The organism is Thermus aquaticus, assembly GCF_001280255.1.
Taxonomy (GTDB): domain Bacteria; phylum Deinococcota; class Deinococci; order Deinococcales; family Thermaceae; genus Thermus; species Thermus aquaticus.
The window spans coordinates 417,907-470,357 of the sequence record NZ_LHCI01000106.1 but is presented as its reverse complement, the minus strand read 5'-3'; the positions used below and the strand labels follow the sequence as shown (position 1 = coordinate 470,357).

Below are 52,451 nucleotides of genomic sequence, written 5' to 3'. Positions count from 1 at the left end.
GCGGGCCCTGGCCCAGGGCAAGACCAAGTACGCCCCTCCCGCCGGCATCCCCGAGCTGAGGGAAGCTGTGGCCGAGAAGTTCCGCCGGGAAAACGGCCTGGAGGTGACCCCCGAGGAGACCATCGTCACCGTGGGGGGCAAGCAGGCCCTCTTCAACCTCTTCCAGGCCATCCTGGACCCCGGGGACGAGGTCATCGTCCTGGCCCCCTATTGGGTGAGTTACCCGGAGATGGTGCGCTTCGCCGGGGGGGTGCCGGTGGAGGTCCCCACCCTGCCCGAGGAGGGCTTTGTCCCTGACCCCGAGCGGGTGCGCCGGGCCATCACCCCTAGGACCAAGGCCCTGGTGGTCAACTCCCCCAACAACCCCACGGGGGTCGTCTACCCGGAGGAGGTTTTGCGGGCCCTGGCCGAGATGGCCCTTCAGCACGACTTCTACCTGGTCAGCGACGAGATCTACGAGCACCTCATCTACGAGGGGGCCCACTTCTCCCCCGGCACCCTGGCCCCAGAGCACACCATCACCGTGAACGGCGCCGCCAAGGCCTTCGCCATGACGGGCTGGCGCATCGGCTACGCCTGCGGCCCCAAGGCGGTCATCAAGGCCATGGCCGACGTCTCCAGTCAGTCCACCACCAGCCCCGACACCATCGCCCAGTGGGCCACCCTCGAGGCCCTCACCAACCGGGAGGCCTCCATGGCCTTCATCGCCATGGCCAGGGAAGCCTACAGGAAAAGGCGGGACCTCCTCCTGGAGGGGCTTTCTCGGATTGGCCTCGAGGCGGTGCGCCCCAGCGGGGCCTTCTACGTCCTCATGGACACCTCCCCCTTCGCCCCAAACGAGGTGGAGGCGGCGGAGAGGCTCCTTATGGCGGGGGTAGCGGTGGTGCCGGGCACCGACTTCGCCGCCTTTGGCCACGTGCGCCTTTCCTACGCCACGGGCGAGGAGAACCTGAAGAAGGCCCTGGAGCGCTTCGCCCAGGCCCTTCAGTAGCGCCTTCTTCTCCTGGGGGAGAGAAGCAGGATGGCCGCCCCCAGGGTCACGCATACGTCCGCCAGGTTGAAGACCGGGAACTGGGCGATGAGGGGGATCTGGGTCCCCAGGTCCAGGTAGTCCACCACAAAGCCCCGGCCCAGGCGGTCAACGCCGTTCCCCAAAGCCCCCGCCGCCACCAGGGAAAGGCCCAGGGTAAAGGCCGGGGGGTAGCGGCGGAAGCCCAGGAGGTAGAGGAGAACGCCCCCCACGAGAAGGCTCACCCAGCCCAGGATCTGGGCCTTGTCCTGAAGGAGGCCAAAGCCCGCCCCGGTGTTTCTGACCAGGGTGAGGTAGAGGAGGTCCCCCAGGAGGGGCCTCGGGATGGGGGAGAGGTTCTCCAGGGCCCAGAGCTTCAGGATCTGGTCAAAGGCCAAAAGAAGGGGTACCAGCACCGTGGGCATCCCCAAGAGTCTAACCTGTGCTATACTCCTTAGGGTTTGCCTTCGGGCAGGAGGGTGCCATGTCCAAGGTGTGCGAGATCAGCGGAAAGCGGCCCATCGTGGCCAACAGCATTGAGCGGCGGGGGAAGGCCAAGCGGGAAGGGGGCGTGGGCAAGAAGACCACCGGCATCTCCAAGCGCCGCCAGTACCCCAACCTGCAGAAGGTCCGCGTCCAGGTGGCCGGCCAGGAGATCACCTTCCGGGTGGCGGCGAGCCACATCCCCAAGGTCTACGAGCTTCTGGAAAAGGCCCGGGGGCTGAAGCTGGAGGGCCTCTCCGCCAAGGAGATCAAGAAGGAGCTTCTTAAGCTTCTCTAGCCCCCCTTGCCCAAAGGGCCCAGGGGCTGACCCCTGGGCCCTTTAGACTGGAGGCATGAACCTGAAGCCGGGGCACTACCTCCTCTTCGCCCTCGCCCTTTACGCCCTGGTGGTGACCCTGGGCTTCGCCCTTCGGGGGCGGCAGCTTCACGCCCTGAGGGAGGAGGTGGGCCTTCTAAGGGAGAAGGCGGCCCTGGTCCCCGAGGGCTACCGCCTCCCCCTGCCCGGGGCCTGCCTCCCCTCCCGCCCGGAGAACCTGCCTGGCGCCCCCCGCCCCTACCGCAAGGGGGTGAGCGCGGGTTTCGTTTTCGTGGACGGGGATGCCTGCGTCCCCGTGGTGCGGGGGATGGGGGTGGTGGCGGCCCAGGCCGGGGAGGTGGTCAAGGTGGAAGAGGCCTACCAGGAGCCAAGCCTCGAGGCCTGGCGGGCCCTCATGGAGCGGGTGAAGGACGGGGCCTCCCCGGAAGACATGGACCTCTTGCGGGGCCTCGAGGTCTGGGTCCGCCACCCTGACGGGCGCACCTCGGTCTACGCCCACCTTCAGGCCCCTTACCCGGGGCTAAAGGTGGGGGATAAGGTCTTCCGGGGAGACCCCCTGGGCTATCTCGGCAACACCGGGCTTCAGGGCGGGGCCCCCAGGCTCCTCTTTGAGGTCTGGGAGGGAGCCCCCGACCGGGGAACCTTCCTCTTCCAGGGCCTTCCCAAGGAGGAGCTCCTCCGCCAGGCCAAGGCCTTCTTCTCCGTAAAATAGCCCCCATATGAGGGAAGCCTTCCGCCAGGTCTGGGCCAACCCCTACGTGCGGGTGGCCGTTTACCTCCTCCTCTTCTACCTTGGCTTCCGCCTCCTCCAGCGGGCCTGGCCCGCTTTGCAGATCCTCCTCACCGCCTTCGCCTTCGCCTACCTCGCCCACCCCCTGGTGCGTTTCTTTGAGGCCCAGAGGCTTCCCCGGGCTTTGGGGGTGGTCTTGGTCTACCTGGGGCTTGGCCTCTTCCTGGGCCTCGCCTCCTTCCTCACGGCGCAAACGGTGGTGGAGCTTTCCCGCCTGGCCCAGGAGCTCCCCCGCCTCCTGGACCCCTTCCTGGCCTGGCTCCTCAGCCTTCCCGACCGGGTGCGGGCCGTTCCGGTGCCCGAGAGCCTGAAGCCAATCCTGGCCGAGGCCAGCCGCAACCTCCAGGGCCTGTTGCAGAGCTTTCTGGAAACCCTGCTGCGCTTCGTCCAGGGCCTCCTGGGCCAGGGGGGAAACCTTCTCGGCTTCTTCGCCTCCCTGGTGGGCGGGGTCTTCCAGCTCCTCACCGCCCTGACCCTTTCCATCTACTTCCTCTACGACCTGCCCCGCCTGGGGCGGGCGGCCCTTCTGGCCTTCCCCGAGCCCTACCAGCCCCTGGTGGCCGACCTGGCCCGGAAGCTGGACCGGAGCGTGGGGGGCTACGTGCGGGGCCAGCTTTTGGTGGCCTTTCTGGTGGGCCTTATCGTGGGGGTGGGGCTTTCCCTGGTGGGCGTGCCCTTGGCGGCGAGCCTGGGCTTTCTGGCGGGGGTCTTCAACCTCATCCCCTTCGTGGGGGTCATCGTCTCCGGGGTCCCCGCCCTGCTTCTCGCCGCCACGGGGGGCCTGGTCAAGGTGCTCCTGGCCTTTTTGGTCCTCTGGCTGGCCAACCAGCTGGAGGGGAACCTCTTCGGTCCCCTGATCGTGGGCCGGGCTACCCGCCTCCACCCGGTGACGGCCATCGCCGCCATCCTGGTAGGGGCGAGCCTTTTGGGGCTGTGGGGGGCCCTTCTGGGGGTGCCCGCCGCCGCCTTTTTAAAGGTCCTCCTGGAGGATTACTACCGCCAAAGCCGCTTCTACCGGGAGGGCTGAGGGTTTTTTTAGGGGATCCGCTCCTCCTCGGTGGCCAGCCCTTCGGGCTCCAGCTTTTGGGGCAGGAGGAGGTTCAGGACCACCCCCGCCAGGGCGGCCAGGGCCATGCCGCTCACCTTGAGGGGGAGGGCGGCCCCCGCCACCTGGATGGTGCCCAAGTTGGCCACGGCCCCGCCCAGGCCCAGGACCAGGATGGCGGAGACCACGATCAGGTTGCGGCTCTTGGTGAAGTCAATCTCCGCCTCGGCCAGGGTGCGGATGCCGATGGAGGCGATCATGCCGAAGAGGAGCATGGAGATCCCCCCCAGAACCCCCTGGGGCAGGGTCTGCAGGAGGGTGGCCAGCTTGGGCGAGAAGGAGAGGAGGATGGCGAAGAGGGCGGCCAGGCGCAGGACCAAGGGTTCGTAGACCCGGGTCACCGCTAAGACCCCGGTGTTCTCCGAGTAGGTGGTGTTGGCGGGGCCCCCCAGGAGGCCCGCCAGGCTGGTGGCGAGCCCGTCCCCCAGAAGGGTGCGGTGGAGACCGGGCTTGGTGAAGAAGTCCTTCCCCACCACCCGGCCGTTGGTGAGGATGTCGCCGATGTGCTCCATGACGGTGACGAAGGCCACCGGGGCGATGAGGAGGACCGCCCCCCACTCCAGGCTGGCCAGGGTGAACTGGGGCACGCCGAACCAGAGGGCCTCCTGGAGGGGCTTCAGGTCCACCCGGCCCAAGAGGAGGGCCAGAAGGTAGCCCGCCCCCACCCCTATCAGCACGGGGATCATCTGGAAAAGTCCCCGGAAGAACACGGCGCTCACCACCGCGCTGGCAAAGGTGACTATGGCCAGAAGCCAGTCCTTGCTGGCCATCTGCACCGCCACCGGGGCCAGGGTGAGGCCGATGACCACGATGACGGGCCCGGTGACCACCGGCGGGAAGACCCAGCGCACCCTTTCGGAACCGATGAGGAGGACCAGGAGGGCGAAGAGGCCGTAGACGAGCCCCGCCGCCATGAGGCCGCCACCTATGGCGCTCAAGGAGAAGCCCGCCTCCTTGGCGGCCAGGATGGGGGCGATGAAGGCGAAGCTGGAGCCCAGAAAGACCGGCACCATCCGTCCCGTGACCAGGTGGAAGACCAGGGTGCCGAGCCCGGCGGTGAAGAGGGCCACCGAGGGGTTGAGGCCGGTGAGGAGGGGGACCAGGACCGTGGCCCCGAACATGGCCACCGTGTGCTGCAGGCCCAGGAGGAGATACCTTGGCTTCATACCAGGGGCACCAGGGGCATTCTACCAGTGCCCTCCCGCCGCCAAGGCCTCCCGGAACCAAAGGGGCACCTCCCGGCCAAAGCGCCTTTCGGCGAAGGCCCGGGCGAAGTCCCCGTACCGGCCTTCTCGGATGGCCGCTTTAGCCCCTTCGGTGAGGCGGTGGAGGAAGCGGAGGTTGTGGAGGGAAAGCAAGATGGCCCCCAGCATCTCCCCGGAGCGGACCAGGTGGGCGATGTAGCCCCGGCTGAAGCTCTGGCAGGCATAGCAGTCGCAGCCTTCCTCCAGGGGTCCCTTCTCCTCGAGGTGGCGGGCGTTTTTCAGGTTGAGGCGCCCCTCGGGCACCAGGGCGCTGCCGAAGCGGCCCGTGCGGGTGGGGTAGACGCAGTCAAAGAGGTCCACCCCCAGGCCCATGGCCGCCACCAGGTCCTCGGGGTGGCCCACCCCCATGAGGTAGCGGGGGCGCTCCTCGGGGAGGAGGGCGGTGGAGAGCTCCACCATGGGGAACATCTCCTCCTTAGACTCCCCCACGGCCAGGCCCCCGATGGCGTACCCCGGCAGATCAAAGCGGAGGGTCTCCAGGGTGGAAAGCCGCCTGAGCGTTGGGTCCGTCCCCCCCTGGGTGATGCCGAAAAGGCCCTGGTCGGGCCTGGTCTTGGCCTTCAGGCTCCGCTCTAGCCAGCGCAGGGTTCTTTCCAAGGAGGCCTTCAGGTACTCCCTGGGGGAGGGGTAGGGAGGGCACTCGTCAAAGGCCATGATGAGGTCCGCCCCCAGGGCCTCCTGGACGGCGATGCTCCGCTCGGGGGTAAGCTCCACCAGGTCCCCGTTGAGGTGGCTTTGGAAGACCACGCCCCGCTCGTCAATGCGGCGCAGGTGCCCCAGGCTCATCACCTGGAAGCCCCCGGAGTCCGTGAGCCAGGGACCCTTCCAGCCGGCGAAGCCGTGAAGCCCCCCAAAGGCCCGCACCCTTTCGGGCCCCGGGCGCAGGAGGAGGTGGTAGGTGTTGGCCAGGAGGACCTGGCTCCCGATTTCCTTCAGGTCCCGGGGGAGGAGGCCCTTGACCGAGCCCTGGGTGCCCACGGGCATGAAGAGGGGGGTTTCCACGGTCCCGTGGGGGGTGGCGAGGAGGCCCACCCGGGCCCGGCCGGCGCGGGCCGTGACCTGGAACCGAAAGGGGCTCATGCCTCTTTTGGGGCGAAGCGGGTCTTAACGTACTCCTCCACCAGCCTGAGGAAGTCCTCGGCGATGGTCTCCCCCTTGAGGATGGTGAGGAGCTTGCCGTCGGCGTAGACGGGGGCCTTGGGCTCCTCGCCGCTTCCGGGCAGGGAGATGCCGATGTGGGCGTGTTTGCTCTCTCCGGGGCCGTTCACCACGCACCCCATCACTGCCACCTTGAGCCCCTCCACCCCGGGGTAGCGCCTTCGCCACTCGGGGAGCCTGGCCTTGAGGTGACGGTTCACCTCCTCGGCCAGCTCCTGGAAGAAGGTGCTGGTGGTGCGGCCGCACCCGGGGCAGCTGGTCACCTCGGGGGCGAAGGTGCGAAGGCCCAGGGCCTGGAGGATCTCCTGGGCCACCTCCACCTCCTTGGTGCGGGGCTCATGGGGGGCCGGGGTGAGGGAGACCCGGATGGTGTCGCCGATGCCTTCCAGGAGGAGGGGGGCCAAGGCGGCGGCCGAGGCCACGATCCCCTTGACCCCCATGCCGGCCTCGGTGAGGCCCAGGTGGAGGGGGGCTCTGGTCCTTCGGGCCAGCTCCCGGTAGACCCAGAGGAGGTCCCGGGCCTTGGAGACCTTGGCGGAGAGGACGATCTTGTCCTCCCCAAGGCCCATCTCCAAAGCGGCCTCGTAGGAGCGGACGGCGCTTTCCACCAGGGCCTCGAGGACCACCTCGTGGGCCTCCTTGGGCTCGGGGCGCCGGGCGTTTTGGTCCATGAGCTCGGTGAGGAGGGCGGGGTCCAGGCTCCCCCAGTTGGCCCCGATGCGCACCGGCTTCCCCAGGTCCATGGCCATGCGGACCATCTCGCGGAAGTTCTCGTCCTTGTGGGTACCCCGGCCCATGGTCCCGGGGTTGATGCGGAACTTGTCCAGGGCCTCGGCCATCTTGGGGTACTTGCGCAGGAGGAGGTGGCCGTTGAAGTGGAAGTCCCCCACCAGGGGCACCTCCGCCCCCTGGTCCAGGAGGCGGGCCTTGATCTTGGGCACGGCTTGGGCCGCCTTTTCGTCGTTCACCGTGAGGCGGACGATCTCGCTCCCCGCCCGGTGGAGGGCCAGGACCTGGGCGGTGGTGGCCTCCACATCCTGGGTGGGGGTGTTGGTCATGGACTGGACGGCGATGGGGTGGGCGCTTCCCAGGGGGACGCGGCCCACCCAGACCGTGGGGGTAGGACGCCTCATCCTTCCCATGGTAGCCCATGGGAAGGAGGAAACCCCTGGGCGGGCTACGTTCCCGCCCGGAGGTGGTTCAGCGGGCTATCCCGGGGAGGCGGATGGGGGGGAGGGCGGCCTCTATGGCCGGGCGCTTCCCCTCAAGCCAAGGGGGAAGGACGAGGCGCTCCCCCAGGTCCTCCGGGTCCTCGTCCACGGCGAAGCCGGGCCCGTCCGTGGCCAGCTCTAAGAGCACCCCCCCGGGTTCCAGGAAGTAAACGGAACGGAACCAGAAGCGGTCTATAAGGGGGGTGGGCCGTAGCCCCCGGGCCAAAACCCTTTCCCGGAGGGTGAGGGCGTGGGCCTCGTCCCGCACCCGGAAGGCCAGGTGGTGGACCCCTCCCACCCCCAAGGCCCCCCGGCGCCCTTCGGGGAGGGCCTGGACCTCCAGGAAAGATCCCCCCTGCTCTAGGACAGGGCCTTCCCCCTGGCGGTAGCCCAGGACCTCTTGGAAGAAGGCCAGGGTCGGCCCCACCTCCCGCTCCAGGATCCGGGCCCCCAGAAGGCCCCGCACCTGGTGCTCTGGGGGGACGGGGCTGTCCTCCCAAGGGAGGCCCGGGCCCTGGGCGGCCGCTAGGGCCAGGGGCAGGCCGTGGGGGTCGGGGAAGAGGAGGACGGGAAAGCCAAAGCGCTCCCCCTTTGCCAGGGGCCTGCCGTAGCGGGCCAGGCGGGCTTCCCAGAAGCCGAGGCTTTCTTGGGGCACGGCCAGGGCTACCTCCACCGCCTGCCCCACCCCAAAGCGATTGGGGGGGAGGTGGGGCCAGGAGAAGAAGGTGAGGGCGGTGCCCGGGGTGCCCAGCCCGTCGGCGTAGAAGAAGTGGTAGGCGGTGGGGTCGTCCTGGTTCACGCTCCGCTTGACCAGGCGCAGACCCAACACCCCCAGGTAGAAGTCCAGGTTCTCCTGAGGGTCGCCGGCCACGCAGGTGATGTGGTGGAGCCCGAGGACGCCCTCCATGGGGCCATGGTACGCCCCCAGGGGTGCGGTGAATGTGAGGGCGAAGAAAAGCCTCGTCGCGATCCAGGCCTTAGCCCGGTATACTCACGGTGTGGACCCCAAAGACCTCGAGGCCCTAGCCCGGATTTTCGCCCGCTTTCTCTAGCTCCATCCCCATGATGTGGTAGCCGGCGTCCACGTAGATGACCTCGCCGGTGATGCCGCTTCCCAGGGGGGAAAGGAGGAAAAGCCCCAGGTTCCCCACCTCCTCCTGGGTGATGTTGCGCCTTAGAGGGGCCACCTGGGCCACCCGGTCGTACATCTTGGTGAAGCCGGGGATGCTCCTGGCGGCCACGGTGCGCACCGGCCCCGCCGAGATGGCGTTCACCCGCACCCCCTTGGGGCCGAGCTCATAGGCCAGGTAGCGGACGCTGGCCTCGAGGGCCGCCTTGGCGATGGCCATCACGTTGTACCTGGGCACCACCTTCTCGCTGGCGTAGTAGGTGAGGGTGACGATCCCACCCCCCTCCCTGAGGAGGGGCTCGGCCCTTTGGGCCGCGGCCACCAGGGAGTAGGCGGAGACCTCGAGGGCCAGAAGCCAGTCCGCCCGCCTGGTGTCCAGGTACCGGCCCTCCATGGCCTCCCTGGGGGCGAAGGCGATGGCGTGGACCAGGTAGTCCAGGTGCCCCCAGGCCTCCTTCAGGCCGCCAAAGAGGGCGTCTAGCTCCTCGTCTTTGGTGACGTCGGCCTGGAAGAGGAGGGCCCCGCCCAGGGCCTCGGCCAGCTTCTCCGCCTCGGGGCGGATCCTCTCCCCCTGGTAGCTTAGGGCGATCTCCGCCCCCGCCTCCTTGAGCTTCTCGGCGATGGCGAAGCCCAGGCTTCGCTGGTTGGTGACCCCCATGACCAGGGCCTTCTTGCCCGCAAGGTCCACGGTGAGCATGGGGGGATTATACCCGCGGGTAGAATGGGGCATCATGGTGAACCTGGACGTCTATGGGAACAAGGAGGAGGTCTTAGCCCGGCTCGCCCAAAGCCGCCAGGCCCTCCTGGCCCACCTGAGGGAAGCTGAGCCCTCCTGGCTCACCGCTCCCCTCCGCCCCGGGGCCTGGACCCCCCTCATGGTGGCCGAGCACGTGGCCCTGGTGGAGGACTCCACCGCCCGGGTCCTGAGGCGGCTCAGGCGGGTGGCGGCGGGGGAGAACCTTCCCCCCGTCCCCTTCGTCCCCGGGGAGTTCAAGGAGGGGAAGCCCCAGGCCCCCGAGCCTGTTCAGCCCAAAGGGGAGCTAAGCCTGGAGGAGGTTTTGGCCCTACTGGAGAGGGCCCGGGGCTTTCTCCTGGAGGAGGCGGAAAAGGCCGACCCCGATAACCCCGCTACCTTCCCCCACCCCTTCTTTGGCCCCCTCACCGCCCTGGGCTGGCTGAGGGCCGCCGCCTACCACGAGGAGCACCACCTGAGGGCCCTGGGCTAAGTGGCTATCCGTTCACCATAGAAAGCCTTTCCCTAGGCCTTGGTGCGCCCTTTTGGGGCCCCCGCCGTGGCAAGAGCTACGGCGGGGTACTTAGGCGCTTTCCCGGTAGCGGGCGAGCCAGGCATTCAGGCTTTGCGGGGAAACCCCGCGGATGGCCTCGAGGCGCCCCCGCCACTCCAGCACCACCCCGGCCGTGGGGCTTCCCACCAGCTCGGCGATCTTTTTGGCGGCCTCGGGGTCGGCCTTGGCGTTCACGAACTCGTAGGGAACGCCGTTTCTTTCCAGGAACATCTTCACGATCTCGCAGGGACCGCACCCGGGGATGCCGTAAAGCCGCACCATACCCCCTAAGGGTAGCATAGGGCGCCTTTTGCCGGGGCCTTGGGCTAACCTAGGGGGCGATGCGCCTCACGGAGCGCTACCCCGAGGTCAACCTGGAGAAGCTTCTTGAAAGCTTCGTCCCGCCCCCCCGCTTCCAGGGGGCCACCTTCGCCACCTACCACCCGGACCCCCGCTACCCCTCCCAGGCCCTGGCCAAGGAGCGGCTGCGAAGCTGGGTAAGGGACCGCCCCCGGGGCCTCCTCCGGCCCAGGATGCCGGGCCCCCAGGGCATCTATCTGGACGGGGGCTTTGGCGTGGGCAAGACCCACCTCCTGGTGGCCGCCTACTGGGAGGCCCCGGGCCCCAAGGCCTTCCTCACCTTTGAGGAGCTCACCTACGCCCTGGGCCTCATGGGCCTCAAGGAGGGAGCGAGGCGCTTTTCTGGCCTCCGCTACCTCTTCATAGACGAGTTTGAGCTGGACGACCCCGGCAACGCCCAGATGGCCACCCACTTCCTGGCCCTCACCATGGACAAGGGCCTCAGGGTGGCCACCACCTCCAACACCCCGCCCGGGGCCCTGGGGGAGGGGCGCTTCAACGCCGATCAGTTCCGCCACCAGATCCAGGGCCTGGCCAGGCGCTTCGCCGTGGAGAGGATAGAGGGGGAGGACTACCGCCACCGCGAAGCCAAGGGCCTCCCCCGGCCCTGGGGGGAGGAGGAGCTTCTTAGACGCTTCCACGAAGACCCCAGGCCCAAGACCCTGGACGCCTTCCCCGAGCTCCTGGCCCACCTCCGCGCCCTCCACCCCATCCGCTACCGCTACCTCTTCGTTGGCGTGGAGGTGGTCTACCTGCGGGGCCTGGAGCCCATCCCCGACCAGAACGACGCCCTCCGCTTCGTCCACTTCGTGGACCAGGTTTACAACCTGGGCCTGGAGCTCAAGGCCTCGGGGGCCCCCCTCGAGGCCCTCTTCCCCGAGACCTACCGCCACGGGGCCTTCGCCAAAAAGTACGGGCGGGCCCTTTCCCGCCTGGCGGAGCTTTTGGGGTAGCATGGGAGCATGGACCTGGCGGACAAGCTTTCGGAGCTGGCCCAGGCCCTCTCGCAGGCCAGCGCGGCGGTGGGGATCCTGGAGGCCATAGAGGAGGTTCTGGAGGAGTACGGGGACGGGGAGCTTTCCCTGGAGGAGGCCATGGAGGAGATCCAGGGCTTGGTGGAGGAGTTCCAGGCGGTCCGGGCCCTCTCGGAGATGTCCCCGGAGGAGATCATGGCCCTGGCCCAAGAGGAAGAGGAGGACGAAGGGGGGCTTCGCTCTTAGATGAAGGTGGTGGCCATCGTCCTGGACTCGGTGGGCCTGGGCTACCTGCCGGACGCCCCCCTTTTCGGCGACGAGGGGGCAGACACCCTGGACCACACCGTCCTCAAGACGGGCGTGGCCCTGCCCCACCTGGCCGACCTGGGCCTGGGGTGGGTGGCCGGGGTCCACACCCTGCCCAGGCCCAAGGAGCCCAAAGGGGCCTTTGGCCGCATGCGGGAGGTGAACCCGGGCAAGGACACCACCACCGGGCACTGGGAGTTCGTGGGCATCTACCTGGAAAAGCCCTTCCGCACCTACCCCGAGGGCTTTCCCGAGGAGCTCCTTCGGGCCTGGGCGGAGCGGATCGGGGTGGGGGGGTGGCTTCTCAACCGCCCCTACTCCGGCACCGAGGCCATCCGGGACTACGGGGAGGCCCACCTGAAGACGGGCTACCCCATCGTCTACACCTCGGCGGACTCGGTCTTCCAGGTGGCCGCCCACGTGGAGAGAGTCCCCCTGGAGGAGCTTTACCACTGGTGCCAGGTGGCCCGGGAGACGCTAAGGGGCGAGCACCAGGTGGCCCGGGTCATCGCCCGGCCCTTCGCCGGGGAGCCCGGGGCCTTTTACCGCCTGGAGCACCTCCGGCGGGACTTCGCCCTGGAGCCTCCCAGAAACGTTCTGGACGTCTTGAAGGAAGGGGGCCTCGAGGTGGTGGGCGTGGGCAAGATCCCCGACATTTACGCCGGGCGCGGCTTCACCCGGGCGGTCAAGACCAAGGACAACAAGGGCGGCCTGGAGAAGACCCTGGCCCTCATGGAAGAGGGCTTTTCCGGCCTCGTCTTCACCAACCTGGTGGATTTTGACGCCAAGTACGGCCACCGCCGAAACCCCGAGGGGTACGCCAGGGCCCTAGAGGAGGTGGACCGCTTCCTCCCCCGGCTCCTTTCCGCCCTGGGCCCGGAGGACCACCTCTTTCTGGTCTCCGACCACGGCAACGACCCCACCTTCTTGGGCACGGACCACACCCGGGAGTACGGGATGCTCCTCTGGGTGGGCCCGGGGGTCAGGGGGGACCTGGGCACCCGGGAGAGCTTCGCCGACCTGGGGGCCACCTGGGCCAGGCTTTTCGGGCTCGCCTGGGAGGGGCCGGGGAAGAGCTTGGTGTAGGCCATGGCCTTCACCTGGCGTGACCTTTTGGACATCCTTCTCGTCACCGCCCTCTTTTACTCCCTCTGGCGCCTCATCGTGGGCACCCGGGCCTTGAACCTGGTCCGGGGGCTTCTCGTCTACCTTCTGGTCTGGTTCCTGGCCAACCTCCTGGGGCTTGCCACCCTTTCCTGGATCCTGGGCAACGCCGCCACGCTGGGGGCCTTCGCCCTGATCGTGGTCTTCCAGCCGGAGCTCAGGGGGCTTCTGGAGCGCCTGGGCCGTCCCCAGGGGCCCAGGGCCACCTCCTTGGCCCTGGAGGAGCTCCTTCTGGGGGTGGCCCGCCTCGCCGAAAGGCGGTACGGGGCCCTGATCGCCCTGGAAAGGCGCACCCCTTTGGGGGAGTACGCTGCCACGGGGGAGGTCCTAGAGGCCAGGCTTTCCGCCCGCCTGCTGGTGACCCTCTTTTACCCCGGGACGCCCCTCCACGACGGAGGGGCCATCCTGCGGGAGGGGAGGCTTCTTGCGGCGGGGTGTCTCTTTCCCCTCTCCGAGGCCCAGGTGGGCCTCGGCACCCGGCACCGAGCCGCCTTGGGCCTCTCCGAGGTCTCCGACGCCCTGGTCCTGGTGGTGAGCGAGGAGACGGGGAGCGTCCGGCTGGCCGAGGGGGGGAGGCTCTCCCCGCCCCTCAGCCTCGAGGCCCTGCGGGCCCGGCTCAAGGAGGCGCTGCATGCGTGACTGGCCCGCCCTCCTCCTCTCCTTCCTGGCCGCCCTGGCCGTCTGGTACTCCCTCAAGGAGCGGGCCCCCGTGGTGGAAAGGGCCCTGAGCGCTCCCCTCCAGGTGGTGGGCCTGGAAGGGGACCGGGTGGCGGAGGGGGTGCCCAGGGAGGTCCTCCTGCGCCTCCGGGGCCCCGCCCCCCTGGTGGAGGGCACGCCCCCCGTCTCCGCCTACCTGGACCTCTCCGGGGCCGAGGGGGCCTTCAGCCGGGAGGTGCGCGTGGCCGCCCCCCGGGGGGTGGAGGTCCTGGAGGTGCGCCCGGCCAGAGTGGAGGGGCGGGGGGAGGCCCTTTTGAGCCGTCCCTTGCCGGTGGAGGTCCTGGCCCAGGGGGTGTGGGTGCGCACCGAGCCCGCCTTCGTGGAGGCCAGAGGCCCCAGGAGCCAGGTGGAGGCGGCGGTGGCGGCCGTTGGCCTGGACCAGGGGGAGGAGGTGGCCCTCACCGCCTTCGGGCCGGAAGGCCCCCTGCCCGCGGTGACCCTCTCCCCGCCCAAGGCGCGGGTGGTGGCCCGGGAGGAGCCCCTGTTCCGCAAGGTGCTCCCCCTGGTCCTAAAGGCCCCGGAGGGCCTCGAGGTGCTGGACTACGCCCCCAAGGAGGTGGAGGTGGTGGGGCCCAGGGAGGTTCTGGAGGGCCTTGAAGAGGTGGAGGCCAGGCCCCAGGAGGGCTTCCGGCCCGGGGAGGTGGCGGGCCCCTTTCTCCTCACCCTGCCTCCGGGGGTGAGGCCCCTGGGCCAGGTTTTGGGAAGGGCCCGGTTTGCGCTAAAATAGGCGGGATGATCTACCCCATCCGCCTCTACGGGGACCCGGTTCTGCGGAAGAAGGCCCGCCCCGTCCAGGACTTTTCCGGCCTCAAGAAGCTCGCCGAGGACATGCTGGAGACCATGTGGGAGGCCCGGGGGGTGGGGCTTGCCGCCCCGCAGATCGGCCTTTCCCAGAGGCTCTTCGTGGCCGTGGAGTACGCCGACGAGCCCGATGAGGAGGAGAGGCCCCTGAGGGACCTGGTGCGCCAGGTCTACGTGGTGGTCAACCCGGTCATCACCCACCGGGAGGGGCTGGTGGAGGGGCTCGAGGGGTGCCTCTCCCTGCCCGGCCTCTACTCCGAGGAGGTGCCCCGGGCCGAGCGCATCCGGGTGGAGTTCCAGGACGAGGAGGGGCGCAAGAGGACGCTGGAGCTGGAGGGATACATGGCCCGGGTGTTCCAGCACGAGATAGACCACCTGGAGGGCGTACTCTTCTTTGAGCGCCTGCCCAAGCCCAAGCGGGAGGCCTTCTTGGAGGAGCACCGGGCCGAGCTCGCCCGCTTCCAAAAGGAGGCCCGGGCCTTCTTGAAGGAGCTTTCCCAATGAGGGTGGCCTTCTTCGGCACCCCCTCCTGGGCGGTGCCTGTCCTGGACGCGTTAAACCGCCACCACCAGGTGGTCTTGGTGGTGACCCAGCCCGATAAGCCCAAAGGTAGGGGCCTGAAGCCCGCCCCGAGCCCCGTGGCCCAGTACGCCCTGGAGCACGGCCTCCCCCTCCTCAAGCCCGAGCGCCTCAAGGGGAACGAGGAGTTCCTGGAGACTTTCCGGGCCGCAAGTCCAGAGGTGGCCGTCACCGCCGCCTACGGCAAGATCCTGCCCAAGGAGGTCCTCGAGGTTCCCCCCTACGGCTTCCTCAACCTCCACCCCTCCCTTTTGCCCAAGTACCGGGGCCCAGCCCCCGTGCCCTGGGCCCTCATCCGGGGGGAGAAGGAGACCGGGGTGGCCATCATGAAGACCGAGGAGGGGCTGGACACCGGCCCCCTCTACGCCCTCTGGCGCACGGAGATCCTGCCGGAGGAGGACGCGGTGGCCCTCGCCGAGCGCCTAAGGGATAAGGGCATAGAGCTTCTCCTAAAGGTTTTGCAGGACCTTCCCCACCTCACGCCCACGCCCCAGGAGGGCGAGGCCAGCTACGCCCCCCTCCTCACCAAGGAGGAGGGGAGGATTCGCTTTGGGGAAAGCGCCGAGGCCATCTATAACCGCCACCGGGGGGTCCAGCCTTGGCCCGGGAGTTACTTCTTCCACGAGGGCAGGCGGGTCAAAGTTCTAAAGATGCGCCCTGAACCGGGTCAAGGAGAGCCCGGCGTGGTCCAGGCGGTGGACCGGGAGGGGGTCCTGGTGGGGACGGGCGAAGGGCTCATCCGGCTTTTAGAGGTCCAGCCCGAGGGCCGGCGTCCCATGCCCGCCGCCGACTGGGCCCGGGGCTACGGGGTTTTGCCGGGGACCCGCCTAGAGTAGCCCCCGCGGCGCAGTCAAGGCCGCAGGGGGTTTTGCCGGGGCCCCTCTTCTGGCGCTAAGTGGTTGCCCGTTGCTATACAAAACCTTCCCCTAGACTCCCCTGCGCCCTTTCTTTTGGGGCCCCACCGCGGCGAAAGCCGCGGTGGGGTACTTTAGAACTCCTCGTCCCACTCCACGATGGTCTCGCTGGTGAGGGTGGTGGCGGGCTTGCTCTCTATCCCGCTGGCCGTCACCTCCGCCCCCCGCTCCTTCAGGAGGCCGAACTGGGCGGCGATACCCCGTAGGCCCGCCCCCGCCAGGGCCACCACCAGGAACACCGTGAAACCCCAGGTCAGGTACGGGAGGAGGCCCTGGCCGATGGAGAAGTTGGCCAAAGCAGCCAGCCAGGGTAGGCCCCCGTACTCGGCCATGACCGAGCCGAAGTAGGAAAGCCCCTCCGCCAGGATGGGTAGAAGGAGGAAGAGGAAGGCCAGGCCTAGGAGGTTCCAGTAGACGTTGCGCCCGCCGAAGGTGAGCCGGATGAGGTAGAGGGGGAAAAAGGCCAAGGCCGCGGCCAGGAGGAAGAAGACCGCCCTAGAAACGCCCACCAAGTTCAGAAGGCTAAGCCGGAAGTCTAGCCAGGGGGTTTCCCTAGGGCCAGTACGGAACTGGCGGCCTAGCTCCTCCAAGGCCTCGTACACGGGGAAGACATCTATGGCCCGCACCCCCACCGCCTGGGTCAGGCGGGTGAGGGCTCTTAGAGTCCTTTCCGTGAGGCTGGGGTTCACCAGGGCGGCCAGGGGCTCTATTTTGGCGGAGAAGTTCCAAAAGGCTGCCTCCAGATGCGCCCTGGCCTCCCCTTGGTTTCCCTGACCCAGAGCGGCGGTGGCCAGGCCCAGCTGGAGCTGGGTCTGGGTGAGGGCCTCCAGAAAGTCCTGGTAGTAGGCGAAGCCCAAGTCGTAGGCTACCCGGCGCAGGCGCTCCCTAAGGGCGGGGTCTGCCCAAGAGGCCACGTAAAAGGTTTCCACCTGGGGGCTTTCCTGGACTGGAAGAGGAGAGGAGGGTGCTGGAGCCGGGGTGTTGGCCTGGGGCAGGGATGGGGCCTGGGTGGCGGGGCTTGGGGCGGGAGGGGGGGCCGGGGTGCCGGCCTGGGGTTTGGGAACTGGGGCCGCGGCGCCCGGCCTGAGAGCCTCCCTCCAGGCCAGAACCTTTTTCTGGATTTCCTGCACCTCCGGGCGGAAGGCCTCCCCGCCCGAGACCTTGGCCAGGGCCTGGATGAAGTCCTGGGCCTTGAGGGTGCTCCTTTGGCTATCCTGGATCACCAGGTAGCGGGCGTAGGCCCGGGCCAGGGCCAGGTAGGCCTGGGGGCGGGAGGTGGCGGCAAGGGCCTGGGCCAGGTCCTGGGCCATGAGGGCCAGGTAGCGCCCTTCCAGACGCTTCCTGGCCTCCTCAGGGGGCAGGCCCGCCACCTCCCTCACCGCGCCCTGCCCCAGGCCGGTGGCCCGCACCAGGCGGCTGAGGTAGAGGGCCTTCTCCTCCCCTTGCGCGGTGAAGAAGCCGTCGTAAAGGGCTTTGCCCAGGAGGTGGCGCACCAGGAGGAGGCGGGCCTCGAGGTCTACCGGGCTTTTCCGAAGCACCGCCTGCCGGGCCTCCTGGAGGTTGCTTATGGCGGCGTCCCGAAGGACCGGGGGAAGCCCCTCCGCCTCCTGGCGCAGAAGTCCCTGGGCCTGGTCCAGGGCGGCCAGGGCCCCTGTGGGGTTATCCAGGCGCACCCGGGCCAGGGTTGCTTCCAGGCGGTCGTAGACCTGGGGAAGGGGCGCGGCCAGGGCCAGACCGAGAAGCGCCACCAATAAAAGCCACCTCTTCATCCCTCCACCTCCGATAGGTTGGTAAGCCGCCTCAGGTTATGGAGGAGGCGGCCCACGTTGGTCTCCTTCCGGGCCACAAGGCCGATGTACCCCTGCCCCAGCGCCCTCATGGCTACCAGATTATTCTGCAAAAGGCCGTAAAAGGTTTGGTACCCCTGCCGCTTCAGAAGGAGGTGAAAGGGGTCCAGGGGGACGGGCTCCCCGGCGAAGAGCTCCTCCCGGCCGCTTTCCCCGGCCACCACCACCCCCACCACCCCCTCCAGGCGGGCCAGGCGCTGGGCCAAGGCGGTGCGGGCGGCGGGGTCTTCCAGGTCCACGGCCTCGAGGCGAAGCTCTTCCTCCTCTTCTTGTTCTTGCTCCTCGCCTTCCGCTTCTTGGGCGGCCAACGCCTTCATCTCCCGCACCCAGGCCTTCAGCTCAGGGGGCATCTCCTGGAAGGGCAGAAGGCGCCTAAGCTCAGGCCAGATGACCCCTTCCACCAGCCTGGCCCACTCCCCGGGATTTGCGGGCTTCCTCATCTCGGTAGCCCGCCCCAGGAGGCTTTCCGCCGCCCGGGGGGAGACATACCGGCTCAGGATCTCTAAAAGGCTCTCCTCCATATGGACCCGAAGGGGCTTGCCAATCTGCCCTTCAGAGTGTACCATATCCTCTGCCCGAGGGATCGGGCACGCTGCGCTGGGGTGTCGTCTAACGGCAGGACAGCGGACTCTGGATCCGCCGGTCGTGGTTCGAGTCCACGCACCCCAGCCAAACTTTGGCCCCATCGACTAGCGGTTAGGTCACCGCCCTTTCAAGGCGGCGGCGGGGGTTCGAATCCCCCTGGGGTCACCAAAGCGCCGAGCCGCACCGCGGCCCCATCGTCTAGAGGCCTAGGACACGGCCCTCTCAAGGCCGAGACGGGGGTTCGAATCCCCCTGGGGTCACCAAAGCGGCTCGGCCGCTTTCTTCCCTTGACCCAACCTCTCCCTTCCAGCAGAATCAGTAGGGCTAATACCCCCACCCTGTATAGGTGGGGTGTAAAGTGGCCTTGGAGGAGGTAAAGGGAGGTAAAGGAGGACGGCATGGAGTTCACCCTGACTGGGCTCGGGCAAAAGGGCGGGAAGGAGGAAACCTACGACGTGGTCATCATCGGCGGGGGGCCCGCGGGCCTCACGGCGGGCATCTACGCCGGCCGGGGCGGCCTGAAGACGGTGATCGTGGAAAAGGGTCTCCCCGGCGGGCAGATCGCCCAGACCGAGGAGGTGGAGAACTACCCCGGATTCCCCGAGGGCATCTCTGGGCCGGAGCTGGCGGGCAGGATGGCAAAGCAGGCGGAGAAGTTCGGGGCCCGCATCGTCATGGACGAGGTGCAGGGCCTGGAGAGGACGGAGGAGGGCTTTCTGGTGCGGGGTTTTGAGGGGAACTACCCCGCCCGGGTCGTCATCATCGCCACCGGGGCCAACCCCAGGAAGCTCCAGGTCCCGGGGGAGGAGAAGTTCTACGGTCGGGGGGTTTCCACCTGCGCCACCTGCGACGCGTTCTTCTACCGGGATAAGGAGGTGGTGGTGGTGGGCGGGGGGGACGCCGCCGTGGAGGAAGGGCTTTTCCTCACCAAGTTCGCCCGCAAGGTGACCCTGGTCCACCGCCGGGACGAGCTTCGGGCCAACAAGATGGCCCAGGCCCGGGCCTTCCAGAACCCCAAGATGCACTTCCTCTTTTCCCACGTGGTCACGGAGATCCTGGGGGAGGAGCAGGTGACGGGGGTGCGGCTCAAGAACCTGAAGACCGGGGAGGAGTACGTCTACCCCACGGACGGGGTCTTCGTCTTCATCGGCCACGAGCCCAACACCGGCTTTCTCCGGGGGGTGGTGGAGCTGAGGCCCGACGGCTACATCGCCGTTCGGGACGAGGTCTTCACCTCGGTCCCGGGCATCTTCGCCGCCGGGGACGTGGCCGACCCCATCTACCGCCAGCTGACCACCAGCGTGGGGGCCGGGACCCGGGCGGCCATGATGGCGGAGAAGTACCTGGCGGAGAGGGAAGAAGCGGTCAGGGGTTGAGGCCCGCCCTCTTTCTAGCCCCCCTTCTGGCCCTGGCCCTGGGCCAGACCCTCTACCTGCCCTTAGACGACCGCCCTCCCAACCTGGCCCCGTGCGCCTGGGGGCCCGTTCTCTGCCCTCCCAGGGAGGCTTATAGGGGGCCGGAAGGGGCGGACGCGGGGAGGCTTCGCGCCTGGCTCCTCGCCACGCCAGGCCAGCGCCTCGTGGCCAGTCTGGATGTCCTGGCCTACGGGGGGCTTCTCCAAAGCCGCCACCTCCCCCTCGCCCCCGAGGACGCCCTGGCCCGGCTCCTTCCCCTCCTCTCCTGGAAGGTGCGCCATGGGGGCGAGGTCTACCTTTTCGGGGTCATTCCCCGGTGGGACGCCACCTTCAGGGAGAGGAACCTTCAGGTTCTCAAGGCCCTCGCCCCCTGGGCGGGGCTTGGGGGAGTGTATCTGGAGGCGGTCTGGGACGACGCCGTCCGGGGCTCCCCCGCGCCCAGGGAGGCCGCCCTCCTCCCTTACCCCTCCCGCCCCGGGGCCGACGAGGCGGGGCAGGTTTTGCTCCTCAGGGCCTCGAGGCCCGGGCTTAAGGTGGCCGTGGTCTACGAGACCCCCGCCTTGGCCCGGCAGGTGACCCCCTACGAGGGCCTTCCCCTGGAGGAGACGGTGGCCCGCCTTCTGGGAAGCGCTGCCGCCAGGCCCACGGCCCTCGAGGAGGGGCCGGACCTGGTCCTTTACGTCTACGGCGGGAAGAGCCCCCGCCAGGCCGCTTTGGACCTCCTCCGCCTCATGGCCCGCCACCCCGTGGCCCTGGCCGACCTTTCCCGGGTGAACCGGGGGGACCCCGGGCTCATGGCCTACCTCCAAGGCCTGGGCCTCTACGGGCGGCTTTTCGCCTACGCCGCCTGGGGCACCCCCGCCAACAACCTGGGGAGCGCCCTGGCCCAGGGAGGGCTTTTCCTGGGGGACCGGGAGGGGCGGCTTCTGCGGCTCGCCGAGGCCTACTTTGGCTACTGGTGGGGGGAGGTGGGGAGGCCCTGGGTGCGGGCCCGTTTCCCCGAGCCCCTGCCGGAGGGGGCCGGAGAGGTGGCCGCCCTTTGGCCCCACCTGGTCCTGGAGGGCCGGCGGGTGGTCCTTCGCAGGGTGGCCTTCCCCTGGAAGCGGGCCTTTGAGGCTGAACCCAGCCTTGGCTGGGTCCCCGCGGACCGGGGCCCGTTCCTGGTACGCTAGTCTGGACATGGGTACCAAGGCCCTGGAGCTGAAGCGCCTCGAGGCCCTGGCCCAGGCCTTCCGCCTCCTCTCGCCCCTGACCACGAGGGAAGAGGTGTACGCCAGGACCGTCCAGGCCCTTAAGGAGAATACCCGGGCGGTTTCCGTCCTCCTTTGGCTTTACCGGCCGGAGGAGGACCAGATGGAGCTGGTGGCGGCGGCGGGGCTTTCCCCCTCCAAGCTGGGGGTCCGCTTTTCCCGGGGGCAGGGGGTTTCCTGGGAGGTCCTGGAAAAGGGGGAGCCCCTTTTCCTCCCCGATGTCTCCCAGGACCCCAGGGTGGTCTTCCTCTCGGGGAAGCGGCAGGCCGGGGTCTACCTGGGGGTGCCCCTACGGAGCCCGGAGGGGCAGGTCCTGGGGGTGCTCTCCCTGGACACCGCCGGGGGGGTGGGGGAGATCCTGCCCGAGGAACGCTTCCTGGTTCAGGCCCTGGCCGAGGCGGCGGGGATGGTCCTTTCCCGGATTGAGGCCCTAGAAACGGCCCGCCTCGAGGCGGAGCGATACAAGGCCTTCCTGGACCTCACCCTGGCCCTGGAGGCCTCCCGGGAGCCCCTGGTCATGGCCCAGGAGGCCCTAGAGACCCTCCTCCGCCTCACCCCCTACCACGGGGGGGCCCTCTACCTCTTCCAGGAGGGGGAGGTGCGGCCGGCGGTGAAGGCAGGCCGCTACCCCCCGGATTTCCCCCGCCTCTACGAGGCCCACCCCATCCGCTTTGGGGAGGGGCTCTTGGGCCACCCCAGGCTCTGGGAGGGGCCCGTCTACGTGGAGGACTACGCCCGCTTCCCCGGGGCCCTGAGGCCTTACGCCGAAAGCGGCCTCCGCTCCGCCCTCCTGGTCCCCCTCAAGCCCGAGGGGCGGCGCTACGGGGTCCTGGCCTTAGGAAGCTTTGGGGAAGCCATCCCTTACCGCCAGGAGGACGAGGCCGCGCTGAAAATGGTGGCCAGGAGGCTGGAGGAGTCTCTGGAGCGCCTCTTCCAGCTGGAGCGCCTCCGCCTCACCCGCGAGGCCGCCTTAAAGGCCCTTTCCCGGGTGCTGGAGTACCGGGACCTGGAGACCAAAGGGCACACGGAGCGGGTAGCGGAGCTGGCCCTCCGCCTGGGGCAGGCCCTGGGCTTTCCCGACCTGGAGGGCCTCCGCCTGGGGGCCTACTTCCACGACTTGGGCAAGCTGGCCCTCCCTGACGAGATCCTGAAGAAACCCGCCGCCCTCTCCACGGGGGAGTGGCGGCTGGTCAAGACCCACCCCGAGGTGGGCCTGGAGATCCTAAAGGACCTCCCCTTCTTCCCAAAGACGGCCCTGAACGTGGTCCTTTACCACCACGAGCGCTGGGACGGCTCCGGTTACCCCAAGGGGCTCAAGGGGGAGGAGATCCCCTTGGAGGCCCGCATCTTCGCCGTGGTGGACGTGTGGGACGCCCTCATCTCCCAAAGGCCCTACAAGGAGGCCTGGCCGGAGGCCCGGGCCCGGGAGGAGCTCCTGGCCCAGGCGGGCAAGACCTTGGACCCAAAGGTGGTGCGGGTCTTCCTGGAAATCGTCTAGCTACTCCACGGTGACGCTCTTGGCCAGGTTCCGGGGCTGGTCCACGTCCCGGCCCAGGAGGACGGCCACCTCGTAGGCAAGGAGCTGCAGGGGCACCACGCTCACCATGGGGGAGAGAAGGGGGTGGACCTGGGGCACGTAGACCACGTCCTGGGCGAGCTTCCTTATCTCCTCGTCCCCCTCGGTGGCGACGGCGATCACCTTCCCGCCCCGGGCCCGCACCTCCTGGATGTTGGAGAGCGTCTTCTCGTAAAGGGGGCCCTGGGTGGCCAGGACCACCACGGGCAGGCGCTCGTCAATGAGGGCGATGGGGCCGTGCTTCATCTCGCCGGCGGGGTAGGCCTCGGCGTGGATGTAGCTGATCTCCTTGAGCTTAAGGGCCCCCTCGTAGGCGGTGGGCACCTGGACGTGCCGCCCCAGGAAGAGGAAGTCCTGGGCTTGGTGGTACTTCTCGGCGATGTGGGCCACGATGGGCCGCTTCTCCAGGACCTCCTCCACCAGGCGGGGAAGCTTTTTGAGCTCCCGGATCAGGGCCCGGGCCTCCTCCTGGCCCAGGGTGCCCCGGGCCCGGCCGAAGCGGATGGCCAGCATGGCCATGGCCGCCAGCATGGCCATGTAGGCCTTGGTGGAGGCCACGCCGATCTCCGGCCCGGCGTGGATGTAGAGAACCGCCTCCACCTCCCGGGTGAGGCTAGAGCCCTTGGCGTTGATGACCCCCAGGGTCCTGGCCCCCTTGCGCTTGGCCTCCCGCAGGCCCTCCAGGGTGTCAATGGTCTCCCCGGACTGGCTGATGGCCACGGCCAGGGTTTTTCCGTCCACCACCGGGTCCCGGTAGCGGTACTCGCTGGCCACGTCCCACTCCACGGGGATCCGGGCGAGGCCCTCCAGGAGGTACTTCCCGTAAAGCCCGGCGTAGGCCGCCGTCCCGCAGGCCACCATGTGGACCCGGTCCACCTCCAGGGGGTCCAGCTCCAGGCCCAGGTCCACGTCCCCCACCTCCTCCAGGAGTCTCCCCCCCAGGGTGTTCTCCAGGACCCAGGGCTGCTCGTAGATCTCCTTCAGCATGTAGTGGGGAAAGCCCCCCTTCTCCGCCGCCTCGAGGCTCCAGTCCACCTCCACCGCCTCCCGCAGGAGGGGGTTCCCCAGGAGGTCCGTGATCTCCACCCCCTCCCGGGTGATGCGGGCCACGTCCCCGTCGTGGAGGAAGATGACCTTCCTCGTGTAGGGCAGAAGGGCGGGCACGTCCGAGGCCAGGAAGTTCTCCCCCTCCCCCAGGCCCACCACCAGGGGGCTCACGGTCCTGGCGGCCACGATCTCCTCGTGGTCCTGGTGCACGGCCACCACGGCGTAGGCCCCCCGCACCTCCTGCAAAGCCTTCCTGAGGGCTTCCAGGAGGTTGCCCCGGTACTTCTCCTCTATGAGGTGGGCCAGGACCTCGCTGTCGGTGTCCGAGCTGAAGCGGTGGCCCCTGGCCTTCAGCGCCTCCTTGAGCTCCAGGTAGTTCTCAACGATGCCGTTGTGGATGAGGGCGACGCGCCCGTCCTCGGTGGTGTGGGGGTGGGCGTTGGGGTCGGTGGGGGCCCCGTGGGTGGCCCAGCGGGTGTGGCCGATGCCCAGGTGGCCCTCAAGCCCCTCCTCCCTTAGCGCGGCCTCCAGGACGGAAAGCTTCCCGGAGCGCTTCACCACCTTCAGGCCCTCCGCCGTCTTCACCGCCACCCCGGCGGAGTCGTACCCCCGGTACTCCAGCCGCCTGAGCCCGTCTACGAGGACGTCCGTGGCCTTTCTAAACCCGATGTACCCGACGATGCCGCACATAAAACCCCTTTCCGGGGGGGAGTCCCCCCTTCCTTCGGCCCTCCCCCGCGGTTGTCCTCCCCTCGCGGGGCCGGCTTTCCCTTGGGGGTTCTAAAGGCGGGCGGGGCGGGCACACCCCGGGCGGCATCCGCGGATTCCCTCGATCTTTCCCGGCCCAAGCCGGTAATCCCCTCGCTGGGGTCCGCCACCTCGTGAGGCCAGATGGCCCCCTGCGCTTCCCGCCTTGGGGGCTGAAAGCCCCAGGTGAAGTATAGGGGACCCTTAGAGGCTTGACAAGAGCGGGATGAGGCCTTTATGATATCCGCGGACGCAAGGTCAAAGCCGGGGCGAACAGCGCCCGCTGACCTTGCTCCTGGGGCTAAGGGCGGAGAGGAAACGCGGAAACTCGCCCGCCAAGGTCCCAGACCTCCAAAGGAGGTGTTGGGAGATATGAAGAAAAGGCTTGTCGCGCTACTGGCCGGGCTTCTGACCGTCCTCTCCATGGGGTTCGGTCTAGCCCAGTTCTCCGACGTGCCCGCCGGGCACTGGGCCAAGGAGGCCGTGGAGGCCCTGGCGGCCAAGGGGATCGTCGTTGGCTTCCCGGACGGCACCTTCCGGGGCAACGAGCCCATCACCCGCTACCAGGCCGCCCTCATCATCTACCGCCTCCTGCAGCAGATTGAGGAGGAGCTGAAGGCCAAGGGCACCTCCCCCACCATGGAGGCCATGTCCCCCGAGGACCTCGAGGCCCTGAAGAACGCCATCCAGGAGCTGGCCGCCGAGCTGGCCGCCCTAGGGGTTAGGGTCTCCGCCCTGGAGGACAGCGCCGCCACCAAGGACGACATCGCCCGCCTCGAGGCCTTGATCGAGGAGCTCAGGGCCCAGCCCATGCCCGAGGTGGAGCCCGGCATGGACCAGGCCGCCCTCCAGGACCTCCTGGACCGGGTGGAGGCCGCCTCCATCGCCGCCGACACCGCCCTGGCCCAGGCCCAGCAGCTGGCCGAGCAGCTGGAGGCCTTGGCCCAGGACGTGGAGGGCGTGAAGGGCGACCTGGCCGCCCTCGCCACCCAGGTGGAGGCCAACGCCCAGGCCATCCAGGCCCTCAACGAGCTGGCCGTCCTCCTCAACCAGGACGTCCTCTCCCTCCAGGACCGGGTGACCGCTCTGGAGAAGGCTCTGGCCGAGCGGGGTGAGGGCCCCGCCATCAACCTGGACGAACTGGCTTCCAAGGAGGACGTGGCCGCCGTCCAGGAGTTCGCCGCCGCCCTGCGCTCCGACCTGGTCTCCCTCTCCGAGAAGGTCTCCAAGCTGGAGAGCCAGGTGGCCGACCTCTCCAAAGTGCAGTACTCCATCAAGGGCTCCCTTACCGCCACCTATGGCTTTGTGACCCTTGCTGGCACCGACTTTGACATTGACCGCCTCTTCGCCACGCCCTTCTCCACGGGGGTGTTTGGGCCTACCGGGCAGGTGGCTTCCAACGTCCGCTTGGAAGACGTGGCCTCCCGCCAACTCACCGGGGGTAGCCTTACCCTGGACTTCGGCGTCAAGAACAACGCCCCCGCCGCCACTGGAGTGGCCGTGAGCGAGGCCACGGTCCAGATCCTTGCCAGCGCCATCGCCTCGGGGGCGCCGACCCCGAACCTCCGCCTGAACACCGCCACCCTCAAGGGCACCGTGGACGGCCAGCCCTTCAGCGTGGTCTACCACTGGCGGGCCAGCTCCTTCCGGTTCAACGACTACCTCTTCGTGAACCGCTCCGACCCCGCCGGGCGGGAGCACCGCCAAGGGGTGGTGGCCACCTTCCAGGGGACCAAGCTTCCCCTGAGCCCGGAGGTCACCGTGGTCCTGGGGACTTCTTCGGATGGCGACTCAGGCGACATCTTTGGGGACAGGGGCTACTTCGGCATCCGCGCCGCCTTCAAGCCCCTGGAGGGCCTCACCCTGGCCCTGAACTACGCCTTGGCCGACACCGAGCCCCTTACTGCCACTCCTCCAGCCAACCCCGACCGCTCCGCCCTGGGCGTGGACGGCACCCTGAAGCTGGGGGACTTCAGCGTCAAGGGCCTCTTCGTCACCAGCCGTCCCGCCACCGGCATCTACTTCCGGGACTACTTTGACCCCACCATCTCCAACTGGGTCTACTACGTCCAGCTGGACGGGAAGCTCGGGCCCTTGAGCCTCAAGGCCAACTACCACGCCGTGGACCCCCAGTACGAGTACGGCGTGGCCGGCATGTCCGCCGATCACCTGCAGTACTACGGCGGCGTGACGGGCCGGCAGAACCCCGCCCCCTACCCTCCCAATGAGGAAGGCCTGGGCGTGGAGCTGGGCCTCCCCCTGGGCCCCGTGGAGCTTGGCGGCTACCTGAATAGCTACGGCGCCTATCCCTACAACCCTGGCACCATCACCACGGAAGCTGGCGCCTCCGCCAAGGTGGCCCTCTTCTCCGGCTTCAGCCTGAGGGCTGCCTACGACGCCGCCTGGACCGGGGCCTCCTACGTGGACCTTGACACCCAGACGAGCGCCCGCATCACCGGCACCCTCAGCCACGACGGGGCTGCCAAGGACGCCCTGGTCAAGGACCTCAACCTCACCCTGCAGGGCACGTACAATCTCCCGAGCGCCTCTACCCCCACCCCCTACTTCGGCCTCGCTGTCTACGGGGACTACAAGCTCGCCCTGGGCCCCTTGAGCCTGGACAAGATCCTCTTCCGCTACCACGAGCCCAACTTCAACACCCAAGGCGACGAGACCCTGAAGGGCGGCCTCCAGGCCAGCCTCAAGCTGGATGGCCTCCCCTTCAAGCCCAGCCTCACCGGGGAGGTGGCCGCGCGGCAGACGCGGCAGACGGTCGGCCCGAGCCCCGTCGAGGAGCTCAAGTGGAGCGTGGGCCTCTCCTTGGGCGAGTTCCTCTTCCCCGGCTCCAAGCTGGAGGCCCGCTACGGGGAGTACCGGGCGTCCAACGTGGCCAGCATCCGGGTGGGGGCTGTCAACAGGGCCTTTGACCCGTCGGACGACCGCCTCTACTCGAACAACGGTACCAACAGCGGCTCCGTCAGCGGCTCCGTGGCCGGCTTCAACGTGACCTGGTCCTACTACGACTTCCGCGCCGACTACGGGGAGTACATCACCTCTCTCGGCGACCACGCCCGCACCTTCCGGGTCACCTACACCACTAGGTTCTAGGCCCTAGGCCCCTTCCCCCGCCCCTTAGGGGCGGGGGTTTTCTCACCCCAGCCCGGCCTTGCCGGGCTGGGGACCCCAGTCCCTATACTCAAAGGGATGACCTTCCGCTACCGGGGGCCAGGGCCCAAGGGGGACCAGCCCAAGGCCATAGGGGAGCTTTTAGAGGCCCTGAGGGACGGGGAGCGCTACGTCACCCTCCTCGGGGCCACGGGCACGGGGAAGACCGTCACCATGGCCAAGGTCATTGAGGCCCTGGGGCGGCCCGCCTTGGTCCTCGCCCCCAACAAGATCTTGGCGGCCCAGCTCGCGGCGGAGTTCCGGGAGCTCTTCCCGGAGAACGCCGTGGAGTACTTCATCAGCTACTACGACTACTACCAGCCCGAGGCCTACGTGCCGGGGAAGGACCTCTACATAGAGAAGGACGCCAGCATCAACCCGGAGATTGAGCGCCTAAGGCACTCCACCACCCGAAGCCTCCTCACCCGGCGGGACGTGATCGTGGTGGCCTCGGTCTCCGCCATCTACGGCCTGGGGGACCCGAGGGAGTATCGGGCGCGGAACCTGGTGGTGGAACGGGGCCAGCGCTACCCCCGGGAGGCCCTCTTGGAGAGGCTTTTGGACCTGGGCTACGAGCGGAACGAGATAGACCTCTCCCCGGGCCGCTTCCGGGCCAGGGGGGAGGTCCTGGAGGTCTTCCCCGCCTACGAGACCGAGCCCATCCGGGTGGAGCTCTTTGGCAACGAGGTGGAGCGCATCCTCCAGGTCCACCCCATCACCGGGGAACGCTTGCGGGAGCTTCCGGGCTTCGTCCTCTTCCCCGCCACCCACTACCTCTCCCCGGAGGGGCTGGAGGAGATCCTGAAGGAGATAGAGAAGGAGCTCTGGGAACGGGTCCGCTACTTTGAGGAACGGGGCGAGGTCCTCTACGCCCAGCGCCTCAAGGAGCGCACCCTCTACGACCTGGAGATGCTGAGGGTCATGGGCACCTGCCCGGGGGTGGAGAACTACGCCCGCTACTTCACGGGCAAGGCCCCCGGGGAGCCCCCCTTCACCCTCCTGGACTACTTCCCCGAGGACTTCCTGGTCTTCCTGGATGAGTCCCACGTGACCGTGCCCCAGCTCCAGGGCATGTACCGGGGGGACTACGCGCGCAAGAAGACCCTGGTGGACTACGGCTTCCGCCTGCCCTCGGCCCTGGACAACCGCCCCCTGCGCTTTGAGGAGTTTTTGGAGAAGGTCTCCCAGGTGGTCTTCGTCTCCGCCACCCCGGGGCCCTTTGAGCTTGCGCACTCGGGCCGGGTGGTGGAGCAGATCATCCGGCCCACGGGGCTATTGGACCCCCTGGTGCGGGTCAAGCCCACGGAGAACCAGATCCTGGACCTCATGGAGGGCATCCGGGAGCGGGCCCAGCGGGGGGAGAGGACCCTGGTCACGGTCCTCACCGTGCGCATGGCCGAGGAGCTCACCGACTTTCTGGTGGAGCACGGCATCCGGGCCCGCTACCTCCACCACGAGCTGGACGCCTTTGAGCGCCAGGCCTTGATCCGGGATCTGCGCCTGGGCCACTTTGATGCCCTAGTGGGGATCAACCTCCTCCGCGAGGGCCTGGACCTCCCCGAGGTCAGCCTGGTGGCCATCCTGGACGCCGACAAGACCGGTTTCCTCAGGAGCGAAAGGAGCCTCATCCAGACCATCGGCCGGGCGGCCAGGAACGCCAGGGGCGAGGTCTGGCTCTACGCCGACCAGGTCTCCGAGGCCATGGAGAAGGCCATCCGGGAGACCAACCGGAGGCGGGCCATCCAGGAGGCCTACAACCTCGAGCACGGCATCGTCCCCAAGACGGTGGAGAAGGGGGTGCGGGCGGTGATCCGCCCCGAGGGGTACGGGGAGGCCCCCTTTGAGCTCCCTTCGGAAGAGGAGGACCTCAAGGCCCGGTTGGCGGAGCTGGAGCTTCTCATGTGGCAGGCGGCGGAGGCCCTGGACTTTGAGCGGGCGGCGGCGCTTAGGGACGAGATCCGAGCCCTGGAGGCCAGGCTCCAGGGCGTGAAGGCCCCGGAAGCCCTTCCGGGGAAGAGGCGGCGGAGAAGGCGCTAGGCCAACAGGAGGACGGGGTCTTCCAGGTAGAGGGCCACCCGCTCCAGAAGCTTCCTGGCCAGGGGGGCATCCAGCCCTGAGACGGCGAGGATCCCGTCGGGGGCCAGGAAGAGGCTGGGCCGGCCCGTGTGGACCTCCTCCTCGCCGAAGAAGCAGAGGAGGCCTTCCCCCTCTTCCCCGCCCTCCTGGTGGAAAAGGGCCAGGAAGGCCGGGCTTGGCCTGAGGCCCCTGACCCTTTCCCCCTCCACCCGGCCGAGGAGGGGCCTATGGGGGAGCTCCAGCTCGGCGAGGGCCCTTTCCGCCGCCTTGAGGAGGAAGGGCAGAGGGGTTTCCGGTACCCCGTGGACCCGGTGGAAGGCAGCCAGGGCCTCCCCTAGACGCGTCTGGTCCACCTTCCGGCGGAAGACCCGAAGGGGGGCGCTTTGGGCGGGCGCGGGCACGGGGGCCACCCCCAGGAGAGGGCCTGGGGGGATCTCCTGGGTGGGGAGGGCTTCCTCGAGGGCGGGAGGCGCCTCGGGTTCAGGGGCCTCCTGGGCGGCCTCCTGAAGCTCCTCTTGCCGGGGCTCGGGGAGGGGCCTTTCCAAAAGGTCCTCCTCCCAGGCCTCGAGGGCCTCTTCCTCCTCGGGGAGGAAGAGGGGCTCCTCGTCCAGGAGGTCTATCTCGGGGAAGTCCAGGGCGAGCTCCTCCTCGGGGACCTCCTCCACCTGCAGGGTGGGGGTCTTGGGGGCCTCGGGGATGAGCTCGGCAAGGTCCACCCCTTCCCTTTCCAGAGCGGCCTGGGCCCGCTTCAGCTCCTCCTCGGGGGGCAGGGGCGGGGGCGATTCCGGCATGGGGGGGAGGTCCACCTCCCCGGCCATGACCTTGGCCAGGAAGGCCAGGATGTCCCGCTCCACGATGGTGCCATCCGGACCCGTGCCCTTCAGCCTGCGCCAGTCTATGCCGTTCTCCTCGGCGAGCCGACGGGCCAGGGGCGTGATTTTGGGTTCTTCCATCTTGGTCCTATGATAGCAGAGTGGAAGCGCGCTTTGCCGAGCTCCTTGCGGCCTACTGCCTCGAGGCCGCCCCCGGGGAGACCGTCTTGGTGGAGGCGGAAACCCCAGCGCTGCCCCTTCTTCCCCACCTGAAGCGGGCCCTCCTCCAGCGGGGGGCCTACCCCCTCTTCCGCCTGGGCTACCCGGGGGAGGCCCGGGACTTCCTCCTTCATGGGGGAAGGTGGCTGGAGGCCATCCCCGAGGTGGAGCGGGCCCTCTACGAGAAGGCAGATAAGTTCCTGAGGGTCCTTTCCGCCGAGAACCCCTTGGAAGGGGCCTCCGTGGACCCTGCCCTCGCCCTCAGGCACCAGCGGGCCTGGCGGCCCCTAAGCGAGCTCCGCCTGCAGAAGCGCTGGGCCCTCACCCTCTACCCCACGGTGGGCTACGCCGTGGGGGCGGGCATGGGCACCGAGGCCTTTCGGGCCTACCTGGAAAGGGCCCTCTTCCTGGACCGGGAGGACCCGGTGGCCGCCTGGCGGGAGCTTGCCGCCTTCCAGGAGGGGCTCATCCGGCGGCTTTCCCAGGGGAAGATCCTCCGCATCCTGGCCCCCGGCACCGACCTCACCCTCTCCGTGGCGGGGCGCACCTGGGTGAACTCCGACGGGCGGCGCAACATGCCCTCGGGGGAGGTCTTCACCGGGCCCCTCGAGGACTCCGCCGAGGGCGAGGTCCGCTTCAACCTGCCCGCCTTCGTGGGGGGCAGGCGGGTGGAGGGGGTTTACCTCCGCTTCCATAGGGGAGAGGTGGTGGAGGCCCGGGCCCAGGTGGGGGAGGACTACCTGAAGGAGGCCCTGGCCACCGACCCGGGGGCGAGACGGCTCGGCGAGGTGGGCATCGGCACCAACTTCGCCCTGGACCGGTCCACGGGCCTCATCCTCCTGGACGAGAAGATGGGGGGCACGGTCCACCTGGCCCTGGGCCGGAGCTACCCGGAGACCGGGGGGAGGAACGAGAGCGCCCTCCACTGGGACCTGGTCCTTTCCTTGAAGGAGGGGAGGCTCCTTCTGGACGGGGAGCCCCTTATGGTGGAGGGACGGTTCGTCTAGAGGTCCTTCCGCTCAAAGATGAGGGCGGCCAGGAGGGCAAAGCCCGCGGTGTAGATGAAAAGGAGGGAAAGCCCGAGCCCCGCCGCCTGGGGTCTCAGGTGGAGGTCCAGGTAGGTGGTGAGGAGGAAGGGGGTGAGGGCAGGGAAGGCCACCAGGAGGCGCATGAGGAGGAGGGTGGCCACCGCCGCCAGGGCCCCCGCTGCGGTGGAGAGGAAGAGGGTGGCGTAGAGGAGGGCCAGGGAGGCCAGGGGCGTGAGGACCGCCCCGGCCAGGAGGTGGGCCCGGAGGAGCTCCAGGAGGGCCTCCTTCGGGGTGAGGAGGCCCGCGCCGGCGAACCCCCCCTCCCCCAGGCCCGTGCCCCCGTAGAAGGGGCCAAGGCCGTGGAATAGGCCCGCCAGGAGGCCGCCCAGGAAGCTCACGGACAGGAGGACGAAGGGGTAGAGGAGGACGGCCAGGAGCTTGGCGAGAAGGAGGAGGGTGCGGGGAAGGGGCCTCAGGAGAAGGCTTTTTAAGGTGCCCTGGGCCACCTCGCTCCCCAGGGCCTCGCCCGCCGCCATGACCACCAGGAAGGGGAAGAGGAACTCCATCCCCGCCAGGAGGCTCAAGGAGACCACCTGCCACCCCGAGGCCAGGACCAGGCCGTAGACCTCCTTGAGGCCCGGGGCCAGCGCCCAGAGAAAGGGGAGGAGGAAGGCGAAAAGAAGCCCAAGCCGCGCGGAGCGGAGCCTAAAGAGCTTGAAGAGCTCAAAGAGGAAGAGCCTAAGCATGCTTCACCCTTTCCTGGTAGTAGGCCATGAGGTCAAAGCCCTGGGGGTAGAGGGCCTCCACGCGGTAGCCCTCATTGAGGAGGGCCTTCAGGACCGCTTCCCGCTCCCCCTCAAAGAGGATGGCCCCGTTTTGGATCCGGGCCGAGGCCACCTGGGGCAGGGCCTTGAGGAGGGCCAGGGCCCCCTCCAGGGGGTGGGCCTCGAGGCGGTAGACCTCCCGGCTCCCGAGCGCCACCTCGTCCAGAAGCCTTCCCCCGCCCAGGATGCCCACCTTGTGGGCGTAGCGGGAGACCTCCTGCAGGTGGTGGGTGGAGAGGAGGACGGCCACCCCTTCCCGGGCCAGTTCCCGGAGGAGGCCATGGACCAGATCCACCCCCTCGGGGTCCAGGCCGCTGGTGGGCTCGTCCAGGACGAGGACCTTGGGCCGGTGGAGGATGGCCGCCGCCAGGCCCAGGCGCTGCCGCTGGCCCAGGGAGTAGCTTTCCACCTTCTGGTCGGCCACGGCTAGGAGCCTGAGCCGGGCCAGGACCTCGGCGATGCGGGCCTCTTCCTTGACCCCGGTAAGGTAGGCGGAAAGGCGCAGGTTCTCCCGTCCCGTCAGATAGGGGTAAAAGGCGGCGGGGGCCTCCACCACCGCCCCCAGGTGGCGCCTGGCGGTGGGGGTCTTGTGGACGTCCTCGCCCAGGATGAGGGCCCGGCCCTGGCTGGGAAAGGCCAGGCCGGTGACCAGGCGGATCAGGGTGGTCTTGCCGGAGCCGTTGGGGCCCGCTAGGGCGTAGACCTCCCCTGAGCGCACGGTGAGGCTCACCCCTTCCAGGATGGGCTTCCTGCCGTAGCGCTTGCCGATGCCCTCTAGCCTCAGGGCTTCCATGGGTGCTATACTACCTAAGCCCCCGGTCCAGCGCGGCGGTCCGGGCGTGAACCGGGTCAGGTCCGGAAGGAAGCAGCCCTAAGCGCCACGGGCTGGGTGCCGCTGGGCAGCCGGGGGCCACTTATCCACAGGGTTATCCACAGGCCCTCGAGGCCTTCGGTTAAAGCTTAGGTTGAAAGAACCCGCTCGGGGAGGCGCTTCATGGGCTTTGCCTTTTCTCTGGCGGTGTTCTCGCCACCCCCTTTTCCACAAGGGCCTGGACCTCCTCTGGAAGGAAGCCCGCCTCCCGAAGGACCTCTTCCGTGTGCTCTCCCAGAAGGGGCGGGGGGAGGGTCGGGGAAGCGGGGGTGCGGGAGAGGAAGCGCAAGGGGTTGGCCAGGGTGGGGAGGGGGCCCAGGAGGGGGTGGTCTAGGGTCCAGACCGCTCCCCTGGCCTCGGCCTGGGGGTCGGAGAAGGCCTCCTCGAGGTCGTTCACCGGGGCGGCGGGCACCCCCGCCTCCTTGAGCCGCTCCAGCCAGTGGGCCCGGGGGCGGGTCCTGAGCACCTGGGAAAGGGCGCCTTCCACCTCCTTCCGGCCCTCCACCCGGTCCTGGTTTCGGGGAAAGCGCTTTGGGAGATCGGGAAGCTCCAGGATCTGGCAGAGCCTGGCGAACTGCTCGTCGTTGCCCACCGCCAGGATGAGCCAGCCGTCCTGGGCGGGGAAGGCCCCGTAGGGCACGATCTGGGCGTGGGCGTTTCCGAGCCTCTTGGGGGGGATCCCGGTGAGGAGGTAGCTTTCGCCCAGGTTGGCCATGGCGAAGAGGCCCACGTCAAAGAGGGAGAGGTCTATGTGCTGGCCCTCCCCGCTTCTTTCCCGCTCCAGGAGGGCCGCCAGGACCGCCACCGCCCCCATCATCCCCGTCATCACGTCAATCCAGGCCACGCCCACCTTCATGGGGGGGCCCTCCGGCTCCCCGGTCACCGACATGATGCCGGTGTAGCCCTGGATGGCGGCGTCGTAGCCGGGCTCCTGGGCCCTGGGCCCCGTGTGGCCGAAGCCGGTGATGGAGAGGTAGATGAGCCTGGGGTTTAGGGACTTTAGGCTCTCGTAGTCCAGGCCAAAGCGCCTGAGGTCCCCGGTCTTGAAGTTTTCCACCAGGATGTCGGCCTCCCTGGCGAGCCGCCGGACCACCTCCTGGCCCTCTTGGGTCTTCAGGTCCAGGGCCAGGCTCCGCTTGCCCCGGTTCACCGAGAGAAAGTAGGCGCTTTCGCCCTCCAAAAAGGGCGGCCCCCAGCCCCGGGTCTCGTCCCCCCAGGGGGGCTCCACCTTGACCACCTCGGCCCCCAGGTCGGCGAGGATCAGGGTGCAGAGGGGGCCGGCCAGAACGCGGGAGAGGTCCAGGACCTTGATGCCGGAAAGGGGCTTCATGGGGGCATGTTATACTTTCGTGGGCCTCCTTGCGGCTACACCTCGGCTATTCTGAGCAAGACCCCGCTCGGAATGATTCACCCTAGCCGCGAGGTTCCAATACTCTTGTTCGGCGCGGGTCGGTTCCCCTCGGAGGTAGGATAGGGGCGTGGAGCGCCATGGGGGCTCGGGTTAGGGAGAAAAGGCAGCCTACCTTGGAGGAGATCCTCCAGGCCCTGAGGTCGCACCGCCACGTTTTGGCCGAACGCTACGGTGTGCGGCGACTCGGGGTCTTCGGGTCCTATGCCCGGGGGGAGGCGACCCCGCGGAGCGACCTAGACCTTTTGGTGGAGTTTTCCACCCCTCCGGGCCTCCTGGGGTTCGTGGAGCTGGAGCGCTACCTGAGCAGGCTTCTGGGCGTGCAGGTGGAGCTGGTGACGCCCAAAGCCCTCAAGCCCCATATCGGCAAGCGGGTCCTCCAGGAGCTCGTGGAGGTATGAAGCGCACCCTCTTGGACTATTTGGAGGACATGCGCGCATCCGCCTTCTATAGTGGGGGCGTGAGCCGGGTACTGGGGCATCTCTTCGTGGGGACCGTTCTCCTCTTCGTGGCCCTCCCCTTCCTCTGGATGGCCTACGCCGCCTTCATGCCCAAGGAGGCGGTGTACTCGGGGGAGCTCTTCTCCAAGGTGGGCTTCAGCCTGGAGAACGTGCGGGGCTTGGCCAAGGAGGGGTTTTGGGGCCGCCTTTTTTTCTCCCTGGCCCTCTCCTCCGCGGTGGTGTTTCTCCAGCTTTTCACCGCCCTTCTCGCCGCCTACGCCCTAAGGGCGGGGCTTGGCCTTCTGCCCTTTTATCTGGTGCTGATGGCCGTCCCGGCCGAGCTTCTTCTGGTACCCCTTTACGGCATCCTCAGAGGCCTCTCCCTTCTGGACACGGTCTTCGCCCTCCTGCTTCCCTTCGCCGCCAGCCCCTTCGTCATCTACCTGGTCTACCAGGCCATGCGGGCGGTGCCGGAGGAGCTTCTGGAGGCGGCCCGGCTGGACGGGGCGGGGCATGGGGTCCTCCTCCTTGGCATCCTCTTCCCCCTGGTGCGGCCCACCCTGGTGGCCGCGGGGGTGCTGGCCTTCGCCGCCCACTGGAACCTGGTTCTCTACCCCCGGGTGGTGGTCACCGACCCCCGGTTTTGGACGGTGCAGACCTGGCTCACCGACCTCCAGCGTAAATACCCCACGGACTGGGGTCTCCTCTCGGCGGCGGCCCTCCTTAGCGTCCTTCCCATCGCTCTCCTCTACCTGGCCTTTGAGAGGCGGGTGGTGGCCACCTTTGAGGAGGGGTTGAAGGGGTAGCCTTGACCGGGCCTTGGGCCCGGGCCTACCCTGGTTCCGTAAGGGGGTAAAAGCCATGCGCGCTCTGGTGTGGGGCCTTGTTTTGCTCCTGACCGCCTGCGTTCCCGTGGCCATGCTCCGGCCTCCGGAGCCCGCGAGGGGCCTCGAGGCCAGCCTGGGGGTGACCCTCTTAGCCAACCCCTTCGCCAGCGGGAACCGGGACCCGGTCCTCCCCCTGCCCTACCTGGCCGTGGCCAAGGGGGATGGCCAGGTGGAGTTCAACTTCTCCATCCAGTGGGGCTTGCGGGGCGGGGTGAAGCTGGGCCTGGGCCCCGGATTGGCCCTGGATGCAGGCCTCACCGTGCCTCCTCTCTTTGGGCCGGACTGGAGCCAGGGGGTGCCCGTGGTCCTGGACGGTGGGGCCATCCTAGGCGGGGACGGGTTTTATTTCTCCCCCAGGGTTCACCTCATTGGGGTTCCCACTTCTGGCGGCGGTTCCTGGGGGTGGGCCTGGCAGGCCTCCCTGGGGACCTACCGCCGGGACTGGGTGGCCGAGGTGGGGGCCCTGGGAGGGTTTAGGGGGAACGGAAGCCTCCTTATCCACCTTTCGGCGGCCTGGCGCTTTGGAACCGCCCCCTGAGGGCCTTCAGCCTCTCCCGCACCCGCTCCTCAAAGCCCTCCCCCGTGGCCTCGTAGAGGGTGAGGCCCTCGAGGCCCTCCGGCAGGTACCTTTGGGCGAAGCTCCCCTCCTTGTCCTCGTGGTAGTAGGCGTAGCCCTCCCCGTGCCCCAGGGCCCTGGCCAAGGCGGTGGGGGCGTTCCTCAGGTTCAGGGGCACGGGGGCCTCGGGGTGGGCCCTGGCGGCCTCCTCCGCCCGCTTCCAGGCCTGGTAGAGGCTGTTGGACTTGGGGGCCAGGGCCAGATAGACCGCCGCCTCCACCAGGGCCAGCTCCCCTTCCGGGCTTCCCAGGGCCTCGTAGGCCTCCTTGGCGGCCACGGAAAGCCTAAGGGCCAAGGGGTCTGCCAGGCCCACGTCCTCGAGGGCCACCCGGATGAGCCTCCGGGCCAGGTACCGGGGGTCGGCCCCGCCCTCTAGGAGCCTCGCCAGGTAGTAGAGGGCGGCGTCCACGTGGCTTCCCCGGAGGCTTTTGTGCAGGGCGGAGACCAGGTCGTAAAACCGGTCCCCCTCCCGGTCCATGCCGAGCCGTTCCGCCCCCAAAGCCTCCCGCACGCTCTTTAAGTCCACCTTCCCGAAGGCGGCGGCCAGCTCCAGGGTGTTCAGGGCGAAGCGGGCGTCCCCTTCCGCCGCCTGGGCCAGGAGGCGGAGGGCCTCCTCCTCGTAGGCCACGCCGGGAAGGCCCCTGGGGTCCTCGAGGGCCCGCCTGAGGAGGGCGAGGAGGTCCTCCTGGGAGAGGGGTTTCAGGGGAAAGAGGCGGAGGCGGGAGCGCAGGGCGGGGGTGAGGAGGAAGGCGGGGTTTTCCGCCGTGGCCCCGATCAGGGTGAGGAGGCCCGACTCCAGGTGGGGGAGGAGGGCGTCCTGCTGGGCCTTGTTGAAGCGGTGGATCTCGTCCAGGAAGAGGACGAGGCCCCCTTCCTGCCTGGCCCTTTCCACCGCCTGGCGCACCTCCTTGAGTCCGGCCTCCACAGCGGAGAGCCTCAGGAAGGGCTTTCCCGCCCCCTCGGCCAGGAGGTGGGCCAGGGTGGTCTTGCCCGTGCCCGGGGGGCCAAAGAGGACCATGGAGGCGAGCCTCTTCGCCTCCAGCATCCGCCGGAGAAGCCCCCGTTCCCCGGTGAGGTGGGGCTGGCCCAGGACCTCGTCCAGGGTCCTGGGGCGCAGGCGCTCCGCCAGGGGCTCCATCCCCTTGATGGTAAAGGCGGGGCCGGGGGGTGTGGTAGGCTTGGGAGGAATGCGCTGGCTTTTCCTCATCCCCTGGGTGCTTTTCCTCCTGGGCCTCCTGCCTTTAGGCCTCCAGGAGCCCGTGGGGGATCTGGGCCAGGGGTCTGGCCTCCTCCTAGCCGCCTTCCTCCTTTCCGGGGTGGCGAGCCTCTACTCCCGCTTCCCCGTGGCCTTTTCCGTGCAGACGGCCCTGGTCCTGGGCCTGGGGCTTCTCGCCTTCCAGCTGGCCCTGGAGAGCGCCCTCCGCCTTACCGGGCTCACCCCTCCCCCCTACGCCTACCTGGGCGGGGTCCTGGGGGCCCTGGCCCTGGGGCTGGGCTTCTTCCTGGGCACGGGGCGGGAGGCCCCCCTCCTTCCCCCCCTCTCCCGGGTGGGGACCCGGGAGGACCTCCTCAGGATGGCGGGGGCCCTCGAGGGCCTGGCCCTCAGGCGGCCTTTGGTCCTGGTGTACCTGGGCACCTCGGCTTCCCCGGAGGCCATTTTGCGGGAGCTCAGGCGAGGGGACCTGGCCTTCCAGGTGAAGGGGGGCTACCTCTTGGTCCTGCAGGTGGGGCGCCCCGAGGACGCCATGGGCCTCCTCCGCCGCCTTAGAGAGCGCTTCCCCCTTTCCGCCTACGCCGTGGAGCGCTGGCAGGGGGGTAGCCTGGAGCGGGTCCTGGGCCGTCTGGAGGCCGAGGTCCTCCTGCAGGGCTAAGGGCCCCCAGGCGGTGTAAGGTCAACGGGTCTACACCGATGCCGGGTGTAGGAAACACGGGTCTACCTTGGCCCAAAGCCTACTCCAGGGCCCTACCCTTAGGCTCAAGGAGGCAGGCCATGGAGAAGGGCAAGGAGATCAGCCAGGCGTGGCAGGAAGCCCTGGAGACCTACGGGGAGCGGGAAGAAGAATAGGGCTTTAGGAAAACTGGGGGCTTTGGCCCCCCAGCCTTTATTTGCCCACCAGCCGCTTCCTCTCCGAGGGGTTCAGGACCTTCTTCCTCAGGCGCAGGCTCTTTGGGGTCACCTCCAGAAGCTCGTCCTCGGCCAGAAACTCCAAAGCCTCCTCCAGGGAGAGCTTCCTTGGGGGGATGAGGCGGATGTTCTCGTCGGAGCCCGCCGCCCGCACGTTGGTGAGCTTTTTGCCGATGGTGACGTTCACGTCCAGGTCGTTTTCCCGCACGTGTTCCCCCACGATCATGCCCACGTAGACCTCGGTCCCGGGCTCAATGAAGAACTGGACCCGCTCCTGCAGGCGGTTCAGGCTGTAGGCGGTGGCCACGCCCGCCTCCATGGCCACGGCGCTCCCCGTGGTCCGGGTGGGGATGGGCCCGGCCTCGGGGCCGTAGCCGTGGAAGGTGTGGCTCATGATCCCCTCGCCGCCCGTGAGGGAGAGGAAGAGGCTCCGGAAGCCGAAGAGGGCCCGGGCGGGGACCACGAACTCCGCCCGCACCCTCTGGCCCACCTCCATGTGGACCATCTCGGCCCGCCGGGACCCCAGGGCTTCCATGACGCTCCCAAAGCGGTCCTGGGGGGCTTCCACCACCAAGAGCTCGTAGGGCTCGAGGCCCTCTTTGAAGAGGACCCGGGGCTGGCTCACGCTGAACTCGTAGCCTTCCCGGCGCATGGTTTCCAGGAGGATGGCCAGGTGAAGCTCTCCCCGGCCCCTTAGCTCAAAGACCTCGGGGGCCACCTCCTCCACCTGCAGGGCCACGTTGGTGCGGAGCTCCTTTTCCAGGCGCTCCTTCAGCTTTTGTCCAGTCACGTACCGGCCTTCCCGCCCGGCGAAGGGGGAGGTGTTGGCGGTGAGGGTGAGGGCCACGGTGGGCTCGTCCACCCGCAGGCGGGGCAGGGCCTCGGGGGCCTCCTTGGCGGCGATGGTGTCCCCGATCTCCGCCCCCTCCAGGCCCGCCAGGGCCACGATGTCCCCGGGGAGGCTCTCCTCCACCTCCACCCGCTCCAGGCCCTGGTGGGTGTAGAGGGCGGCCACCTTGGCCTCCAGGACCTGGCCTTCCTTGAGGATGGCCACCCCCTCCCCCTTGCGCACCCGACCCCGGGAGACCTTGCCGATGGCTACCCGGCCCAGGTAGGGGGAGTGGTCCAGGTTGGCTACCAGAAGCTGGAAGGGGCCTTCCTCCCACCTGGGCGGGGGCACGTGCTCCAAAATGGCCTGGAAGAGTTCGGAGAGGTCCTCCTTGGGCTCCTCCCGCCAGGCCCGGCCCTCCCGGCCGATGGCGTAGAGGTAGGGGAAGTCCAGCTGTTCTTCCGTGGCCCCTAGCTCCACCATGAGGTCAAAGACCAGGTTCAGGACCTCGTCGGGCCGGGCCTCCTTCTTGTCCACCTTGTTGAGGACCACGATGGGCTTGAGGCCGGCCTCGAGGGCCTTCCTCAGGACGAAGCGGGTCTGGGGCATGGGGCCTTCGGCGGCGTCCACCAGGAGGAGGACCCCGTCCACCAGGGAGAGGGCCCGTTCCACCTCCCCGCCGAAGTCGGCGTGGCCGGGGGTGTCCACGATGTTGACCTTGACCCCCTGCCAGAGGACGGCGGTGTTCTTGGCCAGGATGGTGATCCCCCGCTCCCGCTCCAGGTCGTGGGAGTCCAGGATCCGCTCCCCCTCGTCCTTGACCAAGGCTTTGGACTGCCGCAGCATGGCGTCCACCAGGGTGGTCTTCCCGTGGTCCACGTGGGCTATGATGGCAATGTTTCTAATCTCCATGGGCGCACCCAATCCCCCCACTCTACCACGGAAAGGCCCTTAGGATAAGGGCATGAGGATCGCCACCTTCTCCCTGGTGGCCCGGGACCCGGATACGGGGGACCTGGGCGTGGCGGTGGCCAGCAAGTTCCTGGCGGTGGGGGCGGTGGTGCCCTTCGCCGAGGCGGGGGTGGGGGCCATCGCCACCCAGTCCTACGCCAACCCCCGCTACGGTCCCCAGGGCCTGGCCCTTCTGCGCCAGGGGGCAAGCCCCGAAGGGGTCCTGGAGGCCTTCCGCCGCACGGACCCCGATCTGGAAAAGCGCCAGTTCGGGCTGGTGGCGGCCACCGGGGAGAGCCTCACCTTCACCGGGGCCGAGTGCCACCCCTGGGCCGGGGGGCTTTCGGGGGAGGGCTTCGCCGCCCAGGGGAACCTCCTCTCGGGCCCGGAGGTGGTGGAGGCCATGGTGGAGGCCTTCCTTTCCGCCCAGGCTCCCTTCCCCGAAAGGCTCCTCCTGGCCCTGAAGGCGGGGGAGGAGGCCGGAGGGGACCGAAGGGGCAAGCAGTCGGCGGCCCTTTTGGTGGTGGGGGAGAAGAAGGGGTACGGGGGGCTTTGGGACCGCTACATAGACCTGCGGGCCGACGACCACCCCGAGCCGGTGGAGGAGCTCTTCCGCCTCCTTTCCCTCCACCGCCTCCTCTTTGAGAGGCCCAAAGAGCGGCGCCCCCTCACCGAGGAAGAGGTGCGCTTTTTCCAGGGGGTCCTAAAGCGCCTGGGGCTTTACCGGGGCGAGGTGGACGGGGTCTTCGGGGAGGAGACGGAGCGGGCCTTTCTGGCCCTCGTCGGCATGGAGAACCTGGAGGAGCGCTACCAGGGGGGGCCGGAGGTGGACGAGGCCACCCTGGCCTACCTCAAGGGGAGGTACGGATGGAGCTAGGGGCGGGGGGCGTGGTCTTCAACTCTAGGGGGGAGGTCCTCCTCCTCCGGGACCGCATGGGCTTCTGGGTCTTTCCCAAGGGGCACCCCGAGGAAGGGGAGGCCCTCGAGGCCGCCGCCCTTCGCGAGGTGCGGGAGGAGACGGGGGTGGAGGCCCAGGTCCTTCTCCCCCTCTTCCCCACCCGCTACGTGAACCCCAAGGGGGTGGCGCGGGAGGTGCACTGGTTCCTCATGCGGGGGGAGGGGGAGCCCCGGCTGGAGGAGGGGATGACCGGGGCGGGCTGGTTTACCCCCGAGGAGGCCCGGGCCCGCCTGGCCTTCCCCGAGGACCTGAGGCTTCTGGAGGTGGCCCTTGAGCGCCTACCGCTTTGAGGACAAGACCCCCAGGATCCACCCCCAGGCCTTCATCGCCCCCGGGGCCTACGTGGTGGGGGAGGTGGAGGTGGGGGAAGGGGCCTCCATATGGTTCGCCGCCGTGGTGCGGGGGGATCTGGAGAGGGTGGTCATCGGCCCGGGGAGCAATGTCCAGGACGGGGCCGTCCTCCACGCCGACCCGGGCTTCCCCTGCCTCATCGGGCCCTCCGTCACTGTGGGCCACCGGGCTATCGTCCACGGGGCGGTGGTGGAGGAGGGGGCCTTGATCGGCATGGGGGCCATCGTCCTGAACGGGGCTCGCATCGGCAAGAACGCCGTGGTGGGGGCGGGGGCGGTGGTCACGGCGGGCACGGAGGTCCCCGAGGGGATGCTGGCCCTGGGGGTCCCGGCCCGGGTGGTTAGGCCCGCGCCGCCTCCCGGGAACGCGCCCCGCTACCGGGCCCTGGCCGAGCGGTACGCCAAGGGGCTTTCCCCCATGGCCCTTCCCCGGCGGTACCGCCTCACCTTAAGGGGCCAGGACGCCCTCAACCCCTTTAGCGAGCTCCACCTGAGGCTTAAGCGGGAAAAGGGGCTTTTGCAGGCCCTGAGGCGGGCGGCCCAGGGCTTTCCCCTGGAGGAAGAAGAGGCCAGGCCCCTCCTCCTGGAGGGCCTCATCGCCCCCGAGTGAGCCCGGGGCTACATTGGGGAAAGGCCAAAGAGGTCAGTATGGAGCGCAAGATGGTGGAGATAGAGGAGACGGGGCTCACCTTTGAAACCGAGCTGGACCTGGGCCGCCTCGAGGGCCTGGCGGCAGAGTGGCTCCAGGTGATCGGGGAGGACCCCAACCGGGAGGGCCTCCTGAAGACCCCGGAAAGGGTGGCCAAGGCCTGGGCCTTCCTCACCCGCGGGTACCGGCAGAGCCTGGAAGAGATCGTCAACGGGGCCGTCTTCCGGGCCGAGGGCAGCGAGATGGTGGTGGTGAAGGGCATTGAGTTCTACTCCCTGTGCGAGCACCACATGCTCCCCTTCTTCGGCCAGGTCCACATCGGCTACATCCCCGGGGAGAAGATCCTGGGCCTTTCCAAGTTCGCCCGCATCGTGGACCTGTTCGCCCGCCGCCTTCAGGTGCAGGAGAGGCTTTCCGTGCAGATCGCCGAGGCCATCCAGCAGGTCCTGGAGCCCAGGGGCGTGGGGGTGGTGGTGGAGGGAGTCCACCTGTGCATGATGATGCGGGGGGTGGAGAAGCAGCACTCCCGCACCGTCACCAGCGCCATGCTGGGGGTCTTCCGGGAGGACGCCAGGACCCGGGAGGAGTTCCTGAGCCACCTCAAGGGGGCCTGAGCCTTAGCGGCGTAGGAGGTTGAGGAGCAGGGTCAGGATCAGGGAGAGGAGAAGGGCCGAGGTGAGGGGTATGTAGACCCTAAGCCCTTCCCGCTCTATGCGGATGTCCCCGGGCAGGTGGCCGAACCAGGCGAAGAGCTTGGGGAAGTAGAGGAGGATAAGCCCGAGGAGGAGCAGGAAGAGCCCGGCGTAGATTAGGACCTTACCCGCTTCCATCCCGCGCCTCCAGATAGGCGGTGAGGGCCGCCCCCAATAGCCCCGCCTCCGGCCCCAGGAGGGCCTTCCTGACGGGCGGGGCCTCCCAGCCCTGCAAATAGCGGCGGTAGGCCTCTTGGAGGGCCTCAAAGTACCCCTCGGGGGCGTTCAGGGCGATGCCGCCCCCCAGGATGACCACCCCGGGGTCAAAGGCCTTGACCAGGCTGGCCAGGCCGATCCCCACGTACCTGGCCGCCTGGAGGAGGATGCGCTCCGCCTTGGGGTCTTTTTCCTCGTAGAGGCGGAAGAGCTCCCGGGTGTCCACCGGGCGGCCGTAGGCGTAGCCCGCCTCCCGCTCCAGGGCCCGGCCCGCCGCCAGGGCCTCCAGGCACCCCTCGAGGCCGCACCCGCAGACCGGCCCCCCGGGGAGCAAGGTGGTGTGGCCCAGCTCCCCTCCCTGCCCCCTCTCTCCCCTCAGGACCCGCCCCTCCAGGACCACGCCCCCGCCAATCCCGGTGGACACGGTGAGGAAGAGGGAGCTTTTTTCCCCCTTGCCCGCCCCCAAGTGGTGCTCGGCCAAAGCGGCGGCGTTGGCGTCGTTTTCCAGGTAGACGGGCCTGCCCGTGGCCTCCTCTAGGAGGCGGCGGATGGGGAAGTCCTGGAGGCCTGGGATGTTGGGGGTGAAGCGGATCACCCCCTCCCGGAAGTCCAAGGGCCCCGGGGTGCCGAGGCCCAGGGCCAAGGCCCTCCCCCCCGCCTCCTCCTCCGCCCGCCTCGCCGCCTCCGCCAACGCCGCCACCACCGCCTTCCCCCCCTCCTTGGGGGTGGGAAGGAGGACGCGGGAGAGGAGCCTTTCGCCGTCAAAGGCCCCGGCGGCGATCTTGGTGCCTCCCAGGTCCAATCCCACCACCATCATGGGATCTCCTCCTCCAAAAGGGCCTCGGCCTCCCCCAAAAGGGCCTCGGGCACCCAGAGGGCCACGTCCCCCATGTAGGTGCCCAAAGCGGCCTCGGGGAGGCCGGCAAAGGGGGTTTCCAGAAGGGCGGGGATGCCCCTGGCCTCCAGCCGGGCCTTCACCCCCTCGGCTACGGGCCTGGGGGCGGTGAGGAGCTTCCGGTAAGGGGTTCCGGCCACTAGGCGGCGTTCCATAAGGCCTCCACCAGGCGCACGTAGTCCTGGGCCGCGGCCTCCACCTCGGCGAGGGGGATGGCCTCCTTCAGGGTGTGGGCTAGAGCAGGGTCCCCGGGGCCAAAGCCCAGGACCGGGGCTTTGGCCCCCAGGTAGGGGGCGTCGGTGGTGAAGGGCCAAAGCCCGGCCTCCTCCTGCCCCAGGGCCTTAAGGGCTGCCCTTAGGAGGGGGTGGTCAGGGGGGAGGCGGTAGGGGGGCCAGAGGGCGGGGATGGTCATCCGCACCTCCCCCGAGGCGCGTTCCTCCTCGGGGATGTAGACCGAGGCATCCCCCAGGGTCCTCAGGGCCTCTAAAAGCCTTTCCAGGTCCGCCTCGGGCTCGTAGCGCACGTCCAGGTAAAGGCGCACCACCCCCGGGGTCTGGTTCCTGGCCCCGGGGAAGGTGTCCACCCGGGTGGGGGTGATCTTGAGGCCCGGGAAAGGCGGAAGGGCCTTTAGGGCCAGAAGGTACTCGGCCAGGTCGTAGAGGGCGTTTTCCGGCCCCGAAAGGGCGGCGTGCTCCGCCACGCCCTCCAGGTCCACGAAGACCTCCGCCCGGCCCCGGTGCCCCCGCATGAGCCTGCGCCCGGAGGGCTCCCCCAGGACGAAGGCCAGGGGGGAAAGCCTCCCTTGGGCGTGGCGGCTCCCCAGGCCCCCCACCTCCTCCTGCACCGTGGCCAGGAAGCGGACCCGCCCCTTTGGGGGCCTCCCCTTAAGCTCCTCCAGGGCCAGGAGCATGGCCACCAGGGGGCCCTTCATGTCCACCGCCCCCCGGCCGTAGACCACGCCCTCCACCACGGCCCCCTGGGGGTGGGGCCAGAGGGCCTCGTCCCCCACGGGGACCACGTCCATGTGCCCGGTGAGGACCACCTCGGGCTCCTTCTCCCCCAGGAGGGCCTCCACGTTGCCGGCCTCGTCCAGCCCCGCCTCGAGGCCCATCCCCTTCAGGGCCTCCAGGAGGAGGCCCGCCACCTCCCCCTCCCCGCCGGGAAGGCCTTGGGCCTGGAGGAGGCGGGAGAGGAGCCTGACCCAGTCCACGCCCCTATGCTACACCCCGGGCCAGGGCCGCCTGGTAGAGGGCGATGCCCAGGGCCACGGAGGCGTTTAGGGACTCGGCCTCGGGCCGGATGGGGATGCGGAAGAGCTCGTCGCAGCTTTCCCGCACCAGCCTCCGCATCCCCTCCCCCTCGGAGCCCACCACCAGGGCCAGGGGCCTTTTGAAGTCCAGCTCCCTTGGGGCCTTCTCCCCCTTAAGGTCCAGGCCGTAGACCCAGACCCCCCGCTCCTTGAGGGCCGTGAGGGTCCTGGGCAGGTTCTTGACCCGGATTACGGGAAGCTTCAACGCGGCGCCGGCGCTGGCCTTCAGGGCGAGAGGGGAAAGGGGGGCGGCCCGGCGCTCCTCGGAGAGGACCCCGTGGGCCCCCAGGGCCAGGGCGCTTCGGATCATGGCCCCGTAGTTCCTGGGGTCGGTGATGCCGTCCAGGGCCACGAGGAGGGGGGGCTCCCCCCGCCTCTCTGCCAGGAGGAAGGCCTCCTCCAAGGAGGCGTACCTGGGCTCCTCCACCAAAGCGGCGATCCCCTGGTGGTGGGTGGTCTTGAGGAGGGTGTCCAGCTCAATCCGGGGGACCAGGGTGTAGGAAGCCCCTAGGCGGTCCAGCTCCTTTAGAAGCCAGCCCTCCACGCCCCTGGCCACCAGGATCTCCCTGGCCCGCCCTTCCCGGAGGGCCTCGAGGACCGGGTTCCGCCCGTAGATCCACATGGCCCGAGTCTACGACGGTATGATGAAAAGAGGAGGTGCCATGTACAAGACCATCCTCATGCCCACCGACGGAAGCCCCTGCAGCCTCCAGGCCCTGGAGCACGGCCTGGGCCTGGCCAAGGCCCTGGGCGCCAAGGTCCACTTCCTCTACGTCCTGGAAAACCCCGCCCAGGCCATCTGGATCGCCCCGGAGAGCGTGCCCTATGGCCTTGAGCTCCTGGAGGACCTGAGGAAGGCGGGGGAGGAGGCCGTCGCCAAAGCCCTTGCTATGGCCCAGGAGAAGGGGGTGGAGGCCACGGGGGAGGTCAAGGAGGGGGTGCCCATCCCCACCATCGTGGAGGCGGCCAAGGGCTACGACCTCCTGGTCATGGGCACCCACGGGCGCACGGGGCTGGACAAGCTCCTTTTGGGCTCGGTGACGGAGGGGGTCCTGCACCGGGTCTCCGTCCCAGTCCTGGTGGTGCGCTGCCGCTAGGCCATCTTGATGCGCCTCGTCGCGGCCTTCGTCTCCTCGAGGCTCTCGCCGGATAGCCCCCTTTACCCTAAGCTGGTCCGCTACGGGGAGGTCCTGGCCGAGGAGAGGTTCGGCCTGGCCTGCGGCGGGTACCAGGGGGGAATGGCCGCCTTGGCCAAGGGCGTCAAGGCCAGAGGGGGCCTGGTGGTGGGGGTCACGGCCCCCGCCCTTTTTCCGGAAAGGCCGGGGCCAAGCCCCTACGTGGACCTGGAGCTTCCCGCCCACAGCCTCCCCGAGCGCATCGGCCGCCTTCTGGACCTGGGGGCCGGGTACCTGGCCCTGCCGGGCGGGGTGGGTACCCTGGCGGAGCTCACCCTGGCCTGGAACCTCCTCTACCTGAGGCGGGGCCTGGGGCGGCCCCTGGCCGTGGACCCCTACTGGCTCGCCTTCCTCCGACCCCACGGGGAGATCGCCCGGGAGGACCTGGACCTGGTCCAGGTGGTGGCCGACGAGGAGGACCTGAGGGCCTTTTTGAGGTCGCTGTGAGCGAGACCGTTTTGGTGCAGGTGCCGGATTTGGGCCAGGGGGTGAGCTTCTACCAGGCCCTGGGCCTGGCCCTGGAGGAGCTCATCCCCGAGAGGGAGGCTTTGCTTTCCCCCCGGGAAGGCCCCCTGCTCCTCTTAAGGCCGGGCCCGGGAGGGGTGGAGCGCGGGCCCCAGAGGCCCAGGCCCGAGGGGCAGGGCTTCGCCCGGGTGCGGCTGGAGGAGGGGCGGCTCGTCTTTTTGGTGGCGAGCTTGGAGCACGAGCGCCTGCGCCTGGCCAAGTACGGCCTGGCCTTTTTGGAGGCCGGGGGGCACCTCCTCCTCTTTGACCCGGGGGAGAACCCCGTGCTGGTGCGGGAGGGCCCGTGAAGCGGCTTTGGCTTTTGGACCTGGACGACACCCTTTTAGAGGACCACCGGGTGAGCCGGGAGGTCCTGGAGGCCCTGGGAAGGGCCCTGGGGGTGGAGGGGCTTTTCCCGGCGGTGAAGGCCAAAGCCGAGGCCCTCTTCAAGGAGGCCCCCTTTTATCCCTGGGCAGAGGCCATCGGCCACTCGGCCCTGGAAGCCCTCTGGGCCAGGTATTCCACGCCGGGCCTCGAGGGCCTGGCCGCCTGGGCCAAGGGCTTCCGCCAGAGGGTCTTCCGGGAGGCCTTGGCGGCCTTGGGGGGGCCGGTGGAAAGGGCCGGGGAGCTGGCCGAGGCCTTCTTCCGGGAGAGGCGCCGCTTTCCCCTCTTCCCCGAGGTGCCGGAGTTCCTGGCCGCCCTAAGGGCGAAGGGAGCCATCCCCGTCCTCCTCACCAACGGGGTGCCGGACCTCCAGCGGGAAAAGCTCGTGGGGGCGGGGCTTATAGAGGCCTTCCCCCTCACCTTGGTCTCCGGGGAGGTGGGCCTGGGCAAGCCGGACCCCAGGCTCTTCCGCATGGCCCTCTGCGCCTTCGGGGCGGGTCCAGAGGAGGCGGTCATGGTGGGGGACAACCCACAGCGGGACATCCAGGGGGCCCTCCTTGCCGGCATCCAGGCGGTCTGGGTGGACCGGGGCTACCGCCCCCCTGACCCCCGCTTTCCCCCTCACCTCAGCGTGAGGGACCTCCGGGAGGCCCTGGCCCTTTTGGGGTAGACTCCGGGCCATGTACGAGGCCCTTCTCGTCCTTCACAACCTGGTGCGCTGGCTGGTCCTCCTCTTTGGCCTCTGGACCCTCCTTGACCCCAGGCCCCGCCCGGGCGCCCTCTTCGCCCACACCCTCACCCTGCAGGTGGTCTTGGGGGTGGTCCTGGCCTTCCTTAGCCCCCTTTTCCAGGGGGCCCTGGCGGCCCTGGACCAGGTCATGCGCACCCCCGGCGAGGCCCGCTACTTTGTGGCCGAGCACTGGGTGGGGGGGCTTTTGGCCCTGGGGCTGGCCCACGGGGGGCTCGCCCAGGCCAGGAAGGGGAAGCCCTTGGCCCGGCTCCTCTTCGGCCTGGCCCTTCTGGTCCTCCTCCTCTCCATCCCCTGGTTCCGGCCCCTTTTCCGGCTCTAGAGGAGGCTTTCCACCTCCAGGCTCACCTCGGGGAAGGCCAGGGGGCTCACCCGGTCCCCGGGCTTGAGAAGGGAGGCTTCCCGGTAGCCCTGGGGCGAGGGATGGCGGAAGAGGTGGAGGGCCCTCTCCCCCAGGTCCAAAACCCACACCTCCGGGATTCCGTGCCGAGCGTATAGGGGCACTTTGCGCTCCAGGTCGTGGGCCTTAGAGGACTCGGCCACCTCCACCAGGAGAAGCACGTCCTCGGGGCCAGGGTGGGCCTCCCGGTACAGGTCCTCCCGGGGCTTGAGGAGGGCCAGGTCCGGTTGCGGCTCGGAGAAGGCGTCCAGGCGCACGGGGTCCTGGATGGCCATGAGGCAGCGCCCCTGGGCCTCGAGGGGGGAAAGGAGGAGGCGCAGGCGGCGCAGGGCGGCGGCGTGGCGGCTTCCGATGGGGCTCATCTGCCAGATCTCCCCTTCCAAAAGCTCCATCCGGTCGTCCTCCCCTAGGAGGCCCGCCTCCACCATCCGGTGGTATTCCTCCGCGGTGAAGCGCTTGCGGACCGGGGTCATGGTCTCAGTCTAGCCCGTAGGCCACCGCCGCGTACCCCACCACCCGCCTGCGGTCGCCGAAGACCTCGGCGCTGGTGGCGTAGGCCAGAAGCCTGGGCCTCCAGCCCTGGGCCCGGGCCAGGGCGGTGAGGCTGGCCCAGGGGAGGCGGCCGCAGGCCTCGGCCCGGGAAAGGGCCTCGGCGTCCAGGCTTAGGGCGATCTCCAGGGTCCTCCTGTCCCGCTCCCGGGCCACGGGGTCCGGGTGGTAGTGGGAGAGGTCGCTGCTGGCCACCACCAGGTCCTGGGGGCTAAGCTCCGGCAAGAGGGCCTCGGCCACCCTCAAAGGGTCCACCTCGCCGAAGAGGAGGGGCAGGATGGGCACCCCGGGGAGGGCCACCTGGAGGAAGGGGAGGAGGACCTCGAGGCTATGCTCCTCCCAGAAGGGCTCTTCCAGCTTTAGAAAGGGAAAGCCCAGCTCCAAAAGCCTTCTTCCCCCCTCCAGGTCCACGGCCACCTCCCCAAGAGGCGTGCGCCAGGCCCGGTAGGGGTAGAAGGCCACCCCTAGGAAAGGGACGAAGTGGCTGGGCCCCAGGAGGATGGCCCTTTGCGCCTGGCCCCTAAAGCCGGAGAGGGCCTGGAAGCTTTCCGCCGCCACCTTCCCCGAGTACCCGTAGCCGGCGTGGGGGGCGAGGACCCCCCGGACCCCGGGGAGGGGCGGGGTCTTGGCGGCCTTCAGAAGGGAAGCGACCTCCTCCCGAAGGGCCTCCCGTTCCCCGGGGTAGAACTGCCCCGCCACGTAGGCCGGCCTCACCAGGTCCATACGCCGGGAATCCTCCTCCCGCACCCCGGGCAGACCCCGGGCTCCTGCCAGAGGGTTTCCGCCCTGAACCCCCGCCGGCAGACGAGGAGCCGGCCGCAGTCCGGGCAGCGGGTGGAGCTCCTTGCTTCGTCCAGGACGTTGCCCACGTAGACGAACCTGAGCCCCTCTTCCCTGGCGATCTCGTAGGCCCGCACCAAGGTGGCGTGCCGGGTGGGCTTAAGGTCGGGCATCCGGTAGTCGGGGTGGGCGGCGGTGAGGTGCCAGGGGACTTCGGGGGAGAGGCCTTTGAGGAAGCGGGCCATGGCCCGGACCTCCTCCTCGGAGTCGTTGTAGCCCTCCAGGAGGAGGGTGGTGACCTCCACCCAAACCCCGGAGGCCACCAGGTGCTCCAGGCTCTCCAGGACGGGTTTAAGGCGGGCTCCGCAGATCTCCCGGTAGAACTTCTCGGTGAAGCCCTTGAGGTCCACGTTGGCGGCGTCCAGGTAGGGGCGGATGTAGTCCCAGGCCTCCTTCGTCTCAAAGCCGCTGGTCACGAAGACGTTCTTCATGCCCCGGGCCTTGGCCAGCCTGGCGGTGTCGTGGGCGTACTCCATGAAGACGGCGGGCTCGTTGTAGGTGTAGGCGATGAGCCGCACCCCTAGGGCCTCGGCCGTGGCCACGATCCTCTCCGGGGGCCAGTCCTCGCCGATGGGCCGGTCCAAACGGCCTTCTGGGCTCACGGAAAACTCCCGGAACTGGGAGATCTGCCAGTTCTGGCAAAAGGCGCAGAAGAGGTTGCACCCCACGGTGCCCAGGGAGAGGATCCCCTCCCCGGGGTGGAAGTGGTAGAGGGGCTTCTTCTCCACCGGGTCCAGGCGCACGGCGGCCGCCTTGCCGTAGGTGACCAAGTAAAGCTTGCCGCCCAGGTTGCGGCGCACGCCGCACTTGCCCGCCTGGCCCTCGGGGATGGCGCAGTAGTGGGCGCAGGCCCGGCACTGGACGTAGCCCTTGGGCAAGGAACGCTTCAGGTCCGCTTCCCTCAAGGTGGTGGTCAGGGTCATTGGATAGCGCTAAGCCCAGTATAGCAAACTGTGGGCGTGGCTCCCTTTCCCCCCGAGAAGGAAGAGGACTTCGCCCCCTTCTTCCCCAGGGAGGTCCTGCGCCGGGGCCTGGCCTACGCCAAGGAGGGGCGGGTGCGCCGGGTCTTTCGGGTGGGGGACTGGCTTCTGGGCGAGGTGCAGGGCTCGGAGCCCGAGCCCTACCGCGTGGAGGTGGGCCCGGGCCTTCTCGGGCGGTGCACCTGCCCCTACCCCGGCTTCCCCTGCAAGCACGCGGCGGCCCTTCTCTACGCCTACCTCGAGGCCCAGCCCAGGGAGGACCTCCTCATGAGCCTGGAGCGCCTCCCCCCCGAGGAGGCCAAGGCCCTCCTTAAGGCTTTAGCCCAGGTGCCGGAGGTGGCCCTATGGCTGGGAGAGGTCCTCCTGCCGGAGAAAAGCTTCCTGGAGGGGGTGCGGGCCCTGCGCCAGGCCTTCCTCCTGGGAGGAGGGGAGGAGGAGGCCAAGGCCCTGCTCCTGAGGCTTCCCAGGGTGGGGGAGAAGGAGGTCCTGGCCTTTTTGGAGGCCCTTCTGGAGGCCCCCTTTGACCCCGAGCCCTACCTCCGGGCCGGGGTGGGGCGGTATCTGGAGTTGGCCCAGGATCCCTTACCCCTTCTCCGCCTTTACCTGAAGGCCCCTTCCCCGGCTTTGGAGGAGGCCCTCTTGGAGCTGGGGAAGAGGGACCCGGAAGGGCTTCTTCCCCACCTCTCGGGGAAGGACCCCTGGGGCCTCAAGCGGGGCCTGAAGGAAAGGCTGCTTCTGGCCCTGGGCCGGGAGGAGGAGGCTTTGGGCCTCATGCGGGAGCATCTGGAGGGCCCCGAGGACTACCTGGCCCTGGTGGAGCGCCTCCTCGCCCTGGGGCGGGAGGAGGAGGCCCTCCGCTACGCCGAGGAGGCCCTGGAGTGGTTCGGCAAGGACCCCAGGCTCTTCCCTTTGGTGGACCTGCTGGCGCGGCGAAGGGGCAGGCCCGAGGACCTCTTCCTCCGCTTCGCCCTGCGGCCTAGCCTCGAGGACTACGCCGCCCTCAAGGCCCTTTTGGGCAGGGCCTTTCCGGAAAAGCGGCGGGAGCTTCTAAAGGGGGTGCGGGACCCCGCCCTCCTGGCCCGGATTCACCTCCTGGAGGAGGACTGGCGGGCTTTGGACCGCCTCCTCAAAGGGGCTCCCCGGGTGGCCTACCCCGCCCTGGCCGAGGTCCTGGAGGGGCGGCTTCCCGAGGAGGCCCTGCGCCTTTATCTGGAGGCGGCCAGGGACCTGGTGGAGGCCGGAGGCCGGGAACGGTACCGGGAAGCGGCCAGGCTCCTGGCTAAGGCCCGGGCCCTGGACCCGGGGCGGGTAGCGGCTTTTTTGAGGGACCTGAGGACCCTCTACCCCAGGAGGCGGGCCCTTTGGGAGGAGCTTGGCTCTTAGAGGCTGTCGTAAAAGTCCTCCAGGGGCAGTTACGCGGCCCTGGCTAGCCGCCTCACCAACAATCGTAGCATGCCCAGATAGACCCAGGCCTCGCTTACCCGAGGGTTCTCCTC

Annotated in this window: 56 protein-coding genes, 3 tRNA genes and 1 other RNA gene (1 of these 60 running past the window's edge); 36 read left to right on the top strand and 24 right to left on the bottom strand. The window is 69.0% G+C overall.

The genetic code is table 11. The features are described 5' to 3' along the window. Nucleotides 1–991, top strand: partial view of an aspartate/prephenate aminotransferase gene (gene aspC, locus BVI061214_RS03490; protein WP_053767310.1) — the 3' portion only. It extends 161 nt beyond the left edge of the window; 991 of the gene's 1,152 nt are visible here — the last part of the coding sequence; its start codon lies beyond the left edge, outside the window; it ends in the stop codon at nucleotides 989–991. Here aspC and lspA read toward each other — a convergent pair. After that, entirely contained in the window at nucleotides 985–1,434 is a 450-nt protein-coding gene (gene lspA / locus BVI061214_RS03485) for a signal peptidase II (RefSeq protein ID WP_053767309.1), read from the bottom strand. The genes aspC and lspA overlap by 7 nt on opposite strands. A 59-nt stretch (nucleotides 1,435–1,493) precedes the next feature. Here lspA and rpmB point away from each other — a divergent pair, with 59 nt between their 5' ends. From rpmB to BVI061214_RS03470, 3 genes are read left to right on the top strand one after another with little or no spacing between them, the layout of a single operon-like run. Further along, complete coding sequence (gene rpmB, locus BVI061214_RS03480) at nucleotides 1,494–1,790, top strand: 50S ribosomal protein L28 (RefSeq protein WP_053767308.1); 297 nt, start codon at nucleotides 1,494–1,496, stop codon at nucleotides 1,788–1,790. 55 nt (nucleotides 1,791–1,845) lie between these two features. Continuing rightward, the gene (locus BVI061214_RS03475) at nucleotides 1,846–2,541 is read left to right on the top strand and encodes a M23 family metallopeptidase (RefSeq protein WP_053767307.1); all 696 of its coding nucleotides are present in this window, start codon (nucleotides 1,846–1,848) and stop codon (nucleotides 2,539–2,541) included. A gap of 7 nt (nucleotides 2,542–2,548) precedes the next feature. Further along, nucleotides 2,549–3,646 (top strand): AI-2E family transporter, encoded by a 1,098-nt coding sequence (locus BVI061214_RS03470; protein ID WP_053767306.1) that lies wholly within the window; start codon nucleotides 2,549–2,551, stop codon nucleotides 3,644–3,646. Between the two features lie 8 nt (nucleotides 3,647–3,654). Here the strand turns inward: BVI061214_RS03470 and BVI061214_RS03465 are convergent, their stop codons facing one another. From BVI061214_RS03465 to BVI061214_RS03445, 5 genes are all read right to left on the bottom strand, one after another. Beyond that, nucleotides 3,655–4,890 (bottom strand): uracil-xanthine permease family protein, encoded by a 1,236-nt coding sequence (locus BVI061214_RS03465; protein ID WP_053767305.1) that lies wholly within the window; start codon nucleotides 4,888–4,890, stop codon nucleotides 3,655–3,657. 21 nt (nucleotides 4,891–4,911) lie between these two features. Further along, nucleotides 4,912–6,069, bottom strand: coding sequence for a tRNA guanosine(34) transglycosylase Tgt (gene tgt / locus BVI061214_RS03460; protein ID WP_053767304.1), 1,158 nt, complete (start codon nucleotides 6,067–6,069; stop codon nucleotides 4,912–4,914). Then, nucleotides 6,066–7,280 (bottom strand): flavodoxin-dependent (E)-4-hydroxy-3-methylbut-2-enyl-diphosphate synthase, encoded by a 1,215-nt coding sequence (gene ispG, locus BVI061214_RS03455; RefSeq protein WP_082333158.1) that lies wholly within the window; start codon nucleotides 7,278–7,280, stop codon nucleotides 6,066–6,068. Before ispG ends, tgt begins: the two co-directional genes overlap by 4 nt. A 67-nt stretch (nucleotides 7,281–7,347) precedes the next feature. Further along, nucleotides 7,348–8,265 (bottom strand): VOC family protein, encoded by a 918-nt coding sequence (locus BVI061214_RS03450; protein ID WP_053767302.1) that lies wholly within the window; start codon nucleotides 8,263–8,265, stop codon nucleotides 7,348–7,350. Between the two features lie 115 nt (nucleotides 8,266–8,380). Beyond that, a complete protein-coding gene (locus BVI061214_RS03445) occupies nucleotides 8,381–9,184 on the bottom strand; it encodes an enoyl-ACP reductase FabI (RefSeq protein ID WP_053767301.1) in 804 nt (267 codons plus the stop codon). A 34-nt stretch (nucleotides 9,185–9,218) separates the two neighbouring features. On the opposite strand from BVI061214_RS03445, the gene BVI061214_RS03440 reads away from it, so the two are divergent. Further along, entirely contained in the window at nucleotides 9,219–9,713 is a 495-nt protein-coding gene (locus BVI061214_RS03440; RefSeq protein ID WP_053767300.1) for a DinB family protein, read from the top strand. Between the two features lie 90 nt (nucleotides 9,714–9,803). Here the strand turns inward: BVI061214_RS03440 and BVI061214_RS03435 are convergent, their stop codons facing one another. Beyond that, nucleotides 9,804–10,055, bottom strand: coding sequence for a glutaredoxin family protein (locus BVI061214_RS03435; protein WP_053767299.1), 252 nt, complete (start codon nucleotides 10,053–10,055; stop codon nucleotides 9,804–9,806). A gap of 59 nt (nucleotides 10,056–10,114) precedes the next feature. Between BVI061214_RS03435 and zapE the strand changes: the two genes are divergently transcribed. Genes zapE through fmt form a run of 7 tightly spaced genes read left to right on the top strand, consistent with a single transcriptional unit; the run spans nucleotide 10,115 to nucleotide 15,510 of the window. Beyond that, entirely contained in the window at nucleotides 10,115–11,086 is a 972-nt protein-coding gene (gene zapE / locus BVI061214_RS03430; protein WP_053767298.1) for an AFG1/ZapE family ATPase, read from the top strand. 9 nt (nucleotides 11,087–11,095) lie between these two features. Then, nucleotides 11,096–11,353, top strand: coding sequence for a hypothetical protein (locus tag BVI061214_RS03425; RefSeq protein ID WP_003046373.1), 258 nt, complete (start codon nucleotides 11,096–11,098; stop codon nucleotides 11,351–11,353). Then, nucleotides 11,354–12,499 (top strand): phosphopentomutase, encoded by a 1,146-nt coding sequence (locus BVI061214_RS03420; protein ID WP_053767297.1) that lies wholly within the window; start codon nucleotides 11,354–11,356, stop codon nucleotides 12,497–12,499. A 3-nt stretch (nucleotides 12,500–12,502) separates the two neighbouring features. Continuing rightward, entirely contained in the window at nucleotides 12,503–13,216 is a 714-nt protein-coding gene (gene cdaA, locus BVI061214_RS03415; RefSeq protein ID WP_003046378.1) for a diadenylate cyclase CdaA, read from the top strand. After that, entirely contained in the window at nucleotides 13,209–14,021 is an 813-nt protein-coding gene (locus BVI061214_RS13720) for a CdaR family protein (protein WP_053767296.1), read from the top strand. The genes cdaA and BVI061214_RS13720 overlap by 8 nt, the downstream gene beginning before the upstream one ends. 5 nt (nucleotides 14,022–14,026) lie before the next feature. Continuing rightward, nucleotides 14,027–14,599: a peptide deformylase gene (gene def, locus BVI061214_RS03405; protein WP_053767295.1), complete on the top strand. Its 573-nt coding sequence runs from the start codon at nucleotides 14,027–14,029 to the stop codon at nucleotides 14,597–14,599. Next, nucleotides 14,596–15,510 (top strand): methionyl-tRNA formyltransferase, encoded by a 915-nt coding sequence (fmt, locus tag BVI061214_RS03400; protein WP_053767294.1) that lies wholly within the window; start codon nucleotides 14,596–14,598, stop codon nucleotides 15,508–15,510. Before def ends, fmt begins: the two co-directional genes overlap by 4 nt. 152 nt (nucleotides 15,511–15,662) lie before the next feature. Here fmt and BVI061214_RS03395 read toward each other — a convergent pair whose 3' ends face one another. Together BVI061214_RS03395 and BVI061214_RS03390 are read right to left on the bottom strand one after the other, a co-directional pair. Then, nucleotides 15,663–17,357, bottom strand: a complete 1,695-nt coding sequence (locus BVI061214_RS03395) for a hypothetical protein (protein WP_053767293.1) — start codon at nucleotides 17,355–17,357, stop codon at nucleotides 15,663–15,665. After that, nucleotides 17,354–17,956, bottom strand: coding sequence for a hypothetical protein (locus BVI061214_RS03390; protein WP_053767292.1), 603 nt, complete (start codon nucleotides 17,954–17,956; stop codon nucleotides 17,354–17,356). Before BVI061214_RS03390 ends, BVI061214_RS03395 begins: the two co-directional genes overlap by 4 nt. 77 nt (nucleotides 17,957–18,033) lie before the next feature. Here BVI061214_RS03390 and BVI061214_RS03385 point away from each other — a divergent pair. The 6 genes from BVI061214_RS03385 to BVI061214_RS03360 all read left to right on the top strand — a co-directional run bounded on the left by BVI061214_RS03385 (nucleotide 18,034) and on the right by BVI061214_RS03360 (nucleotide 22,183). Beyond that, nucleotides 18,034–18,107: transfer RNA gene (locus tag BVI061214_RS03385), tRNA-Gln, on the top strand. A 6-nt stretch (nucleotides 18,108–18,113) separates the two neighbouring features. Next, nucleotides 18,114–18,188, top strand: a tRNA-Glu gene (locus BVI061214_RS03380). Between the two features lie 19 nt (nucleotides 18,189–18,207). Further along, nucleotides 18,208–18,283: transfer RNA gene (locus BVI061214_RS03375), tRNA-Glu, on the top strand. 135 nt (nucleotides 18,284–18,418) lie between these two features. Further along, nucleotides 18,419–19,396 carry a thioredoxin-disulfide reductase gene (gene trxB / locus BVI061214_RS03370; RefSeq protein WP_053767291.1) on the top strand — a complete coding sequence of 326 codons (978 nt, stop codon included), beginning with the start codon at nucleotides 18,419–18,421 and terminating at the stop codon, nucleotides 19,394–19,396. Beyond that, complete coding sequence (locus BVI061214_RS03365; protein ID WP_053767290.1) at nucleotides 19,393–20,607, top strand: DUF4127 family protein; 1,215 nt, start codon at nucleotides 19,393–19,395, stop codon at nucleotides 20,605–20,607. Before trxB ends, BVI061214_RS03365 begins: the two co-directional genes overlap by 4 nt. Before the next feature lie 7 nt (nucleotides 20,608–20,614). Continuing rightward, on the top strand, nucleotides 20,615–22,183 hold the full coding sequence (locus BVI061214_RS03360) for an HD domain-containing phosphohydrolase (RefSeq protein WP_053767289.1): 1,569 nt from the start codon (nucleotides 20,615–20,617) through the stop codon (nucleotides 22,181–22,183). Here BVI061214_RS03360 and glmS read toward each other — a convergent pair whose 3' ends face one another. Continuing rightward, nucleotides 22,184–23,998 (bottom strand): glutamine--fructose-6-phosphate transaminase (isomerizing), encoded by a 1,815-nt coding sequence (gene glmS / locus BVI061214_RS03355; protein WP_053767288.1) that lies wholly within the window; start codon nucleotides 23,996–23,998, stop codon nucleotides 22,184–22,186. It abuts the gene before it with no gap. Nucleotides 23,999–24,427: 429 nt separating this feature from the next. On the opposite strand from glmS, the gene BVI061214_RS03350 reads away from it, so the two are divergent. After that, on the top strand, nucleotides 24,428–27,163 hold the full coding sequence (locus tag BVI061214_RS03350) for an S-layer homology domain-containing protein (RefSeq protein WP_053767287.1): 2,736 nt from the start codon (nucleotides 24,428–24,430) through the stop codon (nucleotides 27,161–27,163). 96 nt (nucleotides 27,164–27,259) lie between these two features. Beyond that, complete coding sequence (gene uvrB / locus BVI061214_RS03345; RefSeq protein ID WP_053767286.1) at nucleotides 27,260–29,257, top strand: excinuclease ABC subunit UvrB; 1,998 nt, start codon at nucleotides 27,260–27,262, stop codon at nucleotides 29,255–29,257. Here the strand turns inward: uvrB and BVI061214_RS03340 are convergent. After that, a complete protein-coding gene (locus BVI061214_RS03340; protein ID WP_053767285.1) occupies nucleotides 29,254–30,249 on the bottom strand; it encodes an E3 binding domain-containing protein in 996 nt (331 codons plus the stop codon). The two genes, uvrB and BVI061214_RS03340, sit on opposite strands and share 4 nt — an antisense overlap. Before the next feature lie 20 nt (nucleotides 30,250–30,269). Here BVI061214_RS03340 and BVI061214_RS03335 point away from each other — a divergent pair, with 20 nt between their 5' ends. Next, nucleotides 30,270–31,334 carry an aminopeptidase gene (locus BVI061214_RS03335; protein WP_053767284.1) on the top strand — a complete coding sequence of 355 codons (1,065 nt, stop codon included), beginning with the start codon at nucleotides 30,270–30,272 and terminating at the stop codon, nucleotides 31,332–31,334. Here BVI061214_RS03335 and BVI061214_RS03330 read toward each other — a convergent pair. Both BVI061214_RS03330 and BVI061214_RS03325 read right to left on the bottom strand, forming a co-directional pair. Beyond that, nucleotides 31,331–32,101 (bottom strand): ABC transporter permease, encoded by a 771-nt coding sequence (locus BVI061214_RS03330; RefSeq protein WP_053767283.1) that lies wholly within the window; start codon nucleotides 32,099–32,101, stop codon nucleotides 31,331–31,333. The genes BVI061214_RS03335 and BVI061214_RS03330 overlap by 4 nt on opposite strands. Further along, nucleotides 32,094–32,972, bottom strand: a complete 879-nt coding sequence (locus tag BVI061214_RS03325; protein WP_053767282.1) for an ABC transporter ATP-binding protein — start codon at nucleotides 32,970–32,972, stop codon at nucleotides 32,094–32,096. Before BVI061214_RS03325 ends, BVI061214_RS03330 begins: the two co-directional genes overlap by 8 nt. Before the next feature lie 19 nt (nucleotides 32,973–32,991). Here BVI061214_RS03325 and ffs point away from each other — a divergent pair. Then, an RNA gene (gene ffs, locus BVI061214_RS12435) (signal recognition particle sRNA small type) lies at nucleotides 32,992–33,092 on the top strand. 79 nt (nucleotides 33,093–33,171) lie between these two features. On the opposite strand, the gene BVI061214_RS03320 is transcribed toward ffs, so the two are convergent. Further along, on the bottom strand, nucleotides 33,172–34,380 hold the full coding sequence (locus BVI061214_RS03320) for a CaiB/BaiF CoA transferase family protein (RefSeq protein ID WP_053767281.1): 1,209 nt from the start codon (nucleotides 34,378–34,380) through the stop codon (nucleotides 33,172–33,174). Nucleotides 34,381–34,538: 158 nt separating this feature from the next. Here BVI061214_RS03320 and BVI061214_RS03315 point away from each other — a divergent pair, with 158 nt between their 5' ends. The 3 genes from BVI061214_RS03315 (at nucleotide 34,539) to BVI061214_RS03305 (ending at nucleotide 36,323) form a co-directional block, all read left to right on the top strand. Further along, nucleotides 34,539–34,859, top strand: coding sequence for a nucleotidyltransferase family protein (locus BVI061214_RS03315; RefSeq protein ID WP_053767280.1), 321 nt, complete (start codon nucleotides 34,539–34,541; stop codon nucleotides 34,857–34,859). A gap of 128 nt (nucleotides 34,860–34,987) precedes the next feature. Further along, nucleotides 34,988–35,704, top strand: coding sequence for a carbohydrate ABC transporter permease (locus tag BVI061214_RS03310; RefSeq protein WP_248841777.1), 717 nt, complete (start codon nucleotides 34,988–34,990; stop codon nucleotides 35,702–35,704). Between the two features lie 55 nt (nucleotides 35,705–35,759). Further along, nucleotides 35,760–36,323, top strand: a complete 564-nt coding sequence (locus tag BVI061214_RS03305; protein WP_053767279.1) for a hypothetical protein — start codon at nucleotides 35,760–35,762, stop codon at nucleotides 36,321–36,323. On the opposite strand, the gene BVI061214_RS03300 is transcribed toward BVI061214_RS03305, so the two are convergent. Further along, entirely contained in the window at nucleotides 36,280–37,548 is a 1,269-nt protein-coding gene (locus tag BVI061214_RS03300) for a replication-associated recombination protein A (protein WP_156303287.1), read from the bottom strand. The genes BVI061214_RS03305 and BVI061214_RS03300 overlap by 44 nt on opposite strands. Nucleotides 37,549–37,588: 40 nt before the next feature. Here BVI061214_RS03300 and BVI061214_RS03295 point away from each other — a divergent pair, with 40 nt between their 5' ends. Continuing rightward, the gene (locus BVI061214_RS03295; RefSeq protein ID WP_003046446.1) at nucleotides 37,589–38,272 is read left to right on the top strand and encodes a hypothetical protein; all 684 of its coding nucleotides are present in this window, start codon (nucleotides 37,589–37,591) and stop codon (nucleotides 38,270–38,272) included. Between the two features lie 231 nt (nucleotides 38,273–38,503). Here BVI061214_RS03295 and typA read toward each other — a convergent pair whose 3' ends face one another. Continuing rightward, nucleotides 38,504–40,267 (bottom strand): translational GTPase TypA, encoded by a 1,764-nt coding sequence (typA, locus tag BVI061214_RS03290; protein ID WP_053767278.1) that lies wholly within the window; start codon nucleotides 40,265–40,267, stop codon nucleotides 38,504–38,506. Nucleotides 40,268–40,319: 52 nt separating this feature from the next. On the opposite strand from typA, the gene BVI061214_RS03285 reads away from it, so the two are divergent. The 4 genes from BVI061214_RS03285 to folE are packed head-to-tail and all read left to right on the top strand — an operon-like array spanning nucleotide 40,320 to nucleotide 42,877. Then, nucleotides 40,320–41,183 carry a DUF1028 domain-containing protein gene (locus BVI061214_RS03285; RefSeq protein ID WP_053767277.1) on the top strand — a complete coding sequence of 288 codons (864 nt, stop codon included), beginning with the start codon at nucleotides 40,320–40,322 and terminating at the stop codon, nucleotides 41,181–41,183. After that, nucleotides 41,174–41,554: an NUDIX hydrolase gene (locus tag BVI061214_RS03280; protein WP_053767276.1), complete on the top strand. Its 381-nt coding sequence runs from the start codon at nucleotides 41,174–41,176 to the stop codon at nucleotides 41,552–41,554. Before BVI061214_RS03285 ends, BVI061214_RS03280 begins: the two co-directional genes overlap by 10 nt. Continuing rightward, nucleotides 41,535–42,224: a gamma carbonic anhydrase family protein gene (locus BVI061214_RS03275; protein ID WP_053767275.1), complete on the top strand. Its 690-nt coding sequence runs from the start codon at nucleotides 41,535–41,537 to the stop codon at nucleotides 42,222–42,224. Before BVI061214_RS03280 ends, BVI061214_RS03275 begins: the two co-directional genes overlap by 20 nt. Before the next feature lie 38 nt (nucleotides 42,225–42,262). After that, entirely contained in the window at nucleotides 42,263–42,877 is a 615-nt protein-coding gene (gene folE, locus BVI061214_RS03270; protein ID WP_053767274.1) for a GTP cyclohydrolase I FolE, read from the top strand. Between the two features lie 3 nt (nucleotides 42,878–42,880). Here folE and BVI061214_RS03265 read toward each other — a convergent pair whose 3' ends face one another. The 5 genes from BVI061214_RS03265 to rlmB are packed head-to-tail and all read right to left on the bottom strand — an operon-like array spanning nucleotide 42,881 to nucleotide 45,997. Beyond that, nucleotides 42,881–43,093 carry a DUF2905 domain-containing protein gene (locus BVI061214_RS03265; protein WP_053767273.1) on the bottom strand — a complete coding sequence of 71 codons (213 nt, stop codon included), beginning with the start codon at nucleotides 43,091–43,093 and terminating at the stop codon, nucleotides 42,881–42,883. Further along, on the bottom strand, nucleotides 43,080–43,988 hold the full coding sequence (locus BVI061214_RS03260) for a glucokinase (protein ID WP_053767272.1): 909 nt from the start codon (nucleotides 43,986–43,988) through the stop codon (nucleotides 43,080–43,082). Before BVI061214_RS03260 ends, BVI061214_RS03265 begins: the two co-directional genes overlap by 14 nt. Then, nucleotides 43,985–44,221, bottom strand: a complete 237-nt coding sequence (locus BVI061214_RS03255) for a hypothetical protein (RefSeq protein ID WP_053767271.1) — start codon at nucleotides 44,219–44,221, stop codon at nucleotides 43,985–43,987. The genes BVI061214_RS03260 and BVI061214_RS03255 overlap by 4 nt, the downstream gene beginning before the upstream one ends. Beyond that, nucleotides 44,206–45,276, bottom strand: coding sequence for a M20 family metallopeptidase (locus BVI061214_RS03250; protein WP_053767270.1), 1,071 nt, complete (start codon nucleotides 45,274–45,276; stop codon nucleotides 44,206–44,208). Before BVI061214_RS03250 ends, BVI061214_RS03255 begins: the two co-directional genes overlap by 16 nt. Before the next feature lie 4 nt (nucleotides 45,277–45,280). Next, nucleotides 45,281–45,997, bottom strand: coding sequence for a 23S rRNA (guanosine(2251)-2'-O)-methyltransferase RlmB (rlmB, locus tag BVI061214_RS03245; RefSeq protein WP_053767269.1), 717 nt, complete (start codon nucleotides 45,995–45,997; stop codon nucleotides 45,281–45,283). A 40-nt stretch (nucleotides 45,998–46,037) separates the two neighbouring features. Here rlmB and BVI061214_RS03240 point away from each other — a divergent pair, with 40 nt between their 5' ends. The 5 genes from BVI061214_RS03240 to BVI061214_RS03220 are packed head-to-tail and all read left to right on the top strand — an operon-like array spanning nucleotide 46,038 to nucleotide 48,508. Next, a complete protein-coding gene (locus BVI061214_RS03240; RefSeq protein ID WP_053767268.1) occupies nucleotides 46,038–46,472 on the top strand; it encodes a universal stress protein in 435 nt (144 codons plus the stop codon). A 9-nt stretch (nucleotides 46,473–46,481) separates the two neighbouring features. Continuing rightward, entirely contained in the window at nucleotides 46,482–46,997 is a 516-nt protein-coding gene (locus tag BVI061214_RS03235) for an LOG family protein (protein WP_053767267.1), read from the top strand. Then, on the top strand, nucleotides 46,994–47,362 hold the full coding sequence (locus BVI061214_RS03230) for a hypothetical protein (RefSeq protein ID WP_053767266.1): 369 nt from the start codon (nucleotides 46,994–46,996) through the stop codon (nucleotides 47,360–47,362). The genes BVI061214_RS03235 and BVI061214_RS03230 overlap by 4 nt, the downstream gene beginning before the upstream one ends. After that, nucleotides 47,359–48,108, top strand: coding sequence for an HAD family hydrolase (locus BVI061214_RS03225; RefSeq protein ID WP_053767265.1), 750 nt, complete (start codon nucleotides 47,359–47,361; stop codon nucleotides 48,106–48,108). Before BVI061214_RS03230 ends, BVI061214_RS03225 begins: the two co-directional genes overlap by 4 nt. 10 nt (nucleotides 48,109–48,118) lie before the next feature. Continuing rightward, entirely contained in the window at nucleotides 48,119–48,508 is a 390-nt protein-coding gene (locus tag BVI061214_RS03220) for a hypothetical protein (RefSeq protein WP_053767264.1), read from the top strand. On the opposite strand, the gene BVI061214_RS03215 is transcribed toward BVI061214_RS03220, so the two are convergent. Genes BVI061214_RS03215 through amrS form a run of 3 tightly spaced genes read right to left on the bottom strand, consistent with a single transcriptional unit; the run spans nucleotide 48,505 to nucleotide 50,898 of the window. After that, a complete protein-coding gene (locus BVI061214_RS03215; protein ID WP_053767263.1) occupies nucleotides 48,505–49,059 on the bottom strand; it encodes a Uma2 family endonuclease in 555 nt (184 codons plus the stop codon). The genes BVI061214_RS03220 and BVI061214_RS03215 overlap by 4 nt on opposite strands. A gap of 4 nt (nucleotides 49,060–49,063) precedes the next feature. Beyond that, nucleotides 49,064–49,858: an AmmeMemoRadiSam system protein B gene (gene amrB / locus BVI061214_RS03210; protein ID WP_053768569.1), complete on the bottom strand. Its 795-nt coding sequence runs from the start codon at nucleotides 49,856–49,858 to the stop codon at nucleotides 49,064–49,066. Next, nucleotides 49,846–50,898, bottom strand: coding sequence for an AmmeMemoRadiSam system radical SAM enzyme (gene amrS, locus BVI061214_RS03205; protein WP_053767262.1), 1,053 nt, complete (start codon nucleotides 50,896–50,898; stop codon nucleotides 49,846–49,848). The genes amrB and amrS overlap by 13 nt, the downstream gene beginning before the upstream one ends. A gap of 36 nt (nucleotides 50,899–50,934) precedes the next feature. On the opposite strand from amrS, the gene BVI061214_RS03200 reads away from it, so the two are divergent. Continuing rightward, nucleotides 50,935–52,338: an SWIM zinc finger family protein gene (locus tag BVI061214_RS03200; RefSeq protein WP_053768568.1), complete on the top strand. Its 1,404-nt coding sequence runs from the start codon at nucleotides 50,935–50,937 to the stop codon at nucleotides 52,336–52,338. The last annotated feature ends 113 nt before the right edge of the window (nucleotides 52,339–52,451 follow it).

Coding starts and splice junctions, on each gene's coding strand:
- lspA (WP_053767309.1), bottom strand. CDS start 1,434: ATGCCCACGGTGCTGGTACCCCTTCTTTTGGCCTTTGACCAGATCCTG.
- rpmB (WP_053767308.1), top strand. CDS start 1,494: ATGTCCAAGGTGTGCGAGATCAGCGGAAAGCGGCCCATCGTGGCCAAC.
- BVI061214_RS03475 (WP_053767307.1), top strand. CDS start 1,846: ATGAACCTGAAGCCGGGGCACTACCTCCTCTTCGCCCTCGCCCTTTAC.
- BVI061214_RS03470 (WP_053767306.1), top strand. CDS start 2,549: ATGAGGGAAGCCTTCCGCCAGGTCTGGGCCAACCCCTACGTGCGGGTG.
- BVI061214_RS03465 (WP_053767305.1), bottom strand. CDS start 4,890: ATGAAGCCAAGGTATCTCCTCCTGGGCCTGCAGCACACGGTGGCCATG.
- tgt (WP_053767304.1), bottom strand. CDS start 6,069: ATGAGCCCCTTTCGGTTCCAGGTCACGGCCCGCGCCGGCCGGGCCCGG.
- ispG (WP_082333158.1), bottom strand. CDS start 7,280: ATGAGGCGTCCTACCCCCACGGTCTGGGTGGGCCGCGTCCCCCTGGGA.
- BVI061214_RS03450 (WP_053767302.1), bottom strand. CDS start 8,265: ATGGAGGGCGTCCTCGGGCTCCACCACATCACCTGCGTGGCCGGCGAC.
- BVI061214_RS03445 (WP_053767301.1), bottom strand. CDS start 9,184: ATGCTCACCGTGGACCTTGCGGGCAAGAAGGCCCTGGTCATGGGGGTC.
- BVI061214_RS03440 (WP_053767300.1), top strand. CDS start 9,219: ATGGTGAACCTGGACGTCTATGGGAACAAGGAGGAGGTCTTAGCCCGG.
- BVI061214_RS03435 (WP_053767299.1), bottom strand. CDS start 10,055: ATGGTGCGGCTTTACGGCATCCCCGGGTGCGGTCCCTGCGAGATCGTG.
- zapE (WP_053767298.1), top strand. CDS start 10,115: ATGCGCCTCACGGAGCGCTACCCCGAGGTCAACCTGGAGAAGCTTCTT.
- BVI061214_RS03425 (WP_003046373.1), top strand. CDS start 11,096: ATGGACCTGGCGGACAAGCTTTCGGAGCTGGCCCAGGCCCTCTCGCAG.
- BVI061214_RS03420 (WP_053767297.1), top strand. CDS start 11,354: ATGAAGGTGGTGGCCATCGTCCTGGACTCGGTGGGCCTGGGCTACCTG.
- cdaA (WP_003046378.1), top strand. CDS start 12,503: ATGGCCTTCACCTGGCGTGACCTTTTGGACATCCTTCTCGTCACCGCC.
- BVI061214_RS13720 (WP_053767296.1), top strand. CDS start 13,209: ATGCGTGACTGGCCCGCCCTCCTCCTCTCCTTCCTGGCCGCCCTGGCC.
- def (WP_053767295.1), top strand. CDS start 14,027: ATGATCTACCCCATCCGCCTCTACGGGGACCCGGTTCTGCGGAAGAAG.
- fmt (WP_053767294.1), top strand. CDS start 14,596: ATGAGGGTGGCCTTCTTCGGCACCCCCTCCTGGGCGGTGCCTGTCCTG.
- BVI061214_RS03395 (WP_053767293.1), bottom strand. CDS start 17,357: ATGAAGAGGTGGCTTTTATTGGTGGCGCTTCTCGGTCTGGCCCTGGCC.
- BVI061214_RS03390 (WP_053767292.1), bottom strand. CDS start 17,956: ATGGAGGAGAGCCTTTTAGAGATCCTGAGCCGGTATGTCTCCCCCCGG.
- trxB (WP_053767291.1), top strand. CDS start 18,419: ATGGAGTTCACCCTGACTGGGCTCGGGCAAAAGGGCGGGAAGGAGGAA.
- BVI061214_RS03360 (WP_053767289.1), top strand. CDS start 20,615: ATGGGTACCAAGGCCCTGGAGCTGAAGCGCCTCGAGGCCCTGGCCCAG.
- glmS (WP_053767288.1), bottom strand. CDS start 23,998: ATGTGCGGCATCGTCGGGTACATCGGGTTTAGAAAGGCCACGGACGTC.
- BVI061214_RS03350 (WP_053767287.1), top strand. CDS start 24,428: ATGAAGAAAAGGCTTGTCGCGCTACTGGCCGGGCTTCTGACCGTCCTC.
- uvrB (WP_053767286.1), top strand. CDS start 27,260: ATGACCTTCCGCTACCGGGGGCCAGGGCCCAAGGGGGACCAGCCCAAG.
- BVI061214_RS03340 (WP_053767285.1), bottom strand. CDS start 30,249: ATGGAAGAACCCAAAATCACGCCCCTGGCCCGTCGGCTCGCCGAGGAG.
- BVI061214_RS03330 (WP_053767283.1), bottom strand. CDS start 32,101: ATGCTTAGGCTCTTCCTCTTTGAGCTCTTCAAGCTCTTTAGGCTCCGC.
- BVI061214_RS03325 (WP_053767282.1), bottom strand. CDS start 32,972: ATGGAAGCCCTGAGGCTAGAGGGCATCGGCAAGCGCTACGGCAGGAAG.
- BVI061214_RS03320 (WP_053767281.1), bottom strand. CDS start 34,380: ATGAAGCCCCTTTCCGGCATCAAGGTCCTGGACCTCTCCCGCGTTCTG.
- BVI061214_RS03315 (WP_053767280.1), top strand. CDS start 34,539: ATGGGGGCTCGGGTTAGGGAGAAAAGGCAGCCTACCTTGGAGGAGATC.
- BVI061214_RS03310 (WP_248841777.1), top strand. CDS start 34,988: ATGGCCTACGCCGCCTTCATGCCCAAGGAGGCGGTGTACTCGGGGGAG.
- BVI061214_RS03305 (WP_053767279.1), top strand. CDS start 35,760: ATGCGCGCTCTGGTGTGGGGCCTTGTTTTGCTCCTGACCGCCTGCGTT.
- BVI061214_RS03295 (WP_003046446.1), top strand. CDS start 37,589: ATGCGCTGGCTTTTCCTCATCCCCTGGGTGCTTTTCCTCCTGGGCCTC.
- typA (WP_053767278.1), bottom strand. CDS start 40,267: ATGGAGATTAGAAACATTGCCATCATAGCCCACGTGGACCACGGGAAG.
- BVI061214_RS03285 (WP_053767277.1), top strand. CDS start 40,320: ATGAGGATCGCCACCTTCTCCCTGGTGGCCCGGGACCCGGATACGGGG.
- BVI061214_RS03280 (WP_053767276.1), top strand. CDS start 41,174: ATGGAGCTAGGGGCGGGGGGCGTGGTCTTCAACTCTAGGGGGGAGGTC.
- folE (WP_053767274.1), top strand. CDS start 42,263: ATGGAGCGCAAGATGGTGGAGATAGAGGAGACGGGGCTCACCTTTGAA.
- BVI061214_RS03265 (WP_053767273.1), bottom strand. CDS start 43,093: ATGGAAGCGGGTAAGGTCCTAATCTACGCCGGGCTCTTCCTGCTCCTC.
- BVI061214_RS03260 (WP_053767272.1), bottom strand. CDS start 43,988: ATGATGGTGGTGGGATTGGACCTGGGAGGCACCAAGATCGCCGCCGGG.
- BVI061214_RS03255 (WP_053767271.1), bottom strand. CDS start 44,221: ATGGAACGCCGCCTAGTGGCCGGAACCCCTTACCGGAAGCTCCTCACC.
- rlmB (WP_053767269.1), bottom strand. CDS start 45,997: ATGTGGATCTACGGGCGGAACCCGGTCCTCGAGGCCCTCCGGGAAGGG.
- BVI061214_RS03240 (WP_053767268.1), top strand. CDS start 46,038: ATGTACAAGACCATCCTCATGCCCACCGACGGAAGCCCCTGCAGCCTC.
- BVI061214_RS03235 (WP_053767267.1), top strand. CDS start 46,482: ATGCGCCTCGTCGCGGCCTTCGTCTCCTCGAGGCTCTCGCCGGATAGC.
- BVI061214_RS03220 (WP_053767264.1), top strand. CDS start 48,119: ATGTACGAGGCCCTTCTCGTCCTTCACAACCTGGTGCGCTGGCTGGTC.
- BVI061214_RS03215 (WP_053767263.1), bottom strand. CDS start 49,059: ATGACCCCGGTCCGCAAGCGCTTCACCGCGGAGGAATACCACCGGATG.
- amrB (WP_053768569.1), bottom strand. CDS start 49,858: ATGGACCTGGTGAGGCCGGCCTACGTGGCGGGGCAGTTCTACCCCGGG.
- amrS (WP_053767262.1), bottom strand. CDS start 50,898: ATGACCCTGACCACCACCTTGAGGGAAGCGGACCTGAAGCGTTCCTTG.